Raw genomic sequence first — 45102 nt, forward strand, 5'->3', positions numbered from 1 at the left:
TGCACGATATTTAGGAAGGGCAATCCCGAATCCAGGGACGTTTGGCGGATCAGTGCCAGGTTTAGAAAATAATCCGGCGAATCTCCTTTGGCAGTGAGCTGGTAGTGATCATAGCTGATCAACCCCGGTTTTACGATGTCAAGATATTGACGCAGGTGCGCCTGGTAGGCCGCAACTTTGTCCCCCGAATTCCCCAGTTGTTGGTTGCTCGCATACGTCGGGAACAGGTTGATATACGCCAGGTGGGCAGGGTCTTCTTTCCGAAGATAGGCAACCAATTTCCCCAGCGCCGGAAAGTTTGTTGCGTTCGGCTCGTCGGTGATGAAATACGAGTAAAGCGCAGGATGCCCCCTAACCCGCTTGATCAACGCATCCAACTGCTCCCTTTGGGCAGGGTTGTCCAACGATGTCGGTGCGAGCAAACCATCCTGAAGTTGCGCTCTCAGGCCATAGCGAGCCGCCACATCCAGTTCATTTTCTCGACACCAAACTAGATTCCAGCCGCCTTGGGTCATCTGCTGCGCCGTTTTGTCTGTCATGGCAGGACCGGCCCAGTATGTCACAATTGGGGTCCCGAGTTGCCATTGTTTTGCAGGCTCACCGCCCTGGCTGAGACTTGAAGTGGAGGCCAAGCACACGAGGGCGCGCGCCATGACTTTGGCATTCATGGTCCAAAAGGGGCAAAAACTCACTGGAGCTATTGCTTTTGAAAATGCCGCGTTTATCTGCTGAAAGGGAGACTTGGCAGTGAAGGCGAACCACATCGGTTTCATTCGTCTTTTTGGATTATGGCAGCAACCCGTCGTAAATCCGCTCCTCGTCCAGCGAAATGGTCAGGTGGTCCTGGTCGAGGTTCAAGTAAGCCTCGGCTCCCGTTTCCGTGTTCCGAAACCAGTAATCGATGCCGACACCACTGTCAGGTCCATCCAATACCTGCCAGTCTTCTGGCCTGCTTCTGGTCACGGCAGCCAACACATCCAGGGATGAGGGTAAATGCTTGCCCATGACCGGCAGGATGCGCTGCTCGGCGACTTGTTTCAAGCTCGCCTGCGGAAAAATCATCAGCGAGCGGGTAGGAAAACCGTCGTTTTTCCAGAGATGGGCGGCGGAGGTGTTGGCGCATTTCGCACAACACGCGGCACGTCAAAAAAATGCCGCACCTCAAATTGCTGCTCTCCCTTCATAAACTTGTTGCCTATCAGTTGGTGCGTGACATATTCCCATAGTATGAAGCCCTCACTGAACACACCACAAAAGCAAACTGATGGCGGCGCAAAAGTGAAGACATTGAATGAAAGCTTTATGGACGCAACCGCGTCGGAAGCAAGACGAGGCTTGGTAGCCCTCCACCCCACGATCATTCAGCCCAATATGGTGATTTACCGGTTTGCGGACAGCAATAAGCCTGAACTTTACTTCACAGGCAAGTGGTGGGTTGGTTACAGCCCTTTTGAGGCATTGAAGCAACATGCCCAACGCCGCAACCAGACGCTGAGTGCCGCAGCTCGCCACTGCTTAGCTATTGATTTCGAGTGGAGCAAGTTGGATGTATTGCATAAAGTCATTTTGAAGAAGCCAGTCTCCGCATGGGCTGGCACACCGCTAACCCAAAGAGTTCGCAAGGGGAACTTTTCCCGACCTGACAGGCGCTGGGAACCTGACCGAGAGGTGACTCAGCTCTTTATCCCTGGTCTGGACCAAGCGGACCCAAACAATCCGCACCAAAAAATCTGGCAGGCCGTCTTTCAAAGTCAAATTCGCCTGGGTTAGGCCGCCGCAGGACGTGAACCCGGGCCTGCCCTCGCAAACCGGCCACTCAAGGCACCGGATATTCCTCCATTATCTGACCGTCTTGACCCGTCCGCCACGCCTTCTGCAACTGCCAACGCCTGCCTTTGGATGCGCGGGTTACTGTGTAATGGTAGATGGACGAATCGCCCATTTTTTGCGCATCCAGGGTTACAGAGTCGAGATGGGCGTCATGTTGGAAATGAAAAGCGGTTGTCCCGCCGCCGTCATTTTTTGACCAACCGGGCAACCGCCCTTTTTGCTTCAATCTCTTTAAGAAATCCGCCGCTGAGCTTGCCCATGATTTTGCCTCTGACTGAATATGTTTAGGAGCAAGGGGCCAATCGCTGGCGCGTTTGAGGTACATTGTCCGCCTGGGGAAATCTAAAGTGACAAGATTTTGGGCCAAAACGCGGAGTCCAATTCCATTGAGCTTCAGGCGTGAATCATTGGCATTCAGTCTCTCGTCAAGCCCATGCAATTCAAGGTCGTGATAAGTTTCTTCGCCCAGCACGCCATCGGGAGCACGAGTTTCACCATGTGCTAGCGAAATCGCTTGATTGGTCCATTGCTGGAACAATCTTTTCACCAGCCAACCGCCGTAGTTGCACCCGGTATCAATGAGCGAACTTGGACCTTTTGCGTGGGCAAGGTTCCCGGCGACAGAAAAACATCCGTCTCCAATGTCGGTCAAAGGAAACGGCTGGCCCCAATCTGTTTTCTTCGCACGCTCATCGTCGAGAAAACGCATTTTACCCCTGTTGAAATCCAGTTGGATGCAATAATGTTCCAGCACGTCCATGCCGAGAATCCCCATGATAGGACGGCCTTCGGTAGGACAAAGCTGCTTGCAATCACAGGCCCCGACGTTGGTGCCGGTCATCATCAGCAGAGCGTTTCGGACATAGAGCTTCGGCGCGGCATAAATCTCCGTTTTAATGCCAACGCCGAAATTCCAGACCGTTACGGCGCCGAGACGTTTTCCTAACTTTGCCTCCAACGATTTGTCGAAGGTAGTAATGGGGCAACCCGTGTCCACCACGAATGGCAACTTTTCGTCACTCTCCAACCGCACCATCACAATTAACCAGTCTCCACGACCAGCATCTTTGTTCATAGTCACATCGGCTGGAAGGCATGAACGAATCGGCCTCTCTGTTGCGCAAGAACAGAGCACCAGCAGCAGAAATACGCCCAATGTGCGGCACGTCAGGATTATTCTCATGGATTTTGTGGGCGACGCCACCACGCTTCTGCGCTGAGAAGCGCCCGCGATGGCCGCCTCTGGAGCGGCTGCCTTTCTGCCATGTGATTTGGCCATGATCTGTTGCAGGACGGTCTTGAGACGCCCGCCTTGTGGAGGTTATTGCCGGGCTGCAAAATCTTCCAGAAACTTAATCTGGCGCGGTGTCTCGACCGCTGACTTTTCCCCGGCGCGAACCCGGCTTATGTCCTCAAAGAACAAATGGAACCAGAGCCTTTGTGCGGGCCTTGTATTCGGAATACCCAGGGAGACGTTTTGTCAGCAGAGCTTCCTCCTGCCGCAGTTTAATCCACGAAGCACAAAAGCAGATGAAGAAGGCGACAAAGCCGCTCACTCTGCCCCCAAGAATGGCGGTTCCCAGGACCATCAACAGCAACCCTGAATAAATGGGGTGGCGCACAACACGATATGGCCCGCGTTGAATCAGTTCGTGGTCCACCTTCAGAGCCACCCGCGCACTCCAGTTGCCTCCCAGTACGGCGCGTGCCCAGACGGCAATGACCAGGCCAGCCAGGACGATGGCGTCGGCGAGGATGCCTATCCAGAAGGTATGGGGAAGGACCACCCGGGCAAAATTAACTTCGCGAACCCCTCGTTTCAGAAGCACGGCGACAACGACGGCGAGAAAAAGGTAAAGCAACCGACCGGGCAAGGGCTGTCGCTCCTTGGTCGGTTTGACCGACAGCGCCGAAATCACCCAGATGAAGACGATGACGACCCAGCAGAGGACAACAAATCTGGTGGTTGCTTCCATACCCGAATCAAATCTGAAGCCGGTTGAACATATTCATTTTACTCCCGCCTGGGCGGCGGCTTCGGGGTCGATTTGCTTGAGCGCGTTGGTTGCGGCCTTTCTCGCGTCCTGATTTCCCTCGCTCAGCAACTCAATGAGCGGAGCCACCGCAGGTTTGCCATTGTTGCCAAATTCTCCTAAAGGGGTTTGCCCTGATAAACCGGCTCGCGCAGGCGCACTACCTGCCACATAATCATGCCAAGGATGGCAACGAGCAGAACGGCGAGCGCGATTTGGACCCGCTTTCGCATGGCGACAGTATACGGGAGTGAAAACGTAATTCGAGCAAGTTGCGGCTCTTGGTCAGCATGTTCAACTGTCAAATGTTGAGAGTTGCGGTGGCGCCGCCGGACCGGGTGCGGCGCCTCTGGTCGGCCCCTTGGCTCGAGGGCGGCGCTGGCTGTGGTGGTCGATTTGGTCGTGGAACTCGCATACAGCCTGCTTTCGCGAGCATGGCTTTGGAGGCGCTGGCCAAGCCAAGGACAAGGGTGACGGCATTTCAACCAGGCAATGACTCCAACGGAGTCGCCGCGATACGCCGGGACAGCGGAATGGACAACAGAAGCGGGCCAAGGACGGCTTTTAGTTGTGTTCCATCCGGGGGTGCATTCGTATAGACTTGACCCATCACTGGTGTTGAGGTTGAGATTAATAAGACTCCAAACATTAACCGATTCAAAATTATGGCTGTCCCGACCCAATTACCCACGTCCGCCCAAAACGAAACCTTCGGCGGTGTCACCTATCACATCGAAGGCGAACTTGTGCCCGCGCTGCATTTGGAATTGAGCAGCACCGGAGTTTATTTCGAGCACCACATCCTGCTCTGGAAAGACCCGGCTGTGCAGATTGAACTGCACCCAATGAAAGGCGGATTTAAACGGATGCTGGCGGGAATGCCGTTCCTGCTCACCGGTGCCAAAGGTCCGGGCCGCATCGCCTTCAGCCGCGACGGCGTGGGACACGTGTTTGCATTGCACCTCAAATCCGGCATGGGAATGGACGTGCGGGAACATCAATGGCTCGCCGCGACGAACAACGTGGACTATACCTTCACGCGGGTGAAAGGCGCTGCGAACATCTTGCTGGGTGGGACGGGCTTTTTTATCGACACCTTTTCGTGCCCGGCGCAGGAAGGCATTCTTTGGGTGCATGGCTACGGCAACGTGTTCGAAGTGACACTGGCTCCCGGCGAAGCGATTGACATCGAGCCAGGCGGCTGGATTTACAAGGACCGCAGCGTGCAAATGCAGACGATGTTTCAGAGACTTTCCACGGGGCTGTTCGCCAGCGCGGGCCAGATTTGCTGGAATCGCTTCACCGGACCGGGAAAAATCGCCCTGCAAACTATGTATGTCCACATGGCAGGCGGCGAGTAATTGATTCCAGTCGAGCATGACGGCCAAGGAAAAAGCTCAGAAGTTAACTCTCCTGCTCGCGGCTGAAGGTAAGATATTTGAAAATGACGCCGCGCTTGACAAAAATCACAACTCTCTGGCATGACCGGATTGTCCGTCGGGGCTTGGTATTCCAGCAGATGGTCACTGAAGTTTTCAGCCCTATGAGATGCGCCATGAAGAATATCGCCAGCCTGTTTCTACTGTTTGCTTTCGCTTCGGTCGGGATTGGAGCCAACAACGCACCCCAAAGTCAGGAGGAGGACATTCGCGAGGCGGTATTCCGATGGCAGTTCGACCATAACGTTTCGGGTCAGCAGAACAAGGCCAAGGGTTACTTCCTGACGGTTGGCGAGAAGAGCGGCGACCCGTCGGACAAGTTCATCAAGCGATTCGCCCACAACAAACCGCCGGTTCGCAAGAGGTCTGAGTGCAGTGCGGACCCAGGGAGAGGTGTTTTGGATAAGAAGACGGGAGAGCGGGGTCTGATTTTTTTCGTCACGAGCATCAAGTGGAATTCGGACACGGAGGTTGAGGTGAAGGGTGGTTACTATGAGGCAGGAATGAGCGCCTCTGGAAACACTTACGCCCTCAAGAAGGAGAAAGGCAAATGGAAGGTAACCAATGACACCCTGGATGAGATTTCGTGAGGCTAACGAAGCCGGTCCAACGAACCGCCGCTCAACGTTTCATCCCTCCGGTTCTTCAAAGCAAAGTACCGGCGGGCGCACGATTGAGCGCGGGCATGAAACCCCAGAGAATTCAGCGGGTCGGCCCAGGCAAAGGGGCGCGGGGCTGGCCGTGGTGGTCGATTTCCCGGCGCAGCGGGCAACACGTCAATCAGGGCCAATCGGTCCACTGGGCACCAAGTCCCAACGGTAACCTTCAGGCTCTGGCTGCGGTGGTGTGGCTGATTTTGAGGGCTGGTCCCTACTAAAGGTGAGCCGGGATCAGAACTTGCGCACCTGCTGGGCCGTGGCTGAGTTTGGCCGACTCGGCCCCAATTGCCCGTTGGCGGCTTTGCGAACGGCTTTACTGTCCGATGCCACTGGTGATATAGGCGTAGCGGGCGCGGCGGAGGCAGCCTTGGCGGCAGCAGCGCGAAGCTGCCCTTCCGCATCCAACCAAAACTGTAAATCCCGGCCTGCGGGGCGGCCTGCTTTTTCCCACATCTGGTAAGCCACCACACTAATTTCTGATTCCTTAACTTTGACTGACTGTTCAATTGTATTTTTCATAATCATTCCATCGATATTAAATGACGGTTCAACTGCGTTTTTCGTCGATTCCGCCAATCTCGACGACTCACTCGTTGATTCCCCAGTGAAAGGAGGGGCGGAAATGAAGTATTGCCTCCATGACCGGCGTGAGGGCTGAAGCACGGACTTGAATCGCTTCCAAGATGGAAGCCGAGTCCAGTTCTGCTACTACGGCCCCTGACGCCTTCGCCCCATCGGACACCAGTCCCGATTCGGCCGAAGAGGGAATTAAAGCGTCCATAAGCTTATTTTGTTGAAATCCGGCAGCGAGTCAAGAAGTATTTATTTCGCCGACCCGCTTGGTTGAGCGGCCCTTGTTCCCAGAAACGTTGCCTGGAGTGATTTGTGGCTTGGCGCGGGTGTTTCCATCATGCCGAGGGTAATCGGTTAGTGACGGCGGGCGCTGCCGCCTAAAGGCGGCGTTCCGCGCGTCCGGAACGCCGGCTTCAGCCGGCAGCCCCGTAGTCACTGAGGGGATACTGCCGAGGCTAGTTGCCTGATTGACTTTCGCCACAAGCAGGGGCAGTTTGCGTTTCAGATTGGGACCTATGAACGGCCTTTGGCAAGCGCCGCCCGGCAAAGCCCTCGAACCGGCCACGAGGACAACCTCCAATTTCGTATCTGCATCCGGCAAAAGGAACGGCCCTGCATGTAGGTTTTTCGACCGTCCTCTGGGATTCAGCCTGGTGGAACTGCTGGTGGTGCTTGCGATTACCCTGCAGGTGCAGGGTGCCTCCAACGCTCAGTTGGCCAGAACCGTGGCCCAAATCGATCAAGCCAGAGTCTTTAAACTGGCAGGGCAGGCGCTCGAACTGAAGGCACCGACCATCACGGCCTACTTTGCCACGAATAGTGAAGGTGGTCCGCACGATTTTTATTCGCAAAGCGACTATTTTTGGCCCAATCCGACCAACAGCAACGGCCTGCCCTACATCGGGCGGGACGGAGAAACCAACCCTGACAACTTCGATTATCATCGCATGGCGATGCGCGACATGAAAGATGCGGTGGCTGCCCTTGCGGCAGCTTATGCGCTTAACGGCGACCAGAGCTATGTTGCCAAAGCCGCAGAATTACTCAGGGCATTCTTTCTCGACGAGAAAACGAAGATGAACCCAAACCTCAATTATGCCCAGGCGGTATTGGGCAAGTGGCCCGGCACGAGTTGGGGGGTGATCGACACCCTCCACTTGGCTGAGGTGCCGGTGGCAGTTGGCTTTCTTGAAAAAGCTTCCAATTTCCCTCTGGCGCTCGATAGGGGCCTTAAAAAGTGGTTCGCCGATTACCTCGACTGGATGACGACCTCCACCAACGGTGTCAAGGAGATGAACGCAGCAAACAACCACAGCATCGCTTATTTTGTCCAGGCGGCCAGCTTCGCCCGTTTCACCGGCAATGCCAAATTGCTGAATTTTTCGCGAAACCGTTTTAAAGAGGTCCTTTTGCCAAAGCAGATGGCCGAGGATGGCAGCTTTCCACTGGAACTGCGGCGCACCAAACCATACGGTTACTCGATTTTCCAAGCGGACAATGTTGCGACCCTTTGCGTCCTGCTCTCAACGCCCCGGGAGGATATGTGGCGGTTGGGTTTGCGCGATGGTCGCTCGCCCGAGCTGGCGATAGATTTCATCTATCCATACCTGGCTGACAAAAGCAAATGGGTGAGGGACGGACGCGCCAAAGACGTTATGCATTGGGACAACTGGCCGATGCGCCAGCCTTGCCTGCTCTTCGCATATGCGGCGTTCGGCGATCCAAAATACTTCGCATTGTGGAAAAGGTTGGATGCCGACCCCACCGATCTCGAAATTCGGCGCAATGTCGCCATCACCCAGCCTTTGCTCTGGATAGCGGCGCCGGAGGACATTCCTTTGCTCAACCGGAACCACTCGGAGGTAATCGGAGGTAATCGGAACCAATCGGAGGCAAAACGCCCCTTTCATAAACCGAATCTCAGTGCCACGGCCCACGGATGATTACCCCAGAACCCGGGCCACGGCCTCATAGACCGCCTCAACGCGCACGGAAGCCATGCAGCGAATCAATTCCTCACGCCTGCCTTGGATGCCTCTGCCGTCGTAGCGATAGTACTGGAGGTTTCTGCCCGCAATCGCCGGGTTGGGCACCAGGGTGAACGGATTTCCGTAGGGCAGGTTGGTTTTATTTAGCGTTGGGGCTTCAATGACCAGTTGATTGGGCGCTTTGACGGCGGCGGCGAGGTGCATCAGGGCCGTATCGACGCTCAGGAAAGCGGTGCACCGCTTCACCAGGGCCGCTGCCTGGCGCAGCGTTTGGCTGCGCACTCGAACCGCTGCCGAGGGCCCGAGGGCCGCCTGGATTTGTCGCTGGTCGGCTTCTTCTTGCGGACCGCCGAAGAGCAGCACAGCCACATCAGGCCGGGTTCGATGCAATAGTTTGAGCAGTTCGATATAATGGTCTAGCGGCCAACGCTTGAGCGCCAGGTTCTTGGTCCCGCCCGACCCGGTGTGGACCCCCAGCCGGGGCTTGCCTTCCAGTTGGTGCTGGGCAAGGAATTGTTCGGCCCAGTCGTGTTCGGCGGGGGATAAAAAAATCTCAAGCTCGTGTTGGGGCAGCATCGGCTTTTTGCCTAACAACGAGAGCAGGTCGAGGTTGTTCTCGACTGAATGTTTTGAGTAGGCGTGGGGCAGGAACCGGTTTATCAGGAGGCGATCCAGCAGGCGGGAATTATCATAGAGATGGCTGAGCCTGTGCGGCGCGCCGACGACGCGGGCGATGACACGGTAGTGAATGCGGCTCTGCGGATGGGTGTTTATGGAGAGGTCGTATTGAGACCCGCGCAGCGGGCGCAGGAACCGCCAGGCCGCCAGTTTGCTTTCTTCGAGCAGATTGTGCTGACAGATGGATGTCAGGTGCGGATTGCCCTGCAGGACATCCTTCGAGCCGGCCCACAGCACCAGCGCGTCAATTCGCGCCTCGGGATAATGGGCGCGCAGTTCATGCATCAGCGGTGTGGCCAGTATCGTGTCGCCGATGCCGGCCAGCGAAATGACCAGTATCTTCATTTGATTCGAGGCTCTTGGCGCGGAAAGCCGGCAACCGCCCGCCGCGCCCGGCAGGTATAGCAACAAGGAGTCTGAAACGGAAACCCATTTACCAACCAGGCCTTATGCCGGGGTCTCGGCGGCCGCGGCAGTTGGGTCCAAACCAATGAACCGGTCGAAGGCGATGTCCCAGACACTGGCGTGCGGCGCGATGGTTTCCAGCTTGAAGGAACGCCGGATGATCTCGCGGCCTCGCTCGAGCGAGGGCAGGTGTTTCAAGGCCAGCGCCTGGAATATAACGTTGCCCATCGCGACGGAATCCGGTGCGGCAATGGCAACCGGGACCTGGAGGGAATTGGCGATAAAGTGATGGAGCAGACTATTGGTCTGGCCGCCCATGATGTAGAGCCGGGTGATTTCAGCCCCGGTGAGGTACTCGATTTCCTGAAACATTTTGCGGTATAGCAGCGCCAGGCTCTCCAGGATGCAACGGAAGATTGGGCCGGGCTTTCGGGGCACCGTTTGATTGGTTTCCTTGCAGAAGGCCTGTATCTTTAGCGGCATATCCCCTGGCTCGGCGAACCTCGGGTCCATCGGATCGATCAATGATTCAAACGGCGGGGCGGAGCTTGCCAAATGTCCCAGTAAATCCCAGTCCAGCGCCAGATCGCGAGCTTCCCAAAAGCGCTGGCACTCTTCGAGGAGCCACAGCCCGACGGCGCGTTTGTGGAAAGAGAAAGTCCCTGCGGGCCCCGGCTCATTGGTAAAGCCCATTTCGCGGCTGGCGTCATTGATCATCGGCTGGGTCAATTGAGTTCCCATCACCGTCCAGGAGCCAGGCCAGATGAATCCCCACCTCTCTTGGCCGGCTATCGGCAACCCGGCCAATGCGGAGGTAATCTCGTGCGAACAGGAGGCCACCACCCGGGCTTCGAGCAGGCGCGTCTCTTTGGCAATATCAAGCCGCAGTCGCCCAAGTTCAGTACCCGGTTCCACCAGGGGCGGCAGCAGCTTTCGCGGCAAGCCCACCGCCTCAGCCAGCATGTCCGACCAGCCGGCAGTGGTTGGGTTGTAAAGCTGGGTCGTGCTGGCCAACGAATGTTCCACCACGTGCGCCCCCGACAACATGAAGTTCAAGCCGTCGGCAATCGGCAAGAGATGGGCCGCATGCTTGAGGCGCTTGGAGCTTTCAGCCGCCAACTGCAGCAAGGTGTTGCATGGCCGGCGTTGGATGCCGGTCTCCGCATATAAAGTTTCCCAGGGCATTTTGGCCAGCGCTTTGCCCGCCGCGGCGCGCTGACGCGAGTCGCTTGGATGATAAACCGGTGTGATTAATGAACCCTCCGGGTCAAAGAGCAGATAATCGCCGCCCCAGGATGTGCAACTGACTCCATCGACGGGCTCGTCGTACAGGCCTGTCGCGCGCAGCCCTTCGATGATTTCGTGATAGAGTTGGGGAACGTTCCACTGAAGGGAATCCTTATCCTGTAAAGGCTCATTAGGAAACTTGCGGACCTCGCTGATGGTCAGTTCCTCCTTGTGGAGGGTGCCCAGGAGAATCCGACCGCTTTGTTCGCCCAGCTCGCAAGAAACGTAGTAACGGCTCATAAACACCTCCGCCTGATGCAACTGTTATGCCCTTCTTCCGCTTAACTCGCTCTCCACCCGGCTGAAATCGACCCAAACCCTCAATTCTCAAGCTCTGCGCTGCTTTTGTCCCTCGTGAGCGGCCTGCATTATGCCAACAAGACGACAAAACGGCCTGCCAGGCCCTCTAGCTATGCTCCATTTCGGTACAGCGGGATATAGGGTTTTGACAGGGTTAAAGCAGAAAGCTGAAAGCTGAAAGCAGAAATCGGGAAGAAGTTTGGGCATTTTCATAACCATCTCATCTCCCTTCGTCGGAGACTTTGTCGGAAACTTTGTCAAGGCCCAACCTCGCTGAACCTCAAAAGCTACCACTCGGCTCAAGAGCTCTCGGATATCGTACAGCCGACGTGGCGTCGGCTGCTACGGACCAGGATGTCCTACCAGATTTTGGCGCGCAGACTGGGGGCGCGCCACATGGGAGAGCCGGGCTGGACGCCGAAGGCGCGATAGAAGGCATCCAGATTGACCAGCGGTCCAATGGCGCGGAATTGGCCCGGGCTATGCGGATCGATGGTGATCAGGCGGCGCTGTTCGGCATCCCGGCAATTGGTGCGCCAAATCTGTGCCCACGAAACAAAGAACCGCTGCTCGGGCGTAAGGCCATCGATTGTTTTGCGTTTGGCAGGGTTTTTGGCGAGAACGCGTTCGAGAGCCTCGAATGCAATGCTGGCGCCGCCCAGGTCGGCAATGTTTTCGCCGAGCGTCAACTTCCCATTCACGTGCAGTCCGGGGAGGGGCTCGTAAGCGTTGAATTGCTCGACTACCTTTTGCGCGCGGGCTTCGAAGGCCTTGGCGTCGGCTTCGGTCCACCAATCCTTTAGATTGCCATCCGCGTCGTATTTGCGCCCCTGGTCATCGTAACCATGGGTCATCTCGTGGCCGATGACGGCCCCAATGCCGCCGTAATTGACTGCGTCATCCATTTGCACATCGAAAAACGGGGGTTGAAGGATTCCGGCTGGAAAGACGATTTCGTTCAAAGGCGGGCTGAAGTAGGCATTCACGGTCTCTGGGGTCATGTGCCACTCGGTCCGGTCCACCGGTCCGCCGACGCGGCGGAACTCGCGGTCGGTCTCGAATTGGTCAGCCCTCTGGACGTTGCCCAGGAAATCCTCGGGACGAACCGCCACGGAGGAATAATCGCGGAACCTGTCCGGATGTCCAATCTTGCTGGTGAACCGATCGAATTTAGCAAGGGCCTTGGCGCGGGTGGCCTCGGTCATCCAGTCGGCTTTTTGCAATCGGTCCCGGAAGACTCCCTTGAGATTATCGACCAGTTCGATCATGCGGGCGCGCGCTGCGGGCGGGAAGTATTTCTCAACGAAAAGCTGGCCGAGGGCCTCGCCGATTTCACTGTCAATGACGTGAGCGGCGCGTTGCCAGCGGGGTTCCTGCTCCTGCTGCTCCCGCAGCACCTTGCCGTAAAAAGCGAACGACTCCTCCTCCGCTGCGGCGTGCAAATAAGGCGCCATCGAGCGCAAGAGGTGCCAGCGCAAATAAACCTTCCAGTCATCAAGCGGGCGTTCCTTGACCAGCTTGTAGAAGGCCTGGAAAAATTCCGGCTGCCTGATAATGACTTCCTTCAAATTGGGCAGACCGGCGGCAGCGAGGTAGGTGGCAATGGGGGCGTCCGGGTAATCGCGCTGGATGTCGGCGACGGCGAATTTATGATAATTGGAGATGGGGTCGCGCAGGTCGGCGCGCGCTTTGCTGGCAGTGGCCAGCCGGGTTTCCAAATCCAGCACGGTGGCCGCGTGGGTCTGCGCCGCCTCGGGTTTTTCGCCCAGGAGCTGCAGCATTTTGCCAATGTGAACCCGATAGGCCTCCCGTGCTTTGGCAAATCTTTCGGTGAGGTAATAATCGCGGTCCGGCAGGCCAAGGCCGCCCTGGCCGAGGTAAAAGGCATATACCGCGCTGTTCTTGGCGTCCGGCGAGGCCGACCGCCCGAACCCGGCGCTAATGCCCCGCCCCTGGAAATTGGCCAGCAAACGAAGCAGGTCCGGAATGCCGGCCATCTCCTCGATGCGTAGGAGGTCCGGTTGCAGCGGACTAAAGCCGAGTTGCTCCAGGCGGTTGGTATCCATCGCCGAGCGGAAAAAATCCGCCACCTTTTGCGCCGGTGAATTCGCATCGTTAGCCCCTGCGCAGGTGGAATCCAGAATCTGATGGATAAGGAACCAATTGCGCTCCTGCAGTTCCGCAAAGGAGCCCCAACGCGATTTATCCGCCGGGACCGGATTGTTTTTGATCCAGTCGCCGTCAGCGTACCGATAGAAATCGGCGCCCGGGGCCACGGCGGCATCCATGTACTCCACGGAAAAGCGGGGGACTTTTGGCGCCGCTGTATCGGCGGTCTGGGCCGAAACAGGTTGGACGCCGAAGAGAAGGCCTGAAAGAAGCGTCCCTGTGGGTGCGGTTACCGGCAGGCAAATGAATCGATTTAATTGCTTCATGGATGTTTTCCCAGCCCGGCGCCCTCCTCTCACGCAGTTTCGCCTCGAGTTCAATGGACCCAGCCAAGGGCTATAGCATTGGCGGGCCTGGCCTTGGGGTCAAGCTCGGAAAGGTGGTAACGCCTCAGTGACTACGGGGCTGCCGGCTGAAGCCGGCGTTCCGGACGCGCGGAACGCCGCCTTTAGGCGGCAGCGCCCGCCGTCACTAACCGATTACGAAAGGTGAGTGGCCAGGTTGGCCAGGTTACCGCGGGGCGCATGACAGAGTCGAAGCAACGAGCCGCCATTCCTGAGTGTAGGAGACGACGTAAGGAGTCTCTGATCGGCAACTTCCGGGTGAGCCAAAGGCGGCCAGCCGACAATCTTGATCAGAGACTCCTTACATCGTCTCCTACAAAGGTTTGGAACTGACCTTGTCATTGGCCCTGAGGTAACCGCGAATGCACGCCAATGAACGCGAATTGGCCTCCATTCGCGGTTCGTATCACCGAACCGGACGAATTTTGACCGGTACCAACCCATTTCGAGTTGGGGCGACCTTTTTAAAGGCCGCGTGGCTCAGGTCGATAATCCGGCCTTGGCGCACCAGCTCGTAGGCCGGGCCGCGGTCCGTGATGGTCACCATGACTGTTTTGAGCGCGCGGTCCGGCGAGCGAGCGGTCACTTCCACCTTGGTCCCCAGCGGGTAAAACCACGAGGCGGCGGTGAGCTTATCGGGATTAAACCTCTTGCCGTTCGCCATCAGTTTGCCCCGATGCTCCTCGCCATACCAGGAAGCGACACCTTTACCCGGCCGCTCATCGGCTCGGACCAGAGCCAACCCGGCAGCGAATACAAAGCCGGCTACCCAAAAGGTCTTCATCGGAATCGATGTTTCGGCATTGAGCATAGCCGATTCATAAAAAATGCTTAGAGGGGTGTTTAACCCATCTTTTTAAGGTCTTCGCCTACTTCATTTAAGGCCCCCGCGGGTCCTACGATTCAAAGCGGTTGGCGGATTTTTGCAAATGACACGAACAGACCATGCCGATTCAGCCTGGGTATCGCTGGGCATTTTTGCCTGGAACGAGGAACGGGCCGTAGCGGATTTGCTCGAATCGCTTTTCCGCCAGACGCTTTTTCGCAACGCCCGCGAACGCGGTCTGCGATGTGAGGTGCTTTGCCTGGCCAACGGGTGCACCGATCGGACCGCGGCGGTTGCGGCCAGCGTCTTTGCGAAACAATCGGCCACCCACCCGGAAGCGGGGGCTTTTAGCGCCCGAGTGGAAACGATTGCGCAACGGGGAAAGATTAATGCCTGGAATCAATTCGTCCATCAGCTCTCATCCAGGGACGCTCGTTTCCTTTTCCTGATGGATGCCGACATCCTTCTTCAGCGCCCGGAGACGCTCTGGAACATGGCGCGCGCCCTGGAACAACATGCTGAGGCAAGCATTGCCGTGGACCGCCCTTGCAAAGACATCTCGTTTAAGCCGCGCAAAACGCTCTTCGAGCGCCTCTCGCTGGCTGCCTCCCGGATGACCCTCTCGGCTGACGCCCAGTTATGCGCCCAGCTTTACTGTATTCGCTCCGAAACGGCCCGAAACATCTACTTGCCCAAGGACCTCGCCGCGTGCGACGACGGTTTTATCAAGGCGCTGGTGTGCACGGATTTCCTCGAGGATGAGATTCGACCGGAGCGGATTTGCCTGGCGCCCGAAGCCGAGCACACGTTCGAGGCCTACACCTCTCCGGCCGCTATCTTGAAGAACCAGAAGAGGCAGGTGATTGGGCAAACAATCGTTCACATCCTGGTGGACCAGTGCTTGCCGGCCCTAACGCCCGCCCAGCGCCGGCAAATGGGCGAGGTGATCCGCAACAAGGAAACAACGGACCCGGCCTGGCTAAAGCGCCTGATTGCCGGGCACCTGGCTCGGCAGAAATACTGTTGGCGCCTTTATCCGGGTTTGTTCGGCCAGCGGTTCCGCAAGTTGAAAAAGCTCGGACTGATTTCGCGGATGTTTTGTTTGCCGGCCGCCGCGCTGGGCTCGGGCGCCACGCTGCTGGCTAGTTTCCTGGCCTATCGCTCCTTGAAGGCGGGTGGCACCGATTACTGGCCCAAAGCGCCCCGGCGGGGATTCGCGCAGGGCAATGGCCAAGAGGTTCCGACCGCGATGGGGTTGCTGGCAGGACCGTGGGATGGACTACACACAGAGGGATCCCTCTTCCCTTCGGAAGTGGAGAGGGAGAAGCATCGGCAGATTAAAGATGTAGTTCATGTTAGGGACTCCTCAATAGGGGCGGTGGCCTCCGCGAAGTTAGACCGCTGAAATCAACGCCGGCGAGAAAGTGAATTAATTATGCACGGAACTGTTCCTCAAAAAATTGGACGGGTATTTACCAACTTGCTGCTGCACCCGCAGTATATCTCGCGGTGCCTCTCGCACAATCTATCCAAAGAAAAGACGCCGCTGGACCTCGAGATTCCCTGGTTCTCCTATGCCGCTATCGATTTCCTCGAAACATTCCTCGAACCGCACATGTCAGTTTGCGAATACGGCTCCGGCGGTTCGACGATGTTTTTCGCGCGCCGGGTCAAGAGCGTGTTCTCGATTGAGGATAATCCGAAGTGGTTCGAGTTGGTATCCCGGCGGTTGAGGGAAAAATCCATTCACAACGCGCAGCTTAACCTGTATCCGTTCGATTTCAAAAACCCCGGCGGCTTCGAGCATTCGAGCTATTTGCACGCCATCCCGGAAGAGCGGTTTGATGTGGTTGTCATTGACGGCAGCGAGGAGTGGACCCAAGTCAGGCCCATCTGCTTTGAAAAGGCCGAAGGCAGGGTGAAACACGGGGGAATCATTGTGGTGGACGATTCCTGGCGCTACCCTGGCCTGCGGGAGAAAAACCAGGCGCGCAGTTGCCAGGTTTTTGAGAGCGTCGGCCCCTGCCGTCCCGGTGTCACCAGCACCGATGTCTTCTTCTATTAACGAGTCTGGCGAAGATTGCCGTGGAGGACCCCTAACATGAACTACATCTTTAATCTGCCGATGGGGCCGTGGCATAGACTACAGAGAGGGACTCCTCTCCCCTTCGGAAGGGGAGAGGGAGAAGCGTGTTTATGGACGTGAAGTCTCTATTCGGGCTGACCGTCGTGCCCGCCTCGATTCTGGGCGGCATCCTGGCAGCGACGGTTTCCAAGCGCATTCGGGACCTCTTTTTCATTCTATTGCTGGCGCTCTCTCCTCTCATCGAGCGGTTGGACGTCAACTTCGTCAGCCGGGAATGGTATCGGGGCACCTCGCGCGGATTCGAGGTGTCGGTGTTGGATGTGCTGGCCATCAGCCTGCTGGTCAGTTCCTTTCTGGTCCCGCGGCGCGGGGAATCGCGGGCCTATTGGCCGCCGAGTTTTGGGCTGATGCTGCTGCTTTTTGTGTACGCGGCTGCCAACGTCGCGATGTCCTCTCCAATGCTTTTTGGCCTTTTCGAGTTGTTCAGGATGTTTCGCGGGTTGCTGCTGGTGCTGGCGGTCGCATTTTATTTAAGAAACGAGCGCGAGCTGCGCATGTTCGTTTTCGCCCTGTCGATCCTGATCTGTTATGAGGGCCTGCTGGCTCTCAAGCAACGCTATCTCGGCGGCATTCATAGGGTGCCCGGCACGGTCGATGAATCCAACAGTCTCTCTGTCCTTTTGTGCAGCACCACCCCGGTCATGGTCGCGGCGCTGACCTCGCGTCTGCCTAAGATGCTGAAGCTGTTATGCGCGCTGGCGATTCCTCTGGCGCTTGTCGCCGAGGTCATGACGATTTCGCGCGCGGGTGTCACGATTATGGCCCTGGTTTTGTTTGGCGCGACGATCACGACGGTCTCTTTTAAAATCACCCCCCGCTCGATTGCCATCTCCCTGGTTGTGGTTTTGGGAGTAACAGGCATCGCCGCCAAATCCTGGAAAACGCTCAAGGAACGTTTTGGCGAATCCACCCTCAAGCAGGAGTACGGCAATAAGGAGAACATGGGCCGGGGTTACTACATCCGTGTGGCCAAGGCGATAGCGCGCGAGCAATTTTTTGGGGTCGGCTTGAATAATTGGTCCTACTGGGTCAGCAATAAGTACGGGCCCAAGCTGGGTTACCGGTTCGTGCATTACAAAGGGGTGGACCGCGAGCCCAGCGATCAGGTGCCCCCGGACAGCAACGTAGATGAAGCCCAGGCCGCCCCAGCCCATAACCTCGGCGCGCTGACCGTGGGCGAGTTGGGCATTCCCGGTTTTCTGCTCTTTACGCTGGCCTGGTTGCGCTGGTTCCAAATGGGGGGGAGCTTCCTCCTCCATCGCGACCCCGACCCGATGCGCCGCATCGGCGTGGGCATTTTCTTCGGCTGCTGCGGCATGTTCCTCCAATGCCTCACCGAATGGGTTTTCAGACACCTCCCGCTCTATTACACCTTCCATGTCATGCTCGGGGTGTTGATGAGCCTCTACTTTATCAAGCGCCAGGCCGCAAAACAGCCTGTTCCACCCCAACCTGATGCCTATCCGGCGGTGGTCTCGCCGCCGGCCTTCCAGCCCCTCCCCACACCAAATCCATGCGCGTCGCCCATTTATTGAGGAAGCTCGACCCGGCGGAATGGAGCGGGACGGAAATGGCCATTCAGCGATTGCTGGATGGCCTGCGGGATCAGGGTGTGGCGCCGGTTGTGTTTTGTCCGCGTCTCCAACGCGAGTCCAACGGCGACCCCTTGGCGCATTCCGGAGTCTCCGTGCAGCGGTTCAAGGCATTTGTTCCCGTTCTTGGACTTTCGCCGGAGCGCAAACGCCAGCTTGTGGCCGTAGGCGGCAATTTAATGTCCTTTGAACTCATCTCGTCTTTATGGCGACAGGAAGAGCTTTCTATCGTCCATACGCATACCCTGGGCCGGATAGGCGGCATCGGGCTGACGATCGCCAAACAACGGCGCCTGCCTTTCGTCGTCACCGTGCATGGCGGCGTGCTGGATTTGCCGGAAAAGATCAAACGCAGTTTCAACGCGCCCATCGAGCAAGGCTGGGAATGGGGGAAACTCTTTGGATTTTTGTTTCAATCACACCGGCTGTTCCGGGATGCGGGCGCCATTCTGACCTGCAACCAACGAGAGGCGGCGCTGCTCCAGGCCCAATTCCCCTCGAAACATATCGTGGTGCAGCCTCACGGAATTCCCTTTGAGATTTATCAGCGCGACCAGCGGCGGGCCGCTCGAGACGCTTTCCCCGAGGTTCAGGGCCGTCAGGTATTGCTTTGTTTAGGGCGTATCGACCCGATCAAAAACCAGGTATGGCTTCTCGAACAAGCAGGGGCTTTCTGCAAAAGGCATCCGCGCGCGCTGCTTGTTCTGGCCGGCCCTTGCACGGACGAGCCTTATGGGAACCTTGTCCATACCACGATCCGCAAGCTCGGATTCGAGCAGCGCGTGCTCTTGACCGGCGGGTTTCCGCCCGACGACCCGCGGTTGGTCGGCTTGCTCCAGGTTGCGGACCTGCTCTTGTTGCCTTCTCTTTCGGAGACATTCGGGTTGGTCATCCTGGAGGCCTGGGCTGCCGGCACACCCGTTCTGGCCGCAAGGGCCTCGGGCCCTGCCTCCCTGGTCAAGCAGGGCGAGAACGGCTGGCTCTTCGATCTGGACAATCCGCAGGGCTTTCATGAAGCCCTCGATTCCGCGCTCAAGAACCCGGAAATGGCGCGCCAAACAGCCAAACGAGGGGCGGTGCTGGCTGCAAAACACAGCACCACCGCCCTGGCCGGAAAAATGAAAGTGCTCTACGAGCTTCTCTTGGAGGAAAAGCAATGCGCTACGTAATCTTCCGCGATGATGATACCAACGCCCTGACGCCCGTGGATTGTTTGGAACGCCTCTACCGGCCATTCCTGGATTCGGGCCTGCCAGTCAACCTTGCCACCATCCCCGAAGTCAGCATGGATGCCGCGATGGCCGATGGCAGCCCCGAAGGCTTCTTGCCCAGGGCCGCCCCATCGGCTGCTCAGGGTGGCAAAAACCAGACCGCCTCCAGCCAATCCCAAGGCTCGCAGGCCACCGCTGGCGCCGCCGATAGACAGGAAAGCCCCGCTCCAGCGCAGGGGGCCGGTCAAAGCGATTCCTCGACGGACCGGCGAGTGCCGCTCGCCTCGAATCAAAGGCTCGTTTCCTATTTGCGCGCAAACTCCGGATACCATATTGCCCAACACGGCTGTCATCACGAGTACCTTGAATTTGATAGGCTGGACTTGTCCGGAATTTCCCAACGATTGAAGCGCGGGACCGAACGGCTCATCGAGGCGGGCTTTGCGCGCCCGCAAACCTTTGTGGCGCCTTATGACCGGCTTTCCCGGCCAGCGTTGCAGCAAGTGGCCCGGCGCTTCCGCGTGCTGTCAACCGGCTGGTTTGAACTTAGCCGCTTGCCCTACTCCTGGTGGCCACAATATGCGGTTAAGAAACTTTCGCATTCGCCTCATTGGCGTGTTGGAAACACCCTGCTGCTGACGCATCCAGGCTGTTTGCTCTCCTGCCAGCGCAGCTTTAGCACGATGCTGGGGGGTATCATTCATTTTCTGGAGAATCAACAACTCACCGTGCTCGTCACCCATTGGTGGGAGTACTTCCGCAACGGCAAGCCGGACGAGGACTTTATTGGTTTCTTGCATGAGACCGGCAACTTCGTCGCCACTCATCCGCAACTCAAAGCGCTTTCCTTTGATGACCTGGTGAACGGGAATGTTCCGCTGAATTGAACCTTCCGGAGGGACGAGCCCCCGCGACTCCCCATTTTTTGCCCAAAAACCGCCCGAGTTCGCCATGCCAGGAAAATCCTGGGGCGCGTTGCGTCGCAAGCGGCACATGCTCTGCTCCTTAGGCTCGACGAATGCGCAGCGCACAAAATCCGCCAGGATTCCTGGGAGTGAAGAGGTCCGGCCCCCTCGAACAGTCTCAGCCATGTCCTGTTCCGGTACGAATTGAAGTCGCTCCCTGGGCCCCGGACAGCCCGTTACTTTAACCAACATCAACCGACATGCAAATCAAGGAACAACTATACCGCAGCAATGGCGCCCCTCATGGCGCCGCCTCCAATGCAGCCGTGATGCAAGCACCTGGCTTGCGCCTCATAGAACAGTTGCAACGAGACAACGAACCGGCGCCGGTGGCGGCACCCGATTTTGACGAACTGCTCCGGGCAAACATGGATGAGTTGCTCGACAAAACCCGGGCCCACCAGAAAACCTGGCGATTGGGCCAGGAGAAACAATGGCATCTGGACCTTGGGTCCGGGGAATTGGTGTGGAGCTTTCCGGAAGTGACAGCGTGGGCGCCGGCGCAGGTTATAGGATTTTTCGACTCGCAAACGGGCATCTGGAAGTGGGCCTGGGCGGATGCGTCGCTGCCCGAGCATCTAAAAGAGGATGCGTTGCGCGTCCGGCAATACGGCGAGCAATATGGGTTCGAGCGCCTGGTGGTTGCCGAATGGGACGCCCAGGAAACCGATGGGTGGTATATGGCCGCGCTGGCGTGCTGGTTATGCGGGGCGCAGGGGGCCTATCGGCGCGAAGGGGGCAACGGTTGGATGTTTATGACATTCGGCCCGGTGGACCTGAGGGCCACCGGGGAGTGCGCCGACGAACGCTTCGGCCCGCTGGCCGAGCAGGCCGCCGCCGATTTCAAGGCTTGCGCCGGCAGCCTCGAAGAAATCCGCCGGGCCTGTTGCCGCTATTTCAAACGCGGCGCCGATATCGGATTGGCCCAGGACGAACTCATCCAGCGCCTGGGCCTGGCTGCCCCGTCGGTCCTGGACATGGCCGGCTTCTCTCCCGACGCTGCCGAACAGGTGATGCATTTAATCGGACGGATTTCCAACGAGGAGATCGAAAGCTGCGAGATTTGAAGAACTCTCAGTCCATCTCCTCGACCTGTCCGTAGCAGCCGACGGCTGCTACTATCTGATGAGAACGAGGATGAGGGCATCCGGGTCCATTTTCAAAACACGCACTCCCGGGCACACAGGCAGTAATCGGTTAGTGACGGCGGGCGCTGCCGCCTAAAGGCGGCGTTCCGCGCGTCCGGAACGCCGGCTTCAGCCGGCAGCCCCGTAGTCACTGAGGCATTACCACAGGCACACAGGCACACAAATTGTGCTTGCGCGGGGTTGGGATTAGCTTATCTTTACGCTGCCTGGACGCCGTGTGTGCGGCAGTTCAAAAAGGCTGAGAAAGAACAGTTAACAAAAGAACCTAACCTTCAACCTCTGTTGCCCGAGCAACGTTTGGTCCGTTAGGCAATGGAGAGCGGAAAGCGCTGCGCTGACCAAGTCTCCCCAAAGGTTCTTCGGAAGGAAGTCCGGTCGGTTTACAAATTAATTATGCTCACGATGGAAGAGGCCATGAGGCAAACGGGCAGTTTGCCCTTTGCGGCTGGTAATATCGTCAAAGGTCATATCATCGAGGTCCGCCCCAAAGAGGTGCTGGTGGATATCGGTTACAAAAGCGAGGGGGTCATTTCCGCCAACGAGTTTGATGACATCAAATCGGTCAAGGTAGGCGATGAGGTGGATGTATTAATCGAGAAACTCGAAGACAAAGAGGGCATGGTAGTGCTCTCGAAGGAAAAGGCGGAGTTCAAAAAGAATTGGGAACGGATTCTGACCATCTGCAATGAGGGGGGAACGATTGCGGGCAAGGTCAAAGCGATTGTGAAGGGAGGGTTGCTGGTCAACATCGGGGTTGAGGCATTTCTGCCGGCATCGCAAATCGATATCATGACGCCCAAAAACCTGGCGCAGTATGTGGGCAATACTTACGATTTCAAAGTCGTCAAGATCAACCAGGAACGGCAGAACATTGTCCTGTCGCGGCGCGAACTCATCGAGCAGGAACGGCTCGAACGGCGCCAAAAGCTCCTGACCGAGATGACCCCGGGCGATATTCGCAAGGGAACGGTGAAGAACATTACGGATTTCGGGGCGTTTATTGATTTGAACGGCATCGATGGGCTGCTGCACATCACCGACATGAGCTGGGGGCGCATCGGGCATCCTTCCGAACTGCTCAAGGTAGGCCAGGACATTGATGTCGTGGTCCTGGACATCAATCGGGAAAAGGAGCGGGTCAGCCTGGGGTTGAAACAGAAGCTGGCCAATCCCTGGGATTCAATCGAGCAGAAGTATCCCGTCGGGGCGCGAGTCAAAGGGAAGGTGGTCAATCTGGTGCCTTACGGGGCGTTTGTTGAACTGGAGCCTGGGGTCGAGGGGTTGGTGCATGTGACGGAGCTGTCCTGGACCAAGCGAGTGGCCAAACCATCGGATATGCTCAAACAGGACCAGGAACTCGAGGCGGTGGTGCTGGGCATCAACCGCGAAGAGCAAAAGATTTCGCTCGGGTTGCGCCAACTCGAAGCCAATCCGTGGGACAAAGCCCACGAGAAATACCCGCCCGGCACCCGGGTCAAAGGCAAGATTCGCAACCTGACCAGCTACGGCGCCTTTATCGAATTGGAAGAGGGCCTGGATGGGATGATTCATGTGTCGGACATCTCCTGGACGCGCAAGATCAACCACCCCTCCGAGGTGCTGAAGAAGGGCGACGAAGTTGAGGCGGTGGTGTTGGAGGTGGATAAGGCCAACCAACGGATTGCCGTGGGGCTCAAGCAGGTGACGCAAGACCCTTGGGAGAATATCGACCAGCTTTACAAGGTGGGCGACCTGGTAACGGGGAAGGTGACCAAGCTGGCCAGCTTCGGCGCGTTCATTGGGTTGCAGCATGAGATCGACGGGCTGGTGCACATCTCGCAGATCAGCGAAGACCGCGTTGAAAAGATTAAGAATGTGCTTAAGGTGGGCCAGGAAGTAACGGCGCGCGTAATCAAGATAGATAAAAGCGACCGGCGCATCGGGCTGTCCGTCAAAGCCGCCAACTATTCGACCGAGCAGCTCAAGGCGGAGCAGGCGGTTCTGGATGCGCTCAAGCCAGGCGAGGACCTGGTCGCCCTCCAGCACGCCTTCGATGCCGCCGATGAGGCCAAGCAGGAAGAAACCAAGGAGGGGTGAGACCCTCCCTTCCACGGAATTGAATTACTCGGGAGCGGGTCCAGGCGCGGAGGCGGCTGCGCCGTGGTCTTCGGTTTTGTCGCTCGAGCCGCCGGAGGGCGAAGGGCCCGGGGTGTGGCGTTCCAGTGGAACTGGGCGCCGCTTGCTGCGCGGGACAGGGCTGAGGGTGACGTTGAGGTCGCGATCGCCCAGCATCTTGGGCGGGGAATCCGCGTGGCCATAATCGGCGATGTCTTTGACGAACTGGTTGACGACTTCAAAGCCGATTTCTTTATGGGCCTTTTGACGTCCACGGAAGCGCAGTTTAACGCGCACTTTCATGTCGTCGGACAGAAACTTGATCGCGTGATTTCGTTTGGTAGCCAGGTCGTGAGGGTCAATTGCGGGAGAAATCTGGATTTCCTTCATGCGCCCTGCAGGCTGGCGGGAATGGGACTCCTTTTTTGACTCTTCGTAGAGGAATTTCCCATAATTGACGATGCGACACACGGGGGGAACGGCGCTGGCAGCCACCTCGACCAGGTCCAGTCCCTTATCGTAAGCCAGGCGCAGAGCCGCATTGAGCGGCATCACACCCAGTTGTTGTTTCTGGTCGCCGATGACTCGGACCTCGCGAGCGCGGATTTTGCCGTTGCGCCGGTGCAGCGGTTCGCGGGAATGAAAAGAGCGGGGAGAGAACGGGCGGCTCAATGAGCCTCCACTGGGCTGAATTGTTTCATCAGGCAGGTATAGAATTCAAGATAATCAATAACGCTCCAATCTCGCATGTGGCCGCCAAAGGGCAAGGCGTAACCGCGAATAAACGCGCATTCTTGGTTGCTAACCCAGCGTCGGGATCAATTGGAAGAAAATAAAGCATTGGCTTAGCGGGGTTAAAAGCCCATATTGCGGAGCATGGAAACAGTTCTGTTGGCCCATCTTCCTGGAAACGACGCGCGGTGTGAACCGCTAAACCTGGACTTGGGCCGCCGGGCGAGGCGCCTGAGTGCGCGCCTGCCTGCCAGGAGAACGCCTTTGCCGGTTCATTGCGTCGCGGTATCCCTTTAATATGTATCAACAGCGAATTGGCGCCCGGGCAGAATACCTTCAAGAGGAAAAGGAGCGCATCAGGGCCTCAGCGAGCCTGGCGGAAAAGTTTCCCGAGCTCAAATCATTGAGCGTCACACTGGGTTATTTCGCCCCGGGCGGCAGCCTGCAGCACAGTGAAATCAAATGCACTTTCAATCTGCCGCATGCCAAGTCCTTATTTCGATTCGACTGCCCTAATCCTGAGTGTGTGGGGGGCAATTTCGACTTGACCTCCGAATTGCTCGATGCGGTAGCAGGCCGGCAGGAGACAGCAAGCGGCGAAGCGCGCTGCCCGGGCTGGCAAAGCAAGACCACGATTGGCGATATCCACTGCGGCCACGTGCTGCGCTATAAACTGAGCCTCGCCTTTTGAGAATGATTTGTGAATGCCGCTATGACCCAGGGTCCCGCCTCAAACGCAAATCCTCCCGAAGCAGCCCCTTCGCGGTGGAAGGCCATCGTGATGCAATATGAACGGCCAAGGCTCAGCCACGGCCTGTGGCAGCTCATCAACACCTTGGTTCCCTATGCGGCGCTCTGGTGTTTGATGTACTTTAGCCTGCGCCTTTCTTATTGGCTGACCGCCGGGCTTGCGCTCCTGGCGTCCGGTTTTTTGATCCGGGTTTTTATTATCTTCCACGACTGCGGACACGGCTCCTTTTTCAAATCGCGCCGTGCGAACGACATCCTGGGCTTCATCACTGGCGTGCTGAGTTTCACGCCATATTATCACTGGCGCTGGGAGCACGCCCTGCACCACGCCACCGCCGGGGACCTGGACCGGCGCGGCACCGGGGATGTTTGGACACTGACGGTGCAGGAGTATCTGGAGGCTTCGCGTTGGAAGCGCTTTGCCTACCGGCTCGCCCGGAACCCCTTCCTCCTGTTCGTGCTCGCGCCGTTGTTCCTGTTTTTAGTGAAGCAACGCTTTCCCTCGCGCAAGGCCCCGCGCCGGGAACGCAATTCGGTATATTGGACGAACCTGGCGCTGGCGTCGGTGGCGACGGTGTTCAGCTTTGTGTTCGGCCTCAAAACCTATCTGCTTCTCCAGTTTGGCCTGGTCATGGCGGCGGGGGCGGGCGGGGTGTGGCTGTTTTACGTTCAACATCAGTTTGAAGGGGTTTACTGGGAGCGCCGGATGAATTGGGATTACTGCATGGCGGCTTTGAAGGGCAGTTCCTATTATAAACTGCCAAAGCTGTTGCAATGGTTTTCGGGCAACATCGGTTTTCATCACATTCATCATCTGAGCCCGCGCATCCCCAATTACAGCCTCGAGAAATGCCACAAGGCCGAACCCTTGTTTCAAACCGTTAAACCGGTGACGCTGTGGACCAGTTTTAAATCATTGAATTTTCGTCTTTGGGATGAGCAACGCCGCAAACTGGTAGGCTTCAGCGCGGTCAGGAAGCACCCGAACGGGGTCTGGCGCTTTATCTCGCGGTTGCTTCTGACGGCGCTGAATGTCCCGCGCTCCAAAACCTGAGGATAAAAATTACGCCAGACGCGTCTGCCGCATGAAATGAGTATTGATTATGACTGAAGTTCAATTGAGGAGAGGGGAGCCGGTCGAGAAGGCCATTCGCCGGCTCAAGAAAAAGCTGGACCGCGAGCAAACTTTGCAGCAGTTCCGGTTGCATCGCCGTTTTGAAAAACCCAGCGCCAAAAAGCGGCGCAAAACAAAAGCAGCCCGGTTCTCGGCGATGCTGAAGGCAAGACACGCCGACGACTGATTGGGCGCGGCCGGTCCTTAAGCCGGACGCATACGGCCCATGCGCACGAGGGCGATGGCCAAGTTGAATAGCAACCGGCGCGGGCGATAGGCGGCGCTGGTAACGGGACGGGTACTATACTGACCAGTCCGTAATATAGACTACAATTTCCTAGACAAGCTTATCTACGGGGTCTAGGATGGCGGCATCATGAAAGTTGACGGACGCACGCTGGATCATAAGACTCTGGAGCACTTGCGAATCACCGCTGTGCGGCGCGTGGTTGAAGATGGCGAAGCGCCCGGTGAAGTAATGCGCTCGATGGGACTGTGTCGCAGCAGCATTTACCCTTGGCTGCGGAGATACCAGGACAACGGTTTGGCGGCGCTGGCTGAGAAGATTGCCCAAGGGCGAGAACCGAAGCTAACGGACAAGCAGCAACAGCAAGTCAAGCGGTGGATTGTCGGCAGGGACCCGCGGCAGTATGGCTTTGACTATGGCTTGTGGACCCGCCGGATCGTCCAGAGCCTAATTGAGAGGAAATTCGGCATCCGTTTGGGTTGGACTGCGGTGGGGCGCTTGCTGGCTCGTTTGGAAATCACGCCGCAAAAGCCGTTGCGGCGCGCCTATGAGCGGGACCCCGAAAGCATTCAACGATGGCTGGACGAGGACTATCCGAAGCTGCGCCGCCGGGCCAAGAAACACGGGGCCAAAATTTATTTCCTGGATGAGGCGGGCTTTCACTCCGACCCGGTCTTGGGGCGGACCTACGGGTTGAAGGGGCACACGCCGGTGGTTGCTACGTCCGGGCAACGCCAGAGCATCAACGCAATCAGCGCGGTCAATGCCAAAGGCGAGTTCTGGTATAACGTTTATACGGGCAAGCTCAACGCTGCCCGGTTTGTCGAGTTCCTACAGGACCTAATGAAGGGCCGACGCGAGCGCGTGTTCCTGGTAGTCGATGGACACCCTTCGCACAAGGCCAAGCTGGTGCAAGCTTGTGTCAAGTCATTCGCTAGTAAGCTCGAACTGCATTTTCTGCCGCCCTACGCCCCAGACCTGAACCCTGACGAGTTTGTCTGGGGCTATGCCAAGACCAACGGAGTAAGCAAGAAGCCCTTGCAGCAGAACGAATCTCTCAAAGAACGAGTAATATCCGACTTGGAGGCCATCAGGCGAAACAGGAACCTTGTGAAGTCATTTTTTTGTGCCAAGAGTGTAGTCTATGCTAGGGACTGGTGAGTAAACAGGTTACCCCTACGGGGTTTGAAGCAGCGGCTAGCTCTGGGTCCAAGACACCGAAAACCGCCTGCGATTAGAAGACCTCAAGCTTCCTCGAAGAAAACGCGGGGAATGGCAAGGGTTGGAACCTGCGCTACAAAGCGCCGGCGCGAGCATGCTAAACAGATACCGGAAGGGGAGAGGAGAAGCATTGGCAGATGTAGTTCATGTTAGGGACTCCTCGGTGTAGAGTGTAAAAGCAAATAAAGCACGGCTTGCAAATTGGGGAGAATCAGGTATCCAAAGAGAAACTCCATGAATGCCGGCCAGCATTTTGATTCATCGCAGTTCAGGCCTCGGACAACCCGCCGCCAGTTCCTGGAGCAAACGGCCGGGTTGGCCGCCGGAGCGGGTCTTCTGGGACAAATCGGCACGGCAGATGGAGAACCAGGAAGCGCCGCGGCAGAGCGATTACCCACAATTAAAATCGGCCCTTATGAGGTCACACGGCTGATTATCGGCGGCAATCCGATCTACGGTTATTCGCATTTCAATCATTTATTCAGCGAGCATCAACGCGCCTGGCACACTCCGGAACGAGTGGTTGAACTCATGAAACATTGCGAGGGGCAGGGACTCAACACCTGGCAATTCAGTTACTCGGAACGCACCCTGGCGGACCTGGCTCGTTACCGAGCGGCTGGAGGGGTGATGCAGTGGCTTTGCCTTGGTGAACCGAATTGGGACCAGCACCCGGAGAGGATCGATGATGCGGCAAAGCGCAAGCCCATCGGCATCGCCCCCCATGGGGCTTTAGGCGAGCGGTTATATCGTGAGAACAAGCTCACCGCGCTAACCGATCTGCTCAAGAGGATTCGCGACGTGGGAGGCCCTCACGGGTGCCTGGTCGGGTTGTCCGCTCATAACCCGGCGCTCATGGAGTTGGCCGACGAGAAGGGGTGGGACGTGGATTATTACATGTGCTGCCTTTATTACCTGACACGCCCTCGGGAGGAATTCCGCAAGATTTTAGGCGCCGAGCTGCCATTGGGAGAGATTTACCTGCCCAGCGATCCGCCCCGGATGTTCCGCGTCGTTCAGCACACGCGCAAACCCTGCCTCGCCTACAAGGTGCTGGCTGCAGGGCGCAGGATTGACAGCGCCGCCGAGCGCCGCCGGTGTTTTGAAACCGCCTTCAGCAGCATCAAACCGAGTGACGGGCTCATTGTGGGGATGTACCAACAGTTCACGGATCAAGTAGCCGAGAACGCGGCAGTTGTGCGCGAGTTGTGCGGCGCGAGGCGCTAAAGCGGGCGAGATGGGACCCGCTCTCTTGCGAGAGTATCGCAGCCGGAATCCCGCGCAAACCTGCTTGGACATTCTTCATGTGGCGACGGCGTTGCACCCTGGGCGCGCGGGAATTTCTCACGTTCGATAGCAACCAGCGTAAACTCGCCGCTGCTGAAAAGTTGAAGGTGAAACCGTGACGGGTGGAACTGGTGCGGCTCGCTTGGAAATGGAACAGGTTTCTAAACCAACAGCACCTCAGTTCAAATTACGACGGAACGGCGGCGAAGGACCTGTCCCGTAGGGACATCCGACAATAGCCCAACCCTTTAGCGTTGGGGACGGCTGTGTTGTGCTCCTGAGTCCCGAAGGGACCGCTGAACCAAACCGCGGCCGCCGGCTTCAGCCGTCCCTTCGGGACTCAGACGCGCTTCAACGTCTCTCCCAACGCTAAAGCGCTGGGCTATTCTCATGCCGTCCGCTCCGGGACGGGGATGACCAATGCGGAATCGTCAAAAGAGCCAATGTGGGGTTTGGACTTGACGGCTGTTGTTGCGGCGCCTCCGGGACCGAAAAAACACTTCATTCAACATTAGGTGACATTTGCGCTTGCCCCAAATGCGGAAATAGCCTAAATGGACGCATGTCTTACGTAAGCTCGTATTATCACTGCGTCTTCAGCACGAAAGAACGCCAACCCCAGATTACTCCCAACCTGCGCGAAAAACTGTGGCCGTACATGGGCGGGATTGCGCGGCTAAACAAAATGACAGCCATCGAGATTGGCGGTGTCTCCGACCACGTTCACATCCTGCTTTCCCTCCCGTCCACCCTTTCAATCGCCAGGGCGCTGCAGCTAATCAAGGGCGGCTCTTCCAAGTGGGTGCATGATACTTTCCCGGAGACGCCGTTTTTGGGTTGGCAAGTCAAGTATGCGCCTTCGGCACGAGCGTGTCGCTTCTGGATAAGATTATCGCCTACATCCGCACCCAGGAGGAGCACCATCGAAAGGTGACGTTCCAGGACGAGTTCCTCGCGCTGCTTAGAAGGCACCGTATTAGGTATGACCCACGATATCTATGGGAATAATCAGCCTTCACCTCGATGCCCAATGCGGATGAGGATTGTCCAGGAGGGACAAGGTCATTCATTGTCCCATTTTGGCTTCCGGCATTTTGGATGTCCCGGCAGGGACAACTAAGAATAGGCCAAGGCTTCAGCCTTGGGTAAGGGGCCGGTGGGAGACGAGTCCCGACGGGACGGCTGAACCAGATCGCGCCAGGTTCAGCCGTCCCTTCGGGACTAAGACGCGTCGGGCGCCAAACCCAACGCTGAAGCGTTGGGCTATTCTCAATCACGAGGATAGTTTTCTGGTCGAACGCGTTTTCAGTGGCGATGACAACTTTGTTCAGGGTAATGCCTTTTATATCCGGGAAACCGGTTACATCGAGGGCGTCCGGGCCATCGTCCAGGAGGGGCTGGAGGGTTACGGGAAGGGGCCAGGGGCTGTTGATGTGAGGGGTTTCGGTCTGTTGAGCTGGCATAGGGCTCCAAAATCATAGTTCAGCGCCTTCGCCCACTCCGAGAGTTCGGATGAGCGCGGCTCTACTGGGTGGCGGCGAAGTTTAAGCCGCCAAAACGACCCACCGGGCGGGATAAACGGCTCACGCCTGGCGCCGCACGCTGGCGGCAGAAATGGAAGGAGCACTAATTGTGCCAGTCGCAGATTTTAGAATTTTGATTTGGGATTTTCGATTGAAAGAAAAAGCAGAAAGCAGAAAGGGTATTCGCCGTGTTGGGAACGTGAACCCCGCCCCGAATGGCCTGCTGATTGGCCAGCACGGCCGGTTCGCCGTTAACATTCGAATCAGTGTAGATATCCACGGTGTTGCCGGGAAGGGCGCCGGTGATGTCCGTCGGTTCGGATCATAGGGATCGCCCGAAAGGGGTCCTGACAGGATGTCCTCACCGCGCCGCGGGCCGGCGGGCTGAGGACGGCCCGCCCTCCCTTCCGATTCATGGGGAAAAGGCGGCGAGTCCTGCGCTGTTGAAAGCTGAAACCGCAATCGGAAATAAAGAAATCGGAGATTGAAAAGGCGGAAAGCTGAAACAGGGAGCTCCGGAGGTGCAGCCCGTTAAATCTCGAACTCCCCGATTGGATTGGGCTTAGAAAGCCGGACCGCCGGGGCCGAGCGGCCCAAAGGAGGCAAAGGAACCGCAAGACCACTTGTGCGCTCAGCTTGATCCAAAACCCCCAAAAGCGCGTGCGCTTCGGCGAGGGTCAATTTTGCCCTGGAAAGGAGCTCGGCTCGGAGCAAAGGGGAGGGGAGCTCGTGGCCCAGCGTGGCTGTCGTATGTACGGTGTTCAAAATCGCCGCCATGGTTGGGATTATACTCGTGAGGGTGGATGATTGGGTATGGGGTAAGTGCCTACCGGGGGCGTTCGATTTTAGAATTTTGATTTTGGATCTAAAAAGGCAAAAGCAGAAAACCGAAAGCAGAAAGCTGAAAGAAAAAGCAGAAAGCAGGGAGACACGAATTTCACGAATCCGCAGGAATGGCGAGGCCGTTGTCTTAGGGGCCGTCAAAAACTAACCTTTACACTTTGACGCGGCGGCGTGACGGCATGTGCTTCGTTGCTCCTCAGTTACAGAGCGCTGGCGGCTCCTTCGTCGCGCCTTGCATCTGCCGCCACGGCGCTCGCGCCAAAGTGTAAATCTTATTTCCTGACAGCCCCTTCCCCAATCGAAAATCCAAAATCAAAATTCTAAAATCAACCCCCCCCCGGGGGGTCGGGTCTTTTCCCGGCAATGAAATCCGTAGAGTTTGGCGTTGTTGGCAAGCTAATTGCCTCTATACTCGTGAGAATCCAAATGAATTGGCACGAGATGGATGAGCAACGCGGCGAGCCCGCGTGGTATTGCGCCAGGACGCAACCCAAGCACGAGCATATCGCGGCAGGCAATGTGCGGGCGCGGCTTGGGCTCGATGTATTTCATCCGCGCCTCAGGATGGAGCGAGCGACACGGCGCGGGGTGGTGCGGGTAGTTGAGCCCCTTTTTCCGGGATATATTTTTGTGCGGTGCAGTCTGGCGGAGCGGGTGGATGAGATTCGGTATGTCAGCGGGGTGAGCAGCCTGGTGCATTTTGGACTGAAGATTCCTTCGGTGCCGGAGCATGTCATTGAGGAACTGCGGCAGTGTTTTGAATCGGACGAGCCGATGGCAGTGGAGGAGAGGCTGGCGCCTGGGACTGAGGTAACTGTGGCCGAGGGGGCGTTGTTGGGTTCTCGAGGGGTGGTGGTGCGGGTGCTTCCGGCGCGGCAGCGGGTGCAGATACTTTTGGATTTTCTTGGGCGAACGACTTTGACGGAAGTGGATCGGAGGTCGGTGACGGTTGAGGAGAGGCGGATGGCGGATTTGATGCCGGCGCTGGCGGTCGAGCCATTGAGCGTGGCGGCAGCGGCCTGAGGAAGGCACAAGAAGCGAGGGCCACTGCAGATAAGTGGCAGGGGAGAGCAGGTTTGGCGGGAAAACGGGAAATCCTGCAAGTGCGGAGCTTTGTACAATTTTGATTTTAGATTTTTGAATTTCGATTGCGGGGGGCGGGGGATTTTAGAATTTTGATTTTGGATTTTCGATTGGAGGGAACGGGTGGAACCGGTGATAAAAACGGTAATGCGCGCTGATTTTAGAGCAGCCGAAATAGCCGATAGGATATAGCCAACAGGCGATGGCCAGCCAACAGCGTGTGAGGGATGATCGATTGATAGTGTGCGAGGTGGAGAAGCGGGGGACTGAAGCGTCCGGAAACGGGGAGGTGGCTGTGCTCAATCCCCTCGAAGGTTCGTGTTGGGATGAGGCCATTGGTGTGGTGGGGGGTGGTGGGTTTTTTCATGGGAGCAGATGGGCGCTGGTTTTGCAGGAGTCTTATGGTTACCGGCCATATTACATTTGTTGTGAGCAGGGTGGGCGCACCACTGGGCTCCTCCCGCTGATGGAGGTCGATAGTTGGGTCACAGGCCGGCGGGGAGTTTCTCTTCCATTTACCGACGAGTGCCAGCCGCTGGCGGTCAATTCCGCTTCTTTTCAATTGCTGCTGCAAAAGGCGCTGGCCCGCGGCAACGAGCATCGCTGGAAATACCTGGAATTGCGTGGCGGAAGGGAATTTTTGCCTGAGGAGCAGGCTTCGCAGCGATTTTACGGGCACGTGGTGGACTTGACTCCGGGTGAAGAGAAGCTATTTGCGAGTTTGAGGCCATCGGTTCGGCGGGCCATTCGCAAAGCGAAAGGCCGTGGTTTGGAGGTTGAAATCTCGCAGGAATTGGAGGCAGTTCAGCAGTTTTATGCGCTCCAATGCAAAACGCGCAGGAAGCACGGCCTGCCACCGCAGCCATTCCAGTTTTTCCGGAAATTGCACGAGCACATTTTGTCAAAGGGGTGCGGCATCGTGGTGCTGGCCCGGCTGGGGGCGAAGATAGTCGCAGCGAACGTGTATCTTCATAAGGGGCAAGAGGCGCTCTATAAATTTGGAGCATCGGAGCCGGCCTACCAGGAAATGCGCGGGAATGACCTGGTGATGTGGGAGGGGATTAAGTATTATGCCTGGAAAGGTTTCCGGAGCCTTCACCTGGGCCGAACGTCGGTGGCTAACGAGGGACTACGGCGATTCAAGCTGGGCTGGGGCGCCCGTGAGGGCTCGATAGAGTACTTCAGGTACGATCTGCGGCTGCAGGGGTTTGTGACTGGGCGCGACGAGGCGTTTGGGTGGTACAACCGGTTTTTTTCGGTATTGCCTTTGGGGCTGTCGCGGCTATTTGGGGGGTTGCTGTACCGGCACGTGGGGTGAGGCCTTGGAGCGTAAATGCCTGCTAAAGAAGGGCTTGCCAGCCGAAGCCGGCTGAAGCCGGCGTTTCCGGACGCGCGGAACGCCGCCTTTAGGCGGCAGCCCCGCCGTCACTAAAGCGATTGATGTGGAGCGTGGGTAGCTGATTGCTGATAGCTGATAGCCGATGGCAGATGGCAGATGGCAGATGACGGAGGGACGGGGTGACGGATTAGGCGGGGCGCCGGAGAGTATTCAGGCGCAGAAGGAAGAAGCGCATTATGCAAAGTCATGAGAAGCAAAGCCAACCCCCGGGGATGAGCCTGGGGGATATTTACTACACGCTGTTCCGGCACAAATGGAAAATCATTGCCTTTTCCAGCGTGGGGATTGTGGCCGCGGGATTGGTCTATTTGCTTATGCCGCATTTATACAGTTCGGAGGCGAAGCTTTTCATCCGGTATGTGATGGACTCGAGGGTGCCGAGCGGGCTCGATGGGGATCCACAGATCAAAAACCCGGACCCCGGTGGCGCCAATATTATCAACTCGGAGATGGAGATTCTTAAGAGCCTGGACCTTGCGGTGCAGGTTGCTGAAGCGGTGGGGCCCGAGAAGATTCTTGGGAAGGGCACTGGTGAGACCAATAAGTACACGGCGGCGCAGGTGCTGCAGAAAAACCTCCTCGTCGAGGCGCCACCGCGCAGTGATATCCTGCGGATTGTGTTTCAGAATCCCGACAAGGACGTTGTGCAGCCGGTTTTATCGCAACTGATCGATGCCTACCTGCGCAAGCACGTCGAGATTCACCGCAGCATCGGGGCCTTTGATGATGTTCTGACGCAGCAAACCGATGCGTTGCGCTCTCAGCTTGCGCAGACGGAGGAGGATTTGCGCAAAGCCAAGACGAACACTGGCCTGATGTCGATTACAGAGACGAAAACGGCTTACACAGAGGAGATTTCGAAGATTCGCGAGGCGTTATTCAACAGCCAGGCGGAGCTGGCGGAGCGTGAGGCCTCACTGCAAGCGTTGCAAAAAATGATGCCTGTGAAGCAAACGCAAGCTTCGGCGGAAGACGCAGCCGTTGTCATCCCATCTGGAAAGATTGATGAGTACAAGAGCATTTCCGGGCAGCTTGAGGCATTCCGCAAGAAGGAGCAGGAACTGCTTGGGCAGTACACTGATGAAAGCGCACTGGTCCGTTCTGTGCGGGAGCAAATCGCTGCAGCGCAGAAGGCGAAGGAGAAACTCGAAGCCGATTACCCGAAGCTTGCCGCGATGCAGCCGGTTGCGTCGCAGCCGGGCGCCGCTGTGCCGGGAGATGCCGACGATGCGGTGCGGATTACGGCGTTGCAAGCCAAGCTGAGGGTGCTGAGCGCGCAGCTTTCAAATGTGACAGCCCAGGCTGAATCCATCAACGCGATTGAGCCCGCGATTACCGAACTCGAGCGCAAGAAAGACCTCGAAGAGACAAAGTACCGGCACTTCTCGACCAGCCTCGAGCAGGCCCGTTTTGATGAAGCCCTGGGCGCGGGCAAAATGTCGAACATCAGTGTCACTCAAACTCCGAGTCCGCCCTTCCGTGAATCCCGCCAGATGGCGAAAATTCTTGGAATGATCGCAGGCGGGGGTATTGCGTGCGGCATCGGGTTGGCGTTTCTCCTGGAACTCTTTCTTGACCCTACGGTCCGGCGCCCAGGTGAAATCGAAACGCGTCTGCGCCTGCCTCTGTTCCTGACGATCCCCGAGAGCCATAAAAATGGAAAATCTCGCCGGCCCGCGGCGCGCGGGGCTGCCGACAACCTGTCGGGTGAACCCCAAGTGGAGGGTGCGGCGGCTTCGCAAAACGGGGTGGCCGCCTGGAATCCAAACGGCTTGCGCACCTACTATGAAGCTCTTCGCGACCGCCTCGTCACCTACTTCGAAATGCGGAACCTTGTCCACAAGCCAAAGCTCATCGCCGTCACGGGCTGCGGCGAAGGCGCTGGCGTCACAACCATCGCTACGGGCCTGGCTGCCAGCCTGTCCGAGACCGGCGATGGCAACGTTCTCCTGGTAAATATGACGGGGGGGCAGGGGAGCGCGCATCCCTTCTTCAAGGGCAAACCAAGCTGCGGCCTGGCCGGGGCCTTGGAAAATGAAACCCGCGACAGCGCCCTGGTCCAGGAAAACCTTTACGCGGTGGCGGAAGTTGGCAATGGAGACAAGCTCTCGCGGATTCTGCCCCGGCGTTTCAACAGCCTGGTGCCCAAGCTGAAGGCCAGCGACTACGATTACATTATTTTTGACATGCCGCCGGTCAGCCAGATCAGCGTCACCCCGCGCCTGGCCAGCTTTATGGACATGGTCCTGCTCGTCATCGAGTCGGAAAAGACCGACCGTGGCGCGGCCCAGCGGGCCGTGGCCATGCTCAGCGAAACCAAAGCCAACGTCACCGCGATTCTGAACAGGACCCACCGCTACGTGCCGGAGCGGCTGCTGGCAGAAGGGTAGAAGGGAATGCTACCCTTATTTCTTACCGCGCCTAACCTACGCCTAACCTGCATATTTCGCATATTTCACACACCGAACGCCAACCCACCGGAACACCGGCTTCAGCCGGCAGGCTTGGGGCCTCGGGGGTCGCTGCCGGCTGAAGCCGGCGTTCCGGTCTCGTGGGTGTGAAATATTGGGGCTAAGAGGCAAAGAGGGTTTTTGAATCATGCTGCGCAACCGGCTATACTATTCGATTAAGCCGCTGGTGCCGTTGCCGGTTCGGTTTGCGATCCGGCGTTGGTTCGCCGTCAGGAAGCGCCGCCAAATTGAAGGTTCCTGGCCGATCATGCCCGGGTCGGAAACTCCGCCCGAGGGCTGGACCGGCTGGCCGGATGGCAAGCGGTTTGCCTTGGTGCTGACTCACGATGTCGAAGGCAATCTCGGCCTTGCTAAATGCCAGAAGCTGATCGAACTCGAGAAAGCCCTGGGGTTCCGTTCGGCCTTCAACCTCATTCCCGAAGGGGAGTACACTGTAAGCGAGCCTGTGCTTGCTGACTTCCGTGGCCGTGGCTGCGAAATCGGCGTCCACGATCTCTATCACGACGGCAAGCTCTTCCTGGGTGAGCATGAATTTCGCGCCAATGCCGTTCGGATCAACCATTACCTGCGGGAGTGGGGCGCCGCGGGTTTTCGCTCGGGGTTCATGCTGCACAACCTCGACTGGCTGCATCAGCTCAGCGTGCAGTACGACGCCTCGACGTTCGACACCGACCCTTTCGAGCCTCAACCCCAAGGCCGGAACACCATCTTTCCTTTCTGGGTCCCGCGTACAGACAATCGCGCCAAGCCCAAGTCCCTTAATGGCTCCCCACATTCATCCTTCATCCTTCATCCTTCATCCTTTCCCGGCTACGTCGAGCTTCCCTACACGCTCCCGCAGGATTCGACACTTTTCCTGCTTCTGCGGGAACGCCACCCGGACATCTGGTTTCAAAAGCTGGATTGGATTGCGCGTCACGGCGGCATGGCCCTGGTCAATGTGCATCCGGACTACATGCGTTTCGAAGGGGACCCCGCGTCGCCTCACACGTATCCTGCGGACCTGTACCGGCAGTTTCTCGATTATGCCCGGCGCAGATACAAAGACTCGTTTTGGCAGCCCTTGCCCAGGGATCTGGCGGTCTTCGTCGCCCGGCGCCGCCTTCCGCCTCGCCGGGAGCCGCGCCGCATCTGCATGGTCACGCATTCCTATTTTCTTTCCGATGCTCGCGTTTCCCGCTATGCCGAGGCTCTTGCTGAGCGCGGCGATCACGTCGATGTACTGGCTCTTCGGCGGTCGCGTGAGCTCCCGGCCCGCGAGAGCATTGGCAATGTTAGCCTGTTCCGGCTCCAGGCTCGTTATGGCAAAGCCGAGAAGTCACGCCTCTCGCACCTGGTGCCGGTGGTTCGCTTTCTCCTCAGGTGCTCCTTCTGGCTGCTGCGCAGCCACCGCCGGAATCCATACGATTTGCTGCATATCCATAATGTCCCGGATTTTCTCGTCTTCGCCGCCTGGTATCCCAAGCTCACCGGCGCCAAAGTCATCCTCGACATCCACGACATCGTTCCGGAGTTTTACGCCAGCAAGTTTGGCGCGCGGCACAACTCATTCGTGATTGGGTTTTTGAAATGGCTGGAGCGCGTTTGCGCCAAGTTTGCCGACCATGTCATTATCTCCAACCATCTCTGGCGTGACACATACGCTTCGCGCAACCACCTGAACGGGACATGCTCCGTCTTCATCAACAATGTGGATTCGCGAATCTTCCGCCCCCGGCCGCGCACCCGCAACGACGGCAAGCTCATCATCATCTTCCCCGGCGGCCTGCAATGGCACCAGGGCCTGGATATCGCGATTCGCGCCTTTCCCAAGGTGCGGTCGCAATTCCCGAATGCCGAGTTCCATATCTACGGCGATGGGAACATGAAAGAGCAGTGGCTCAAGCTGGTCCAGGAACTCGGGTTGCGCGACGCCGTGCGTTTCTTCACCCCGCTGCCGGTGCGGCAGGTCGCCGAGATAATGGCCAATGCTGATCTTGGAGTCGTTCCCAAGCGCGCCGATTCCTTCGGCAACGAAGCCTACAGCACCAAGATCATGGAGTTCATGTCCCTGGGTATCCCGACTGTGGTCTCGAGCACAAAGATTGATCGGTTTTACTTTGATGATTCCGTGGTCCGCTTCTTCGAATCCGGCAATGTGGAGGCCCTGAGCGATGCAATGCTCGAAATGCTCCGCGACCGCCAACTGCGCCAGAACATGACCGTTAAGGGCCTCGAATACGTCGCCCGCAACAACTGGGATTCGCGCCGCGCCGCCTATCTCGACCTGGTTGACTCGTTGATCTCGGGCGAGCATAACTCCACACCGATTCCGCCCGACCCGTTTGACCAACCCACTCCCAGGCGAGCTGCTGCCTCACCGGAACCCATCCCCGAGCTGGCAGTTTTGTCCGAAGATTGACGTCAGCCGCCAGTCCTTTTATCTTTAATGGCGTGAATTCGCTCAGAACTCTTGAACAAGTCGAAGCCGCTGTGCGCAGGCTCTCGCCGGAGGAGCAAGGGCGGCTTCGCGAGTTCTTGGGTGAGCTCCTGGAAGACGGCCTCGAATTGACTGATTCATTCAAGGCGGAAATCGAAGCTGGCAAAAGAGATATCGCAGAGGGCCGCGTTCGCATCCGCAAGCCATGAGTCCTTCGGGCGCAGCGGCCACGCAGATCTGAGCCCACCGTTTCGATCAGCGCTTTTTCGCGCTGCCGGACGGCATTCAGCGGCGGATCCAGTCCCGTATAGACCAGTTAGGGCGCCACCTTCGTGACTTTCCACATTGCCGAATGCAGGGAGTCGAAGCCTTCCGGTTACGGGTTGGCGATTATCGAGTCATGTATGAGTTCAACGTGGAGAAAAACGAATTGTACCTGCTCGCGGTTGGAAACCGGCGAGACATTTACAAGCATGGACTTCACTGAACCAGGACAGGTTCGTTTCCCGCGTTCCACTTAGCCTTTCTCCTTTGCGCCTCGACCGCTCCATCACGCTGAATCTCGTGCAGCCCCTGCGCCGCTTGCTTGCCGCGCCAAAGCGGAGCGTGGGCTCGTCCAACGCTCCATCTCTCCTAACTCCCACCACTCTCCAGCATTCCACTTCCCCCGTCCCCATCCTGATGTACCACAGCATCTCGGATGCACCCGAACCCGGCGTGCCCGCCTATTACCAAACCAGCACCAGCCTCGCTGTCTTCCGCCAGCACATGGAATTCCTTGCCCAAAATGGCTACAAAGCTGTGAGCTTGAAAACGCTCGTTGCGGACCTGTGCGCTCCTTTCTCGCCGCCCACCACTCCGCCACTCCGCCACTCCACCACTCCATTTCCCCGTTTGGCAGCGATCACCTTCGACGATGGTTTCCGGAACTTTTACACGGAGGCCTTTTCAGTTTTGCAGCAGCACGGCTTCACCGCCACCATGTTCCTCTCGACCGCTTTTATCGGCGACACCCCTCGCCGTTTCTGCCCCGTCGGTAGCCAATCAAAAATCAAAAATCAAAAATCAAAAATCTTTCTCGACTGTCTCAAGTGGACTGAGGTGCTCGAACTCCACCGCGCCGGCATTGAATTTGGCTCCCATTCCGTCAACCATCCTAGACTCGTCGAACTGGACTGGCCCGCCGTACGCTCTGAGATTTGTGAGTCTAAATCCGAAATCGAGCAGCGCTTGGGTGAGGGGGTCACCACCTTCTGTTACCCCTACGCCTTCCCGCAAGCCGACCGCCAATTCGCCGGCCGGTTTGCTCAGTTGCTGCGCGAAACCGGCTACCGCTGCTGCGCCACCACCGAACTTGGGCGCGTCCGCCCTGGCGACGACCCCTTCCGCCTGAAGCGGCTCCCGGCCAACTCCCTGGACGACCCCGCCCTTTTCGCCGCCAAGCTCGACGGCGCCTACGATTGGCTCGGCTCCATCCAGTCACTGAGCAAAAAACTCCGTCGCCTCGGGAGACCCCTGAAGGCCAGGCCACAAGTTCCGGCTCCTGATGTGGGCGCTCTTGCGATTCCCAACCGGCGCCTGTAATTTTTAGCGATGATTGCAACCCGCTATCGCTATGTCGTCCGGGCCCCGGGCGTCCGCTCCGGCCTGCCCATCGTCGAGGCCACGCGGATTGGCGTGCATGACATCGTGGCGATGGTCAAGACCGGAGCTACAGTGGACGAAGTGGTCGCGAGCCTGCCGCCTCTTGTGCGCGCCAAGGTTTATGAGTGCCTGGCCTACTACGAGGACCACAAGAGCCAGTTGGACCCTTTGGTCGCTGCCCAGATTGCCCACGTGGACGAATGACATTCCTGGCAGGTTGAAGAGCAACATCAACTTTGCCTGAATTTCCTGCCTCCTTGGCGCGGCACCCCGTCTCTGAGAAGCTGTGAAAAAATTAGCGGACAACGAAAAAACGAAAATGCGCCCATTGATAATCAACAATTTGCAAACAGAATTTTTTGCCGTTTTCAATTCTTTCACACCTTCTTAGTGACGGCGGGCGCTGCCGCCTAAAGGCGGCGTTCCGCGCGTCCGGAACGCCGGCTTCAGCCGGCAGCCCCTTCGTCACTGAGGCATGGCACCCGCTTTCAGCTTTTCAGCTTTCAGCTTTTCCCGTGTCCTACGTCATCATCACCCCAGTCCGCAATGAGGGCGCACATTTTCACCAAACCCTCGAGTCCGTCCTCGCCCAAACCCTCCGCCCGCTCGCCTGGGTCATTGTCGATGACGGCTCGACCGACATCACCCCGCAACTTGTTGATGCCGTGGCTGCCCAGCATCCCTGGATTCACGCCGTTCACCGCACCGACCGCGGCTTCCGCCAGCAAGGCAGTGGCGTCATCGAAGCCTTCTACGACGGCTACGCCAAACTTGCGACCCTCGGCTCCAATTCCGCTCCCTCTCTCCCCTCCGAGGGGAGAGGGGTTAGGGGAGAGGGGTCCTCTTCCTCGGCTGCCTGGTCTTTCCTCGTCAAGCTCGACGGCGACCTCTCCTTCGCCTCAGATTACTTCGAGCAATGCTTCAGCCGTTTCGTCGCCGACCCTAAACTCGGCATCGCTGGCGGGCGTGTCTATTGCCGGCGTAATGGCGCCACCGTCGAAGATTCCCCCGGCGACCCCTCGTTCCATGTCCGCGGCGCCACCAAAATCTATCGGCGCGAATGCTGGGACCAACTCGGCGGCCTCGTGCGCGCCCCGGGCTGGGACACCCTCGACGAAGTCAAAGCCAACATGCTCGGTTGGAAGACCTGCTCCTTTCCCGACCTCCGCCTCCTCCAACTCAAGCCGACCGGTTCCGCCGACGGTTCCTGGAGAAACTGGGTCAAGAACGGACGCGCTAATTACACCAGTGGCTATCACCCGCTGTTCATGCTGCTCAAATGCCTTAAGCGCACTGTCGAAAAGCCCTACGGCATCGCCGCGCTGGGCCTCTTTACCGGCTTTTGCGCGGGATACCTCAGGCGCTTGCCTCAGGTCCCCGACCCCGGCCTCATCCGCTACCTCCGCCGCCAGCAGATGAATCGCTTATTGGGCAAACGGAGTCTCTGGAGTTCTCCATCACTCCAACACTCCAATACTCCATCACGTCGGGCCTCCATTACCCCAGCTCCGCATTCCGCCAATGGGTGATTTCTTCCTCAGCCTGGACTGCTCGGCAAACCGCGGCGCCTCCAACGCCGCCGAGTTGCTTCGCTTCAGGGACTATACCGAGGCGTTCGTCTTCGATGAGGCCCTTTTCTCAATGGTCGTGACTTGCACTGAAGGCGCAGCATTGTGGGCTCCTTACCGGGCCGCCGACGGCGCCACGGTGGCCGTCGCTGGCCGCGTGGCCATGGACGAGCCGCAGTGGGCGCTCGGTGAATCCGTGGCGGGGCGGGGCGGGCTGGCGGGCAAGGCCCTCTACGCTATTTATCAGAAAGACGGTTTGGCGGGAGTCGAGGCCATAGGCGGCAACCGCGTCATCCTTATCCACGACGTCTCTAAGCAACTGCTCCATCTTGTCAACGATGCCGCCGGAGCGTTCCCCGCATTCCGCCTGGATTCCGCCGAGAGGCTCATCTTCTGCTCTCACCCGGACGTCCTTGCGGCCGTGGCGGGCGAGCAGCAAAACCTGGACGAAATCTCCCTGGCCGAGTTTCTCCTCGCCAGCACCGTCACGCCGCCGGCTACCTATTACCGGCGCATCCGCGCTCTCCCGCACGGCACCACCACCAGCATTGCCCTCACCTCCCGGCCCCCCGTGGAAATCCAGGCCAGGCGCTACTTCGATATCTCCTGGCGGCCGCAGCCGGACCAGGACGAAGACGACCTCGCCGACGAGCTGGCGCAGGCATTCCGAACCTCCGTCCGCCGCCGCACTCTCCCGCGCCTTGGCCGCACGGCCGTTGCGCTCAGTGGAGGATTGGATTCCCGCGCGCTGCTGGCTTGTGTCGAGAACAAGGAAAACGTATTTGCCTTCTGCTGCTACAACGAGCCCAACCGCGAGCTCGCCACCGCGCAGGCCATTGCCAAAGCCCTGCAAATTCCCTTCCTCCCCTGGCAGCGGGAATTCGAGTACTACGGCAACCAGGCCGAGCAGGGAGTCAGAATCTCCGGTGGAATGGGCACCTTTGCCAACAACCATTTTCTTGGCGTTGTCCCGCGCCTGCGCGCTGAGGGAGCTCAGAACCTCCTCACCGGTTGCTACTGCGATTACCTGTTCAAGGCCTTGCCGCTGAACCGCAGCACCCACTGGCTCACCGGACGGGAGCGCCTCGCTCCGTTTCGGCACCAATTCTATTTCGATCATTTTGAGCGCGCGGTCCCTTTCGGGCTCCAGTTGCGGGACCGCTGGGAATCACGAGTTCCGCTGGAGTTTCAGAATCACAACTCCGACGAATCCCTTTTTCAAATCGAAGCCCGCCGGACATTTCCTTTCTGTTACGAAGGCGACAACCAGCAGCGCCTGGTTCCGCAGCGTGTCAGCGGCTGGTATCTCCCCGTGGCGGACCGGGCAGTGCTGGATATCTACCGCAAAATCCCGTCGCGCCTCAAGCTCAACCGTTCCGTCTTCACCCGAGCCGTGGGCCGCCTGTGCCAGGGCTCTCTGGCCCGGGTGCCCGACGCCAACACCGGCGCCCTGGTCGGCGCCCCGGCCATCTCGGAAACCCTCCATCACCACTGGTCTCGCGCCCGCCGCAAGCTGCGCCGCCGCACCCAATCCATCGGCACGGACGGCTCCTGGCCCGACTGGTATAGCTATGTCGCGCAAAGCGGGCAGCTCCGCGCTCTCTGGCAGCGTCCCAATCCGGCTGCGAACGACTTTTTCCAGCGCGTTCTTCCTGCCGGGGACATGCGCCCGGACACCGCTGCCTACGCGGGGCACGACATCTGGCTCCTGGTCCCCATACTCACCCTCAAACTCTGGTTCGAGCAATGGCACTCCTGAAGCGCTTAATCAAACTACTCATCAGCCTGCTCGTCCGCGCCTGGGACATCCTGGTCGCTGGTGCGCTCCTGCGCCTGGGCAACCGCCCTCGCCCCACCTGCGTGGTCATCTATTATCATGCCATAGACGCCGCCCAACGCTCCCGGTTCGCTCGCCAAATGGATGAACTGCTGCGTCTGGCCAAACCTATCCCGGCCGACCTCGCCGCTCTCCCCGGCGACGATGCCCATTGCTGCGCCGTGACCTTCGACGACGGTTTCGTGAGCGTCCTGGAGAATGCCTTGCCCGAGTTGGAAGCGCGCAATATCCCAGCCACTTTCTTTGTCCCCACCGGTTGCATGGGCCAGGCGCCCGGCTGGGTCAAACCGAACTCGCCCGCACGCCGGCAGCGCGTCCTCTCGGCTGACCGGCTCGCCACCCTGAAGCACCATCGCCTCCTGGCCATCGGCTCACATTCCGTCTCACACCCCGATTTCCTGAAACTCGACCCCGCCCAAGCTCGCTGCGAACTCGAGCAGTCCAAAGCTGAACTGGAGACCATTCTGGGCCGCAAAGTCGGCCTGTTCAGCTTTCCTCATGGCAAATGCGACCCGGCGAGAATCGAACTCGCCCGCGCCGCCGGTTACGAGTGCGTCTTTACCATCAACCCCTCCAACGTATTCTGCTCGGCCGCCGATTTCGTCCAGGGCCGCGTCGCGGTTGACCCCGCCGATTGGCCGCTGGAATTTCGCCTCAAGCTCCTGGGCGCCTATCGTTGGTTGGCCAAATCCGAGCCGAGAACCGCTGCGGCCAGTCCTTCGCTTCTCCCTCTCCCTCGGGAGCGGGCAGGGGTGAGGGGGAATTAACCATTTGTGGTGCTCTTCAACATTCAGCCTTTAGCCTTGTCCTTGATGCTCGCCCCAGTTGCCACCACTCGCCCCTTTACTACTTCGGTTGATGAAATAACCGAATCGGAGTGGAACGACCTGCTCACTCGGTTCGCCGATGCCAGCATCTATCAGACCTGGGCCTACGGTGCCGTTTCCTGGGGTGAACGGAATCTGAGTCACCTTGTGCTTAAGGATTCTGGACAAGTTATTGCGATGGCTCAACTACGCATCGCCAGAATCCCCATTCTCCGGCGAGGTGCGGCTTACCTCCGTTGGGGTCCTCTCTGGCGCCGGCAGGATCATTCTGTCGATCTTCAAAATCTGCGATTAATCACAGACTGCCTCGTACAGGAATATGTCCAAAAGCGCAAACTGCTCCTCCGCGTGCTCCCAAATGTGTTTAGCGAAGATGAATACGGGCTGGCTGCCAAGAAAATCCTACTAGCCGCCGGCCTCGTTTCCAGCAAAGCAACCAAGCCGTATCGT

General features: G+C 58.0%; 40 protein-coding genes. 29 read left to right on the forward strand and 11 right to left on the reverse strand.

The window, feature by feature from the left end; translation table 11 throughout:
* Positions 1-668 (reverse strand): hypothetical protein (locus VG146_07945; protein HEV2392279.1); only part of this gene is annotated, 668 nt, incomplete at its 3' end.
* A gap of 118 nt (positions 669-786) precedes the next feature.
* The gene (locus VG146_07950; protein HEV2392280.1) at positions 787-1062 is read right to left on the reverse strand and encodes a hypothetical protein; all 276 of its coding nucleotides are present in this window, start codon (positions 1060-1062) and stop codon (positions 787-789) included.
* 165 nt (positions 1063-1227) lie between these two features.
* On the opposite strand from VG146_07950, the gene VG146_07955 reads away from it, so the two are divergent.
* Complete coding sequence (locus VG146_07955) at positions 1228-1770, forward strand: hypothetical protein (protein ID HEV2392281.1); 543 nt, start codon at positions 1228-1230, stop codon at positions 1768-1770.
* A gap of 46 nt (positions 1771-1816) precedes the next feature.
* Here VG146_07955 and VG146_07960 read toward each other — a convergent pair whose 3' ends face one another.
* Together VG146_07960 and VG146_07965 are read right to left on the reverse strand one after the other, a co-directional pair.
* Positions 1817-2905 (reverse strand): hypothetical protein, encoded by a 1089-nt coding sequence (locus VG146_07960; GenBank protein ID HEV2392282.1) that lies wholly within the window; start codon positions 2903-2905, stop codon positions 1817-1819.
* 337 nt (positions 2906-3242) lie between these two features.
* Positions 3243-3806, reverse strand: coding sequence for an isoprenylcysteine carboxylmethyltransferase family protein (locus VG146_07965; GenBank protein HEV2392283.1), 564 nt, complete (start codon positions 3804-3806; stop codon positions 3243-3245).
* Between the two features lie 722 nt (positions 3807-4528).
* Here VG146_07965 and VG146_07970 point away from each other — a divergent pair.
* The 3 genes from VG146_07970 to VG146_07980 all read left to right on the forward strand — a co-directional run bounded on the left by VG146_07970 (position 4529) and on the right by VG146_07980 (position 6179).
* Entirely contained in the window at positions 4529-5224 is a 696-nt protein-coding gene (locus tag VG146_07970) for an AIM24 family protein (protein HEV2392284.1), read from the forward strand.
* Between the two features lie 194 nt (positions 5225-5418).
* Positions 5419-5892 carry a hypothetical protein gene (locus VG146_07975; protein HEV2392285.1) on the forward strand — a complete coding sequence of 158 codons (474 nt, stop codon included), beginning with the start codon at positions 5419-5421 and terminating at the stop codon, positions 5890-5892.
* Between the two features lie 95 nt (positions 5893-5987).
* Positions 5988-6179: a hypothetical protein gene (locus tag VG146_07980; protein ID HEV2392286.1), complete on the forward strand. Its 192-nt coding sequence runs from the start codon at positions 5988-5990 to the stop codon at positions 6177-6179.
* Between the two features lie 13 nt (positions 6180-6192).
* On the opposite strand, the gene VG146_07985 is transcribed toward VG146_07980, so the two are convergent.
* Together VG146_07985 and VG146_07990 are read right to left on the reverse strand one after the other, a co-directional pair.
* Complete coding sequence (locus VG146_07985; protein HEV2392287.1) at positions 6193-6480, reverse strand: DUF2934 domain-containing protein; 288 nt, start codon at positions 6478-6480, stop codon at positions 6193-6195.
* 67 nt (positions 6481-6547) lie between these two features.
* Complete coding sequence (locus tag VG146_07990; GenBank protein HEV2392288.1) at positions 6548-6742, reverse strand: hypothetical protein; 195 nt, start codon at positions 6740-6742, stop codon at positions 6548-6550.
* A 307-nt stretch (positions 6743-7049) separates the two neighbouring features.
* Here VG146_07990 and VG146_07995 point away from each other — a divergent pair, with 307 nt between their 5' ends.
* Complete coding sequence (locus VG146_07995) at positions 7050-8477, forward strand: alginate lyase family protein (GenBank protein ID HEV2392289.1); 1428 nt, start codon at positions 7050-7052, stop codon at positions 8475-8477.
* On the opposite strand, the gene VG146_08000 is transcribed toward VG146_07995, so the two are convergent.
* From VG146_08000 to VG146_08015, 4 genes are all read right to left on the reverse strand, one after another.
* Positions 8478-9545, reverse strand: coding sequence for a glycosyltransferase family 9 protein (locus tag VG146_08000; GenBank protein HEV2392290.1), 1068 nt, complete (start codon positions 9543-9545; stop codon positions 8478-8480).
* A 102-nt stretch (positions 9546-9647) separates the two neighbouring features.
* Positions 9648-11132, reverse strand: a complete 1485-nt coding sequence (locus VG146_08005) for an FGGY-family carbohydrate kinase (protein ID HEV2392291.1) — start codon at positions 11130-11132, stop codon at positions 9648-9650.
* A gap of 419 nt (positions 11133-11551) precedes the next feature.
* Positions 11552-13627 (reverse strand): M13 family metallopeptidase, encoded by a 2076-nt coding sequence (locus tag VG146_08010; GenBank protein ID HEV2392292.1) that lies wholly within the window; start codon positions 13625-13627, stop codon positions 11552-11554.
* Between the two features lie 484 nt (positions 13628-14111).
* Positions 14112-14516: a septal ring lytic transglycosylase RlpA family protein gene (locus VG146_08015; protein HEV2392293.1), complete on the reverse strand. Its 405-nt coding sequence runs from the start codon at positions 14514-14516 to the stop codon at positions 14112-14114.
* Positions 14517-14634: 118 nt separating this feature from the next.
* On the opposite strand from VG146_08015, the gene VG146_08020 reads away from it, so the two are divergent.
* The 7 genes from VG146_08020 (at position 14635) to VG146_08050 (ending at position 23669) form a co-directional block, all read left to right on the forward strand.
* A complete protein-coding gene (locus VG146_08020) occupies positions 14635-15936 on the forward strand; it encodes a glycosyltransferase (GenBank protein HEV2392294.1) in 1302 nt (433 codons plus the stop codon).
* Between the two features lie 30 nt (positions 15937-15966).
* Entirely contained in the window at positions 15967-16596 is a 630-nt protein-coding gene (locus VG146_08025) for a class I SAM-dependent methyltransferase (GenBank protein HEV2392295.1), read from the forward strand.
* A 131-nt stretch (positions 16597-16727) separates the two neighbouring features.
* On the forward strand, positions 16728-18212 hold the full coding sequence (locus tag VG146_08030; GenBank protein HEV2392296.1) for an O-antigen ligase family protein: 1485 nt from the start codon (positions 16728-16730) through the stop codon (positions 18210-18212).
* The gene (locus VG146_08035) at positions 18191-19438 is read left to right on the forward strand and encodes a glycosyltransferase family 4 protein (protein HEV2392297.1); all 1248 of its coding nucleotides are present in this window, start codon (positions 18191-18193) and stop codon (positions 19436-19438) included. Before VG146_08030 ends, VG146_08035 begins: the two co-directional genes overlap by 22 nt.
* Positions 19426-20367, forward strand: coding sequence for a DUF2334 domain-containing protein (locus tag VG146_08040; protein ID HEV2392298.1), 942 nt, complete (start codon positions 19426-19428; stop codon positions 20365-20367). The genes VG146_08035 and VG146_08040 overlap by 13 nt, the downstream gene beginning before the upstream one ends.
* Before the next feature lie 278 nt (positions 20368-20645).
* Positions 20646-21512, forward strand: coding sequence for a hypothetical protein (locus VG146_08045; protein ID HEV2392299.1), 867 nt, complete (start codon positions 20646-20648; stop codon positions 21510-21512).
* Positions 21513-21986: 474 nt separating this feature from the next.
* The gene (locus tag VG146_08050; GenBank protein ID HEV2392300.1) at positions 21987-23669 is read left to right on the forward strand and encodes a 30S ribosomal protein S1; all 1683 of its coding nucleotides are present in this window, start codon (positions 21987-21989) and stop codon (positions 23667-23669) included.
* A gap of 24 nt (positions 23670-23693) precedes the next feature.
* On the opposite strand, the gene infC is transcribed toward VG146_08050, so the two are convergent.
* Positions 23694-24359, reverse strand: a complete 666-nt coding sequence (gene infC / locus VG146_08055) for a translation initiation factor IF-3 (protein HEV2392301.1) — start codon at positions 24357-24359, stop codon at positions 23694-23696.
* A 358-nt stretch (positions 24360-24717) separates the two neighbouring features.
* On the opposite strand from infC, the gene VG146_08060 reads away from it, so the two are divergent.
* From VG146_08060 to VG146_08140, 17 genes are all read left to right on the forward strand, one after another.
* Positions 24718-25110, forward strand: a complete 393-nt coding sequence (locus tag VG146_08060; protein HEV2392302.1) for a hypothetical protein — start codon at positions 24718-24720, stop codon at positions 25108-25110.
* Between the two features lie 9 nt (positions 25111-25119).
* Positions 25120-26223 carry a fatty acid desaturase gene (locus VG146_08065; protein HEV2392303.1) on the forward strand — a complete coding sequence of 368 codons (1104 nt, stop codon included), beginning with the start codon at positions 25120-25122 and terminating at the stop codon, positions 26221-26223.
* Positions 26224-26272: 49 nt separating this feature from the next.
* Entirely contained in the window at positions 26273-26470 is a 198-nt protein-coding gene (gene rpsU, locus VG146_08070) for a 30S ribosomal protein S21 (GenBank protein HEV2392304.1), read from the forward strand.
* 189 nt (positions 26471-26659) lie between these two features.
* Positions 26660-27691: an IS630 family transposase gene (locus VG146_08075; protein HEV2392305.1), complete on the forward strand. Its 1032-nt coding sequence runs from the start codon at positions 26660-26662 to the stop codon at positions 27689-27691.
* A 294-nt stretch (positions 27692-27985) separates the two neighbouring features.
* Entirely contained in the window at positions 27986-28978 is a 993-nt protein-coding gene (locus VG146_08080) for a hypothetical protein (GenBank protein HEV2392306.1), read from the forward strand.
* Positions 28979-29600: 622 nt separating this feature from the next.
* Positions 29601-29972 carry a transposase gene (locus VG146_08085; protein ID HEV2392307.1) on the forward strand — a complete coding sequence of 124 codons (372 nt, stop codon included), beginning with the start codon at positions 29601-29603 and terminating at the stop codon, positions 29970-29972.
* 1858 nt (positions 29973-31830) lie between these two features.
* Positions 31831-32427 (forward strand): transcription termination/antitermination NusG family protein, encoded by a 597-nt coding sequence (locus VG146_08090; protein ID HEV2392308.1) that lies wholly within the window; start codon positions 31831-31833, stop codon positions 32425-32427.
* Between the two features lie 262 nt (positions 32428-32689).
* Positions 32690-33805: a GNAT family N-acetyltransferase gene (locus tag VG146_08095; GenBank protein ID HEV2392309.1), complete on the forward strand. Its 1116-nt coding sequence runs from the start codon at positions 32690-32692 to the stop codon at positions 33803-33805.
* A 257-nt stretch (positions 33806-34062) separates the two neighbouring features.
* Positions 34063-36276 carry a Wzz/FepE/Etk N-terminal domain-containing protein gene (locus tag VG146_08100; protein ID HEV2392310.1) on the forward strand — a complete coding sequence of 738 codons (2214 nt, stop codon included), beginning with the start codon at positions 34063-34065 and terminating at the stop codon, positions 36274-36276.
* Between the two features lie 208 nt (positions 36277-36484).
* Positions 36485-38758: a glycosyltransferase gene (locus VG146_08105; protein HEV2392311.1), complete on the forward strand. Its 2274-nt coding sequence runs from the start codon at positions 36485-36487 to the stop codon at positions 38756-38758.
* A 32-nt stretch (positions 38759-38790) separates the two neighbouring features.
* Entirely contained in the window at positions 38791-38985 is a 195-nt protein-coding gene (locus tag VG146_08110; GenBank protein HEV2392312.1) for a hypothetical protein, read from the forward strand.
* A 322-nt stretch (positions 38986-39307) separates the two neighbouring features.
* Positions 39308-40360 (forward strand): polysaccharide deacetylase family protein, encoded by a 1053-nt coding sequence (locus VG146_08115; protein HEV2392313.1) that lies wholly within the window; start codon positions 39308-39310, stop codon positions 40358-40360.
* A 9-nt stretch (positions 40361-40369) separates the two neighbouring features.
* Positions 40370-40624 carry a DUF433 domain-containing protein gene (locus VG146_08120; GenBank protein ID HEV2392314.1) on the forward strand — a complete coding sequence of 85 codons (255 nt, stop codon included), beginning with the start codon at positions 40370-40372 and terminating at the stop codon, positions 40622-40624.
* 311 nt (positions 40625-40935) lie between these two features.
* Positions 40936-41949 carry a glycosyltransferase family A protein gene (locus tag VG146_08125; protein ID HEV2392315.1) on the forward strand — a complete coding sequence of 338 codons (1014 nt, stop codon included), beginning with the start codon at positions 40936-40938 and terminating at the stop codon, positions 41947-41949.
* Positions 41942-43747, forward strand: coding sequence for an asparagine synthase-related protein (locus tag VG146_08130; GenBank protein HEV2392316.1), 1806 nt, complete (start codon positions 41942-41944; stop codon positions 43745-43747). The genes VG146_08125 and VG146_08130 overlap by 8 nt, the downstream gene beginning before the upstream one ends.
* Entirely contained in the window at positions 43735-44592 is an 858-nt protein-coding gene (locus tag VG146_08135; protein HEV2392317.1) for a polysaccharide deacetylase family protein, read from the forward strand. Before VG146_08130 ends, VG146_08135 begins: the two co-directional genes overlap by 13 nt.
* Before the next feature lie 45 nt (positions 44593-44637).
* On the forward strand, positions 44638-45102 hold a 465-nt coding region (locus VG146_08140), incomplete at its 3' end, for a hypothetical protein (protein HEV2392318.1).

It is taken from the genome of Verrucomicrobiia bacterium (genome assembly GCA_035946615.1).
Taxonomy (GTDB): Bacteria; Verrucomicrobiota; Verrucomicrobiia; order Limisphaerales; family UBA8199; genus DASYZB01.

Bases quoted from the DNA above. Each gene is read 5' to 3' on its own strand.
- VG146_07950 (HEV2392280.1), bottom strand. From the start codon at position 1,062: ATGATTTTTCCGCAGGCGAGCTTGAAACAAGTCGCCGAGCAGCGCATC.
- VG146_07955 (HEV2392281.1), top strand. From the start codon at position 1,228: ATGAAGCCCTCACTGAACACACCACAAAAGCAAACTGATGGCGGCGCA.
- VG146_07960 (HEV2392282.1), bottom strand. From the start codon at position 2,905: ATGAACAAAGATGCTGGTCGTGGAGACTGGTTAATTGTGATGGTGCGG.
- VG146_07965 (HEV2392283.1), bottom strand. From the start codon at position 3,806: ATGGAAGCAACCACCAGATTTGTTGTCCTCTGCTGGGTCGTCATCGTC.
- VG146_07970 (HEV2392284.1), top strand. From the start codon at position 4,529: ATGGCTGTCCCGACCCAATTACCCACGTCCGCCCAAAACGAAACCTTC.
- VG146_07975 (HEV2392285.1), top strand. From the start codon at position 5,419: ATGAAGAATATCGCCAGCCTGTTTCTACTGTTTGCTTTCGCTTCGGTC.
- VG146_07980 (HEV2392286.1), top strand. From the start codon at position 5,988: ATGAAACCCCAGAGAATTCAGCGGGTCGGCCCAGGCAAAGGGGCGCGG.
- VG146_07985 (HEV2392287.1), bottom strand. From the start codon at position 6,480: ATGAAAAATACAATTGAACAGTCAGTCAAAGTTAAGGAATCAGAAATT.
- VG146_07990 (HEV2392288.1), bottom strand. From the start codon at position 6,742: ATGGACGCTTTAATTCCCTCTTCGGCCGAATCGGGACTGGTGTCCGAT.
- VG146_07995 (HEV2392289.1), top strand. From the start codon at position 7,050: ATGAACGGCCTTTGGCAAGCGCCGCCCGGCAAAGCCCTCGAACCGGCC.
- VG146_08000 (HEV2392290.1), bottom strand. From the start codon at position 9,545: ATGAAGATACTGGTCATTTCGCTGGCCGGCATCGGCGACACGATACTG.
- VG146_08005 (HEV2392291.1), bottom strand. From the start codon at position 11,132: ATGAGCCGTTACTACGTTTCTTGCGAGCTGGGCGAACAAAGCGGTCGG.
- VG146_08010 (HEV2392292.1), bottom strand. From the start codon at position 13,627: ATGAAGCAATTAAATCGATTCATTTGCCTGCCGGTAACCGCACCCACA.
- VG146_08015 (HEV2392293.1), bottom strand. From the start codon at position 14,516: ATGCTCAATGCCGAAACATCGATTCCGATGAAGACCTTTTGGGTAGCC.
- VG146_08020 (HEV2392294.1), top strand. From the start codon at position 14,635: ATGACACGAACAGACCATGCCGATTCAGCCTGGGTATCGCTGGGCATT.
- VG146_08025 (HEV2392295.1), top strand. From the start codon at position 15,967: ATGCACGGAACTGTTCCTCAAAAAATTGGACGGGTATTTACCAACTTG.
- VG146_08030 (HEV2392296.1), top strand. From the start codon at position 16,728: ATGGACGTGAAGTCTCTATTCGGGCTGACCGTCGTGCCCGCCTCGATT.
- VG146_08035 (HEV2392297.1), top strand. From the start codon at position 18,191: ATGCGCGTCGCCCATTTATTGAGGAAGCTCGACCCGGCGGAATGGAGC.
- VG146_08040 (HEV2392298.1), top strand. From the start codon at position 19,426: ATGCGCTACGTAATCTTCCGCGATGATGATACCAACGCCCTGACGCCC.
- VG146_08045 (HEV2392299.1), top strand. From the start codon at position 20,646: ATGCAAATCAAGGAACAACTATACCGCAGCAATGGCGCCCCTCATGGC.
- VG146_08050 (HEV2392300.1), top strand. From the start codon at position 21,987: ATGCTCACGATGGAAGAGGCCATGAGGCAAACGGGCAGTTTGCCCTTT.
- VG146_08060 (HEV2392302.1), top strand. From the start codon at position 24,718: ATGTATCAACAGCGAATTGGCGCCCGGGCAGAATACCTTCAAGAGGAA.
- rpsU (HEV2392304.1), top strand. From the start codon at position 26,273: ATGACTGAAGTTCAATTGAGGAGAGGGGAGCCGGTCGAGAAGGCCATT.
- VG146_08075 (HEV2392305.1), top strand. From the start codon at position 26,660: ATGAAAGTTGACGGACGCACGCTGGATCATAAGACTCTGGAGCACTTG.
- VG146_08080 (HEV2392306.1), top strand. From the start codon at position 27,986: ATGAATGCCGGCCAGCATTTTGATTCATCGCAGTTCAGGCCTCGGACA.
- VG146_08085 (HEV2392307.1), top strand. From the start codon at position 29,601: ATGTCTTACGTAAGCTCGTATTATCACTGCGTCTTCAGCACGAAAGAA.
- VG146_08090 (HEV2392308.1), top strand. From the start codon at position 31,831: ATGAATTGGCACGAGATGGATGAGCAACGCGGCGAGCCCGCGTGGTAT.
- VG146_08095 (HEV2392309.1), top strand. From the start codon at position 32,690: ATGGCCAGCCAACAGCGTGTGAGGGATGATCGATTGATAGTGTGCGAG.
- VG146_08100 (HEV2392310.1), top strand. From the start codon at position 34,063: ATGCAAAGTCATGAGAAGCAAAGCCAACCCCCGGGGATGAGCCTGGGG.
- VG146_08105 (HEV2392311.1), top strand. From the start codon at position 36,485: ATGCTGCGCAACCGGCTATACTATTCGATTAAGCCGCTGGTGCCGTTG.
- VG146_08120 (HEV2392314.1), top strand. From the start codon at position 40,370: ATGATTGCAACCCGCTATCGCTATGTCGTCCGGGCCCCGGGCGTCCGC.
- VG146_08130 (HEV2392316.1), top strand. From the start codon at position 41,942: ATGGGTGATTTCTTCCTCAGCCTGGACTGCTCGGCAAACCGCGGCGCC.
- VG146_08135 (HEV2392317.1), top strand. From the start codon at position 43,735: ATGGCACTCCTGAAGCGCTTAATCAAACTACTCATCAGCCTGCTCGTC.